We start from the raw sequence: 56700 nt of genomic DNA on the forward strand, positions 1-56700 counted from the left end.
CTGCCGTTCCAGGAACCCTGGGCGCCGTCCCAGTTCCCGGACCGGAGGCGGAAGCGGTTGCCCTGCGCGTCGACGATGTAGCGGCCGCGCGTGGACAGCGGCGGGGTCCACTCCTCGGCCGCGGAAGCGGTCTGCGCAGCCGCGGCGGGCGCCTGCGCGGCCACCGCCGGCAGCGCTCCCACCAGCAGTACGAGTGCGCCGAACAGCGCGCGGACGAGGCTCTTCATATTGCTCCTGCCGAGGTCGGGCCGTCCGGGGCGGTCGGGCAACGGACGGATGCCGCGGACAAGTTACCGGCCGGTCGCCGGCTAGGGAACCCACCGATCCGCCGACTTTCCGGCCGGTGCCCGGGCCCTCGCGCGCGGTCACCCTGACGAAACCGCCCCGCGCGGGGCCGACAGCGCCTACCGTGCCCTGAGGGTCCGGGAACGCACGGGAGGGTGGGGCGGATGGACGACGAAGAGGACATGCGGCTGGCGAGGATGACTCCGGAGATCTCCCGCCGCACCCTCACCATGCTCCGCGGTCTCGCCGGGCTGGAACCGCCGGAGCAGGTGCCCGAGGACGCGATGATCGTCGCCGACGCGATCCTGGCCGAGCACGGCACCGACGGGCTGCGCGTCCTGGTGATGACCCTGGCGGCCTGGGCCACGGCACAGATCGAGAACGTCGCCGAGCTGAGCCGGCGCAGCCACGAGGCGGTCCTCGACGCGATGGAGCTGGCCTGTCTGGAGGCGAACGCCGAGGACTGACCCCGTCCGCGGACTTCGGGGAGTCGCCACCGGGGCCCGGGGCCGCCGTGTGCGCGGCCGCCCGCGGGGTACTCGAACCACCGGGTGCCGCGGCGTGCCCGGATCCGTCCGGGTCGGCGACACTGGGGGTAACGGGGGGCCCTGATCGGAGGCCGTCGTGAGCACACCTTCCCCCATCCGCATCTCCGCCGTCCTGTCCGCCGAACACCGCGGACGGCTCATGTCCCAGGCCCGCGAGGTCAACTTCCCCGAGGGCGCGAGGATCTTCGAGGAAGGCGCGCGCGCCCGGAGCTTCTGGATCGTGCGCTCCGGCACGGTGACGCTCCAGGTCCCGCTGCCCGGCCGCCGGCCCGCCCCCGTCGAGAACCTCGGCCCCGGTGAACTGGTCGGCTGGTCCTGGCTCTTCCCGCCGTACACCTGGCAGCTGAGCGCCGAGGCGATGACCCCGGTGCGCTCGTACGAGTTCGACGCGACCGCCGTACGCATGCTGATGGACGCCGACCCCGCCTTCGGCTCCGCCATCGGGAACTGGGTCGGGCGGGTGCTCGCCCTGCGCCTCCAGCAGACCCGCACCCGGCTGATCGACCTCTACGCCCCCCGCATCGCGGCGGCCCGTTAGGCGGCCGGAACGACCCCGGGGCGGGCCCGCACCCGCCCCGGGGAATGTTTCAGCGCGTGTGTTCGGCCGATTCGCCGATCCGCTCCCCCACAGGTCAGCCCCCCTGCCACCGCTGCGGTCTGCATACATTCGCTCACGATCGGTGACGAGAAATGACGGTACGAACGGGCGTTCACGGTCCGTGTCGGCAAGACTCCTGTCCGCTATCCGAAACAACCACTCAAGGGAGTTCGAAATGCGGTCCATCGCAAAGGGTCTCGGCCTCGGTTCCGCCGCCATGGCGCTCACCGCCCTCACGGCCCTGGCCTGGCCCGGAGCTGCCGACGCCGCACCGTCCGGTGCGGAGAGCCTGTACGCGCCGTCCGCCCTCGTGCTGAGCATCACGGCCGGGGAGGACGCAGCGCACGGCACGGTGCTGCGCGCGGTGACGCTCGTGTGCGCGCCGACCCCGGGCGGGACGCACCCGTCCCCGGCCGCCGCGTGTGCCGAACTGCGGGCCCACTCGGCACAGTTGGACGCGGTCGCCGCACCCGGCGCGGGCGTCGACTGTACCCGGGAGTGGAACCCGATGACGGTGTCCGCGGACGGCGTGTGGAAGGGCCGGCGGCTGAGCTATTCGTACACCTTCGGCAACCCCTGCGGCTTGCGGCACACCAGCGGCGCGCTGTTCGGCTTCTGACCCGGCACGACGCGACCGGCCGGGCGGCGTCGTGCGACCGCCGCCCGGCTTCCCGCCGCACGTTCCGCGCTCCGGCAGCCCGTCGGGCGAGCAGCTCGCGAGCCGGCCGGCCCATCGGCCCGTCAGCCCAGTTCGAGGCTGGTCACCCCGTACAGCCCGGCCAGCTCGACCTCCGGGGCGGGGCCCGTGTACATCCGGGCGGCCTCGAACGAGGGCACCAGCCCCAAGCCTGCCAGCAGGGCGGTGGCCGTCGGATTGGCGTCGGGCACGTCCACGGCGACCGCCCCGTCGGGGGTGTGCTCCGCGAGCCGGTGCAGCAGGGCGGCCGCGACGCCCGGGGTGGAGGCGTACAGCGGGCCGATCCGGGAGGCCCCGCTGCACGGGCGGATCACCCCGAGGCCCTCGATCCGCCCGTCGCGAACGGCAGCGAGGGCGGTGCGGCCGGGCAGCGCGGTCCAGGCCGACAAGAAGGCGTCGCGCGACTCGGGGAAGAACCGTCGGTCGTAGGCGGCGAGCAGCACGAACGGCAGCGACGCGGCGTCGACCACCTCGAACCCGCCCTCGCCCGCTCCGGCGCCGGCTCCGGCGCCCGGGCCCGTGCCGTTCGCCCGCAGTACGCCCTCGTACCGGACGTTGTTCCAGGCCGAACGGAACCCGGACTTGCGGTAGTTGTCCTGCTGGTCGACCACCCCGTCCAGGCCGACGAGCCGCCCTCGAAGTCGCTCCATCGCAGCGTGCCACAGCCGGATCCCGTAGCCCTGGCCGCGGACGGCGGGACGGGCGATGTAGAAGCCGATGAAGCCGAAGGCGGACCCGTACCGCACGGCCGAGACGCAGGCCACCGGTTCGCCGTCGATCCGGCCGACGAGGAAGCCGGCCGGATCGGCGACCGCGAACGCGAAGCGGTCGGAGTCCCCCGGGTTCCATCCTTCCTCGTCGGCCCAGGTACGGATGAGTTCCATGTCGGCGGCGCTCGCGCCGGTGATCTCGAATCCCGTCATGTCCGGTGTTGTACCAGACGGCGTACGGGCGGTCAGCCCGCGCAGATCACGTCATCGATCTTGATCGGCCGGGAGTCGAGGCGCACGTACGCGGTGAACGTGTCCGTGCGGTCGTACCCCCAGCGGGTGGTGACGGTGGCCCAGCCGACACCGGCCGCCTGGTGGACGGTGACGGTACCGATGGCGATGTCTTCGGGTTCGTTCTGGGTGCAGAGCAGGACGTCGGACTCCGGGCTGTGCCGCTGCTTGTCCTTGAGCTGCTGCGAGATGCGCTGAGCACGGTCGCGCGCGGAGGGGCCGTGATGGCCGTAGAACGAGCTGAGGAAGGTGCTGATTTCGGCGGCGTCGTGCCGGTGGCGGGCGACGACCGGGGTGGAGTCGGCGACGGCGGGGGTCGGGGCCGGCAGCGCGAGCAGGGTCAGCAGCAGGGCACCGAGGCTGTACGGCATGATCTTCATGCCGGATGTGTAACCGTCGGGCGTCTGCGCGGGCAGGGGTCGGCCGCGGATCTCACTCCTGTGGGGGGCCGGATTCACCGCACGAGACGCGGAGTCGGTCCCCGCGGTGCCTCCCCGGCCCCCCGCCACCGGAAATGCGCTCGCGGGTCCCGGCCGGCCGTACGTAGGGTCGGGGCATGGGGAAGCTTCTTGTCGCAGTGTTCAGCGGGGCCGGGATGTCCACCGATTCCGGGATCCCGGACTACCGGGGACCACAGGGGTTGTGGCGCCGCGATCCCGAGGCCGAGAAGCTCGTGACGTACGAGTACTACATGGCGGACCCGGAGATCCGGCGCCGCTCCTGGCTGATGCGCGCCGAGATCGGTGCGCTCGCGGCGCAGCCGAATGCCGCGCATCTGGCCGTGGCGGAACTGGAGCGCGGCGGCACCCCGGTCCGGGTGATCACCCAGAACGTGGACGGTCTGCACCAACTCGCCGGGATGCCGCCGCGCAAGGTGTTCGAGCTGCACGGGACCGCCCGGGCGGTGGTGTGCACGGCCTGTCACGCCCGGTCCGCGATGGACGAGGCGCTGGCCCGGGTCGCCGCGGGCGAGCCCGACCCCTCCTGTACGGCATGCGGCGGGATCCTCAAGTCGGCGACCGTGATGTTCGGCGAGCGCCTCGACCCGGAGGTGTTGCGGCAGGCCGTGGCCGTGGCCAAGGGCGCCCACGTGTTCATCGCGGTCGGGACGACGCTCCAGGTGCAGCCCGCCGCCTCGCTGGCCGCAATGGCCGCCGAGGCGGGGGCCCGCCTGATCATCGTGAACGCGGAGGAGACCCCGTACGACTCCCTCGCCGACGAGGTGATCCGCGAGCCGATCGGAACCGCCCTCCCGGCCCTGCTGACCCGCATCGCGGCGCTCGACCGGGCCTAGCCCGCGTCGGCTCGCGTCGGCTCGCGTCGGCTCGCGTCGGCTCGCGTCGGCTCGCGTCGGCTCGCGTCGGCTCGGCCCGGGCCGGGGGCCGGGCCGGCCTAGCCCGCGTCGGCCGCCCTGCGCATTTCCGCGACGTCCAGCTTCTTCATCGTCATCATGGCGGCGGTGGCCCGGCTGGCCCGCTGCGGGTCCGGGTCAGAGATCAGGTCGATGGCGCCGGGCGGGATGACCTGCCAGGACACCCCGAACTTGTCCTTGACCCAGCCGCAGGCGGACTCCTCGCCGCCGTCCTTCGTCAGGGCGTCGTAGTAGTAGTCCGCCTCCGGCTCGTCGGCACAGTGGATCTGGAAGGAGATCGCCTCGGTGAAGGGGAACTGCGGACCGCCGTTGAGGCCGATGAACTTCTGACCGTTGATCTCGAACTCGACGACCATCACTTCGCCGGCCGGGCCGGGCCCCGCCTCGTTGTAGCGGCCGATCCGCCCGATCTTCCCGTCCTTGAAGACGGACAGGTAGTAGTCGGCGGCGGCTTCCGCATCGCCGTCGAACCACAGGCACGTGGTGAATCCGTTGCTGCTGCTCATGACTGCTGCCTCCAGGCGGGTGCGTGGTCGAGTGCGTGCGGTGGGCACCGTCTCGCTCCCATACAGACCGGCCCCGGGCCCGAAATTCATCGGTGGGCCCGGGGCCGTTCCGTAAGGCGTCCTGAATGCACTCCGACGGCTTACACCGCGGGCTTGGCCGCCATGCCGAGCATCCGGTCGACGACGCGCTCGGCGGCCCCGCCGTCGTCCAGGTCGCAGAACTCGGCGCGGAAGGCGGCGCGGGCCTCCTTGTACTGCTCCCCGACCGCGTCCGCGCCCCGCACGGCCTCGATCAGGCTCGCCGAGTCGGCCAGCAGCGGGCCGGGCGCCTTCGCCTCCAGGTCGAAGTTGAAGCCGCGCAGCGTGGTCCGGTAGTGCTCCAGGTCGTAGGTGAAGAGCAGGATCGGCCGGTCCGTGAGCGCGAAGTCGAACAGCGCCGAGGAGTAGTCCGAGATCAGCACGTCGGCGACGAGCAGCAGGTCCGTCGCGTCGGGCCAGCGGGACACGTCGACGACGAAGCCGTCGCGCACGTCGTCGCGGACCTGCTCGGTCACGTGGTGGTGACCGCGCACCAGCAGGACGTGGTCCTCGCCGAGCTCGCGCCGCGCCGCGTCCAGGTCGATCTGGAGGTCGAGCTTGTAGCCGCCCGACCAGCCCTCTCGGTTCTCGCGCCAGGTCGGCATGTAGAGGACGACCTTCTTGCCCTCGGGCAGGCCGAGCCGGCGGCGGACCTCCGTGATCCGCTGCGCGTCGGGCTTGACGAGCGCGTCCGTGCGCGGGCTGCCGGACTCGATGACCTCGCCCTGGTAGCCGAGGGCACGCTTGAGGAGCGGCGTCGCGTACGAGCTCGGGGAGGCGAGCAGCGACCACTGGGCGCTGTCGTGCTCCAGCCCCTCAAGGATCTCGGGGCTCGTGTAGTAGTCGTGGATGAAGTCGTGACCGATCTCCTTGATCGGCGTTCCGTGCCAGGTCTGGACGACGATCTGGCCGGCGCGGCGCTGGAAGCGCTGCGGCACGTTGTCGTTCACGACGTAGTAGCGGGCGCGGGCCAGGACGTCCCAGGCCTCGACGCTGTCGTACTGGACGGCGCGGGCGGTCGCGGGGACCTCGACGCGGCCGTCCTGGACGAGCCAGACGTGGTCCAGCTTCTCGCCGCGCCGCACCAGCTCCTCGTGGATGGCGCGCGGCGAGTCGCCGGCGCCGTTCCCCTGGTGGGTGTCGTAGACGACGATGTCCTTGACCGGCAGGGCGCGCTGCGCCGGGTAGGTCTCGAACCGGGTGACGCGCTGGGCGTACCGGGAACGGTCGTGCGGGCTGAGCAGCGGGTCGGCGACGAGCACCATGCGGTCGTAGAAGCGGGCCTCGACCCGCATCCGGCGTCCCAGCACGGTGATGGCGTGCGGTCCGGCGTGCAGGGCGGTGGGCGCGAACTGCACCGGGGCGCCGCGGTCGACACCGAGCAGGCCCGCGGTGGTACCGCCCTGGGCGAGCGGGCGCAGCGTGGGCCACCAGCGGCCCTTGGGCAGCGTGGTGCGGCCGGCGTAGGCCTCGGGGAGGACGGGCTCGAAGGTGGACTCGAAGCGGTCGCCGTCCCGGGTGACGGGGTAGCTGAACTCGGTGCCGTGCGCGTCGTGCAGGACGAGCTCGTACGGCTCGTCGGTGGGCGCGACGAACCGGCCCTTCAGGGTGAGGGTTCCGTCCTGGCTCTCGACCGAGTCGACCAGCGGCGGCGAGGGCTGCACGGAGAGGGTCAGGTGTCCGGTGTTGCCGCGCTTGGCGAAGAGGGCGCGGCCGGTGTCCCCGCCGGTCAGGGGCACGACGAGGCCGGCGAAGCCGCCGCGTTCGTCGTGCGCGAGGCGGTGCTCGGAGCCGTCGGTGCCGATGACGGTCAGGCTCCACGGCTCGGGGGTCCACTCGCCCGGCTCGCACGCGGCGTCCGGTACGGCGGCCAACTCGGCCAGCGGTACGCGCACGGTGAACGGGAGCCGCCCGCCGCCGACGGCGGCGTCGGTCTCGATCGGGAAGGTGAGGACGGTGCCGGTGGAGACGTGCTCGGCGCGCAGGCTCGCGCCGGCGCCGATCTCGGCGGACAGCTCGCCGGCCACCTCGACGGCGTCGTCGCCGAGCGGGCGGACGTCGAGGGCGCGGGCCCGGACGGTTTCGACCTGGATGGTGAGGGCGCCGGTGGAGTTCGGGACGATGCGGACGTCCGGGGCGACCCAGTGGGCGGGCGGGTTCTGTCCGCTGTCGGACTCGCCGCCCTTGAGGCGGGCGCGGTGCAGGCCGCCGGCGCCGGTGACGGCGACGGAAGTGGTCCATATGCCGTCGTTCCACTTGCCGCCCGACTGGAAGACGGTGGGGTCGACGACGGCGGTGAAGCCGGCCCAGTCGGCGTGCCTCAGCGCGAGGTGCGCGGCGTTGACGGTGGCCATCGGGGAGGCGACCGTACGGGTGCTGACGACGGTGCGGCGGCGCTTGCCGCCCTCGCGGAAGACGAGCATCTTGCGCGAACCCAGACGGCTCTCGGCGCCGAGGTGGCCGGGCAGGGCGTAGCCGCGGAGCAGCAGCTTGCCGTCGCTCCAGACGGCCTGCTCAAGGCGGCTGACGACGCGGCGCTCGCGCGGGCCGAGGGCGAGGATCTTGGCGGGGACCGGCGGGCGGCCGTGCAGGAACGGGTAGTCGGCCTGCGGGCGGGCCAGTCCCTTGACGGGGACGCTGTACGAGTAGTCGCGCTGGTGGTCCGTGAGGGCGATGAAGTCCTCGACGCGGCCTTCGCGGGCCAGGTACGCCTTGAGGCGGTCGGCGACGGTCAGGTCGGACCAGGGGCCGGTGCCGATCTCGCGGACGAGGCCGCCGACCTCCTTGACGAAGGCGGCGCGGAAGTCGGCACCGCCTTCACCGACGTACTTGTAGATGAGCGGGAGCTCCTCGCTCAGCACGTTGTAGTCGTAGTCGCGCAGGTAGCGGACGTACTTGGCGCCCTCCTTGGCCTTGAGCGACTCGCGCACCAGGCGGACGGAGGTCACGCGGTCGATCAGGGAGACCGGGTCGGTGGAGCGCTGGGTGATCGAGCGCTCGCCGGTCTCGCGGACGCGCCAGTGGTAGACGCAGTCGCTGATGATGTCGACGCTGGAGGCGAAGTAGTGCGCGGGGATGCTGACGGGGGCGTCCTCGTAGAGGATGCCCTCCGGGTACTGGAACCCGTGCTCGTCCCAGAAGGTGCGCCGGTAGACCTTGTTCCACGCGGTGCGGTCGGTGACCAGCGCCGGGAACTTGGAGATGTGGGTCTTCAGCTGGGTCTTGGCGAAGGCGGCCCGGTGTCCCCAGGACTGCTGCATGCCGACGGAGCGGAAGCGCTTCACGTTGCCGCCGGCGAAGTCCGAGCCGGTCTCGTCGAGGGCGGCGATCAGACGCTCGTAGGCGTAGTCCGGCATCGTGTCGTCGCTGTCGACGAAGGCCAGGTACTCACTGTCCTTGGAGGCATGGCGGGCGCCCACGTTGCGGGCGGCTCCGAGTCCGGCGTTCTCCTGCATGACGACCCGGAAACGCTTGTCCCGCGCGGCGAATGCCTTCGCGAGGACGGCGCTGGTGTCGGTGGACCCGTCGTCCACGAGGATGCACTCGAAGTCGTCGAACGTCTGGGCGGCAATGGACTCCAGGCACTCGTCGAGATAGAGCTCGACGTTGTAGACGGGGACGACGATGCTCAGGCGCGGGGGCATGGGTGGCGGGTTCTCCAGCGTTTCAAGCTATTTCGATGATCAGGTGATGAGAGCATCCTACTCGGTAACGGGATGATAAAGTCGCCCCATCCTGGACATAAGGCCCTTGCATCCCGGGGCGGACGGCAAAGAATTCAGCCGCCCGCCACCTCGGCGTCGGGGTCGGACCGAACGTTTGCTCAGACTTCGAGCTCAGCCTCGATCTTCTTGAGCTGGTGCCGGGCCATGGCGAGGTTGGCCCGACCGCGGTCGAGCGCGAGGTAGAGGAAGAAGCCCTTGCTCCCTCGTCCCTTCAGCAGCCGGATCAGGTGGTACTGGCTCCCGAGGGTGATCAGGATGTCCTCGATCTCCTCTTTCAGGCCGAGCATGTCCATGGTGCGGACCTTGGCCCGGACCACATCGGTGTTGCCCGCCGCCGCCACCTGGAGGTCGAGCTCCTTGCCGCCGCCGATGGTGCCGAGCGCCATACCGCTGTCGTAGTCGACCAGAGCGGCACCGATCGCGCCGTCGATGGTGGCGGTGGCTTCCTTGAGTGCGGTCTCGACGTTGGCCATGATGGACTCCTTATTCCTATGCGTTTGCTGCCGTTGAGGCGGTCTTCAGGGATTGCTGTCGGTACGTGGGGGGTGCGCGGATCGTCTACAGGTCCGTGCCGGGTCGGACCGGCAGGACGGGAGGGACGGGAGGGACGGGAGGGAGCTGCGGTACTTGCGGTACCTCGGGTCCGCGGCGCCCCAGGACGTGGTCGATGAGCTCCGCTATCCGCACGCTGGAACGGCGGGCCTCCAGGTGGAGCCGGCCGACGTTGACGCGGGGCTCCGCTATGAGGGTGAGGACGGCGGCGTCCCCGGCCGCGTACGTCGCCACGTATCCGTGTTCTCCGCGTATCAGCAGCTCGCGGAAGCCGCCTTGGCCGGTGGTGTCGCTGAGTCGCTGGGCCACGCCGAGGGCGGCCGCGGTCAGCGCCGCGACGGACTCGACCTCGGTGGCTGCGCTGTCCTGCGCGAGCACCAGGCCGTCGGCGCTGCCGGCGAGGGCACCGGTGAGCTGGGGCACCCGGGCCCGCAGCCTGCGGAGCTCGGCGAGTATGTCGGCTTCGGCCTCGGGGGGCACCATCGCCGTGCTCATGTCGGCCTTTCTCCTTTCGGGCTGCCTCCGCTCGGAGCGGTCGGCGCGCTCGGAGCGCAGAGCCGGTCGCAGCGGGAGCCTCACAGGCTTGCCTCCAGTGCGTCGCGTAACCGGCGAAGCAGCGCCACGTCCGGGGATTGGGTCTCGGTAATCCAGTCGGGCAGGGGCGGTTCGACCGGTGTCAGTGCCGGCGCGTGCGGGGTCTCGACCAGTCCGGCCGCCGCGAGGCGCCGTACGTCGAGCAGGGTGTGGAACGCCGGCCTGCCCAGCACCCACGCGAGGTCAGCGGGGGTCCGTACTCCGTCCGCGCGGGCCAGCAGGGCCCGCTGGCGGGCGGTGACGGTCTGGCCCGGGGCGGCGGCCCGGGGCACCACGGGAGAGGTGTCGAGCAGCGGGTACGGCCACACCGCGTCGAGCAGCTCCCGCCGGCGGCGGGTCTCCCGCTCGACGGCGGCGGCCGGGACCGAGCGGACGGAGCCGATCCAGTGGGTGGCCCCGCGGCGGAAACGGGAGGGCCCGGTGCCCGGGGACAGGGCGAAGAAGGCGGCGTCGAAGATGGCGGCGAGATGGCAGATCTCCAGTTCGCCTCCGGCGAGGCCTCCGCTGTCCACGAGGAAGCGGGCGACCTGGCGGCGGGCGCCGGCCCGGTCCACGGCCTCGCGCCAGCGCTCGGGGGCGAGGCCGCCACCGGTGGTGAGCAGGACGTCGAGGCCGGGGGTGGCCGGGCTCTCGGCGTGCACGATGCGGCCGTCCTCCAGGAAGAGGGTGCCGCGGTCGCGGAGCAGGGCGCCGGTGGCGCGCTCGGCGGCCAGCCGGGTCAGGAGGGGGGAGACGGCGACGGCGGCGAAGCCGCCTATCTGCGTGCCGGTCATCTGAGGACCAGCCCCTCGGCGAGTGCACGGAGTCTGTGCCGGGCGAGGGCGAGGTTGCCGTCGGTGCGGTCCAGCCATAAGTGGAGGAAGACGCTGCTGTCGAAGCTGGTTTCGACGAAGCGGAGGACGTGGTAGCCGGTGCGGGTGGTGACGATCAGGTCCTCCACGGGCTGGCCTAGGACCTCACCCGGTGCGGAGCCCGGCGCCGGCTGGGCGAAGGACTCGTATTCGGCGGCCGCCCGGGCCAGCTCGGCGGTCTCGGCGGCGGTGGTCTCGTGGTCGCCGACGGGCGAGTCCCCGGCGGTCCCGAGGGCCAGTCCGCTGCTCCAGTCGACCAGCGCGGCCCCCCGCGCACCAGGCAGGGCCATGGCTTCGAGCAGGCATTCGTCGATCCCGGGCACGCGGGCTCCCCTCCCGGCCAGACGTGCGAAGTGCACGGTCTACGGCGCGACAGGAGGGAACTTACTCACGTTCCACAGTGCGGATGGGGCTTCTGGCATTTTCCGCTGGAACATGCACAGAACCGCGTGGCAGCTTGGCCGGAACCCGTCGACTTCTGATCAGGAATGTTGATCACGGCTGCCGATCACCCAAGGGGCGCACGGGGGGCTCACGAAGCAAGCGGAAGGTGGTCCGCGAGCCGGAAGGCGCCGCCCTCGCGCTCGACGTATCCCTCGTGGCTGAGGGTGCGCAGCAGGTGGTACACGGTGGGCAGCGGGATGCCGGTGACCCGCGCGAGCCGTTTCGCCGTGGCTCCGCCCTCGGCGTACATCGCCTCCACGAGGCGCAGCGCCCGCTGCACGGAACCGATCAGGGTGGGTGCGCTGTCCTTCTGGCTTCCGTCGGTGCCCATGAATGCTCCCCCTGCTCCGGTACGAGTCCTGGCACCCCCATGAAAGTCGCTCGGCGCCCGCAATCCCAGCTGACTCGCGCACATCCGGACATAAGATCACCACGCCCCGCCCCCGCCCCCTCAGGTCCCTAGTGGGTGCACGTCACGAAGGCCGGGAGCGGGGTGTCCTCGATCAGGCGGCGCGGCAGGGACAGGGCGAAGCGGCGTTCGAGGACGGCGAGGGTGCGGCGGTCGCGGTCCGCGCCGGGTTCGTCCTCGGGACCGGCGTGGCCACCGTCCGGATCGATGAGCCCGGCCGCGACCAGTTCCGGGAGCAGGAAGTCCGGCCGGTGGCCGCCGCGCCAGCCCTCCTCGCCGAGGGCGAAGCAGCACACCAGCTCGCCGTCCCTGGCGTACGCGAACTGCCGGGGCGGGTGGTCCGGCTGCGGGTCGAGGTGGACGGCCTCGGCACCGGAGCGGGAGACCTCGGCCAGCCGCTCCGCACCGGCCGGCAGGCCGTGCTCGACGGCGAACGACCAGCCCGCCCAGCTCCCGACGCGAGCCACACCGTCGCCGTCCATCGTCTCGCTCGCCAGGCTCCATGCGTCCCGCGCGCCCAGCGGGCCGGGCCGGACGCCCGGCACCGCGCCCAGGCGCAGCGCGAGTTCGCCGGGTGGTACGCCCCGGGCGAAGGTGAGGCCGACGTACCAGCCCTCCCAGTCCGCCAGCCACCGTATGCCGTCGCCCGTGCTCTCGGTCGTCTCCACGGTCCTTCGCCCCCTCGGCGTCGTGCCGGTATCCGGCGGCACGATAGTCAGTGCGCGGGGCGCTCCGGGAGGAGGCGTTCGACCATCGTGTCGATGAGCCCCTCCACCGGATGGGGATCGAGGAGCGCCGGCACGGTCAGGTCGTCCACGATCAGGCCCAGCATCGCCAGGTACAGCAGCACCACGCCCTGCCGGTCCCCGGGCAGTCCGGCCTCCAGGTGCCAGTCCACGTTCGCCGTCAGTTCGGCCCCCTGGAACGCGGCCATCTCCGCCTGGAGTTCGGGGCGCCGGATGCCCTCAAGCCGCAGCTCCAGCATGGCGATGTGCACGCTGCGCTCGCGCCGCATCCGCTCCAGGAGCCGGCTGAGCAGCACCTTGGTGTCCAGCGGGCCGGTGAGGTCCGCCGGGTCGGGGGTCAGCCGCTCCCGGGTGCGGTGCAGGATCTGTACGAGCAGCTGGCCCCGGTTGGCGAAGTAGTTCGAGGTCGTGCCGGTCGGTACGCCCGCCTCCGCGTCCACCGCCCGCAGGGTCAGGCCCCGTGAGCCTTCGCGTGCCAGGACTTCGATGGCGGCGTCGAGGAGCGCTGCTCGGCGCTCCGGGTTCTGGCGCATGGGCGGTTTCCCTGACGGTCTGGGCTGGGCGGGGGGCGGGCGGAGCTCGGCTCTGGGCCACTCCACATGCAGTGATTCGGACACGCTAGCGGACACGGGACGGTCCGGGCCCTCCCCACCGCCCCCTCCCACGTGTCACTCTGCCCGTCATGGAGCGGATCATCGAGGAGATACGAGAGGACCTGTCCCGCCGCATCGCGGTGACGGCGGACCGGCTCGCCGACCGGACGCTGGCCGAGGATCCCGCGTACGCCGCCCTGCTCGGCAGGGCCGAGCTGCGCGAGCGGATCCACCACAACCTGCGGCAGTCCGTCGAGGGCCTGGTGCGCGGCATCCGCGGGCTGCCCGTGGAGCTCGCCGACGCCCGGGCCACCGGCACCCTCCGGGCCGAACAGGGCCTGCCGCTCGCCTCGCTGCTGCGCACCTACCGGCGCGGGGGCCGACTGGTGTGGCAGGACCTCCACGAGGCGGTGGCCGCGCACGAGCCGGCGGCGCTGCCGCGGCTGCTGCCGGCCGCGGCCGTGCTGTGGGACGTGCTGGACCAGCTGACGGACGCGGTGGCCGACGCGTACCGGCGCACGGAGGCCGCGCGCTCCGACCGCGACCGGGAGCGCAGGGCGGCCCTGCTGGACGCGCTGCTCGACGGCGCGGGTCCTTCGGACGGGCCCGCGGCCTCGGAGGCGGCGGCCCAGCTGGGACTTCCCGAGCGCGGCCGGTTCGCGGTCGTCGTCCTCGCCTCCGACGGTGCGGGCGAACCGGGCGCCCTCGGCCGGGTCGGGGCCGAGCCTGCCGTGGACGGGCTGCGCGTGTTGTGGCGGATCCGAGCCGACGGGGAGACCGGCCTGCTGGAACTGGGCCACCATCCCCTGGAGTCCGTACGGGAGCTGCTCGGCCCGCTCGGAGCCCGGGCCGGGGTCAGCCCGCTCGTGGAGACCCCGGGCGACCTGGCCAGGGCGCGCTGGTTCGCCGCGCTGGCCCTGCGCACCGCACCCGCGTCCGGCGGTCCGTGCACGGCCCTGCTGGACGAGCGGCTGCCGACGGCACTGGTGGCCTCGCAGGCCGAACTCGCGGGCCGGCTCAGGAAGGTGGTGCTGGGCCCGGTACTGGCGCTGCCCGCGGAGGACCGCCGGGTGCTGCTGACCACGCTGGGCACCTGGCTGACCTGCCAGGGCTCGACGACGTACGCCGCCCAGCGGCTGTACTGCCACCGCAACACCGTCTCGAACCGCCTGCGGCGCCTGGAGCAGCTGACCGGCCGCACCCTGTCCGACCCGGCGCACGTGGTGGAGCTGGCACTGGCGCATGCGGCGGTGCTCCAGCGGGCCGCGGGCGAACCGGCCGCACCGGGCGCGAAGCCGACCGGCCGCGGCGCCCGCCGGCGCGGGTGACCGGGGCGGGTGCACTGGGGCGGGTGCACCGGGGCGGGTGCACCGGGCCCGCTACTTCGTCGCCTCCGCCGGCTCGGGCGGTGCCGCCGATCGGGCGGACTCCAGCAGGTACGGTACGTCGATCACCGCGACCCCCGGGGTGAACAGCAGGCGCGCCTTCAGCCGCAGCGCGTTCTGGTTGTGCAGGGGCTGCTCCCACCAGTGCCCCACCACGTACTCGGGGATCACCACGGACAGCACGTCCGTGCCCTCGGCGGCGGCCAGTTCCTGCACGTGGGCGAGGACCGGACCGACCACCTCCCGGTACGGGGAGTGCAGGATCTTCAGCGGGACGCCCGGGTCGTGCTCCGCCCAGGCCACGCGCAGCCGGCGCGCATCCTCCTCGTCGGCGGCGACGGTGACGGCGGTCAGGCTGTCGGGGCGCAGCCCCTGTGCGTAGCCGAGCGCCTTCAGCGTCGGGGCCTGCACGTTGGCGACCAGGACCAGTACGTGGTGGCGGGAGGGTTTGCGCGGTTTGATCCCGGGGGCGACGGCGACCTGGGCCGAGACCCGGTCGTAGTGCCCGTGGACGCCCTTCATGCCGAGGAACAGCACCGGCATCGCGATGACGACCAACCAGGCGCCGTGCGTGAATTTGGTGATCAGGACGATGACGAGGACCACGGCGGTCAGGGTTGCGCCGACCGCGTTGATCGCCAGCCGGCGGTGGATGTGGATGCGCTGGTCCCGGGGGGTGTTCGGGGAGGCGAGTTCGCGCCGCCAGTGCCGGACCATGCCCGCCTGGGAGAGGGTGAAGGAGATGAAGACGCCGATGATGTAGAGCTGGATGAGGCGGGTCAGCTGGGCGTCGAAGGCCACGATGAGGGCGATGGCGGTGAGGGCGAGCAGCACGATGCCGTTGGAGTAGACGAGCCGGTCGCCCCGGTTGAAGAGCTGGCGCGGCGCGTACCTGTCCTTGGCCAGGATGGAGGCGAGCATCGGGAAGCCGTTGAAGGCGGTGTTCGCGGCGAGGATCAGCACGCCCGCGGTGACGGCCTGGAGCAGGTAGAAGAGGAAGTGCCAGTTCCCGAAGGTGGCGCGGCCGATCTGGGCGAGCGCGGTGGACATCGGCGTGCCGGGCGGCAGACCCAGTTCCGTCGGGTCGGCGGCGACGTGCACTTCGTACACCATGGCGAGGACGGTGATGCCGAGGAACATGGTCACCGACAGGGCGCCCATCGCGGCCAGGGTGTTCGCGGCGTTGCGGCTCTTGGGTTTGCGGAAGGCGGGCACGCCGTTGCTGATCGTCTCGACGCCGGTGAGCGCCGTGCAGCCGGAGGCGAAGGCCCGCATGGCGAGGAGGACCAGGCCGAGTCCGGTGAAGGTGCCCTCGGCGGTGATCGGCAGGTCGGCGGATTCGGCGTGGATGGTCTCGCCGGTCGCGAGCCGGACCGCCGCGACGGCGAACATGAGGTAGATGACGAGGACGAAGCCGTAGGTCGGGATGGCGAAGATGCGTCCCGACTCCCGTACGCCGCGCAGGTTCATCAGCATCAGCAGCACCACGAACCCCACGGACAGGGCGACTTCGTGGTCACTGAGGGAGGGAGCGGCGGAGGTGATGGCGTCCACGCCGGAGACGATGGAGACGGCGACGGTCAGCACGTAGTCGACGAGCAGGGCGCTGGCGGCCGTCAGGGCAGCGGTCTGGCCGAGGTTCTCGGAGCTGACGATGTAGGCACCGCCGCCGCCGGGATAGGCGTAGCACGTCTGCCGGTAGGAGGCGACGACCACGATCATCAGGAAGGCGATGGCGGCGGCCGCGTACCAGGCGAGGTGGAGCAGCGTGACACCGCCGAGGGCGAGGATCAACAGGATCTCCTCGGTGGCGTAGGCCACCGAGGAGAGAGGGTCGCTGCAGAAGATCGGCAGCGCGAGCCGTTTGGGCAACAGCGTCTCGCCCAGTCGTGCGGTGTCGAGCGGCTCACCCACCAGCACGCGCTTCAGATTGATACGCCTCATCTCGGCATGATCGTGCATATTTCATACGCTTTGCCCCTTATTGGGGCTGTGTCATGCCGTGAACCCGGCCAGTTCCTCGGCCCGGTGAGCCAGCCACAGGTCGTAGCGGGCACTCGGCGACTGCAGCAGTGAGCGCTCCAGCAGTGCCTCGATCCGGGTCAGCCGCTTGCGCGTGCCCGGTACCGAGATCCCGAGCGCGGCGGCCGCCGGGACCAGGTGCGCGTCGTTGCGCAGCCAGGCCCGTACGGTGTCCCGGGCGCCGGGCGGGGCGTCCCGCCCGGTCAGCGGGGCCAGATGCGCGCGGGACCAGGCCACCAGGTCGGGGTGGCTCAGCACCCCGTCCAGACCGGCCGCAACAACCGGCCCGGACGGACCTGCCGGACCGGACTGACCGGACCGATCGGACGCGCCTGCCGGACCGCCGGCCGCGCCGCCCGGGGAGGTCCCCGCCCCGCCCGGGGTCAGCCGCAGCGCGAGCGAGAGCGCCGCCTGTTCGGGGAGCCGCGCGAGGTCCGTGCCGAGCACCGACTCGATCAGGCGCAGCCGGGTGGCCAGGGTGTTGCGGTGGACCTTCAGCAGCCGCGTCGCGTGCGAGCCGAAGTTCAGCCAGGCGTGGGCGGTGGCCCGCAGCTCCTGCGCGCCGGGGTCCTGCGGGCGCCGGGGCTCGTACGCGTGCAGGGGCGCGAGCAGCGCCTCGGCCCAGCCGGTGCCGGCCGCGTGCGCGGCCAGCTCCAGCTCGGGTCCGGGGCCGAAGCGGGCGTGGCGCCCGGCACGGCTGCGGGCGACGGCCAGCGCGTGGAAGGCCTGGGCGTAGGCGGCCGGGGCGTCCCGCAGCCGCAGGTGCCCGCTGACCCCGACGGCGCCGTCCCGGACCGCTCCCGCCAGCGCCTCGGCCAGCGGATCGTGCTCGGCCCCGGGTCCGGCCGGGCCGCCGGCGGGGACCAGGACGATGAGGTGGCGCACGTACACCGGGCAGCGCACGATCCAGGCCCGGCCGTCCGTCAGCTCTCCGCAGAGCCGGGCCACCTCGCCCCGCGCCCCGGTCCGACATTCCACGACGTACATCCGCATCGGATCGGGCAGCGAGGGACACAGCGCCTCGGCGATCTGGTGGGCGGTGGAGAGCCGGCCGTTCATCAGCAGGTGCAGGACGGCCTCGCGGGCGCGGGATTCGGCGAGCTCGGCCCGTTCTTCGCGCCGCTCCGCCTCCTCGGCGCGCAGGACGAGGACCAGCACTGCGGCCGCGTCTGCGAGCAGCGCGGACGCTCCGGGCCGGTGCGGCCGGTCGAGTACGGCGGCCAGCGCACGGCTCCCGTCCAGCGCGAACAGGAGGGCGGACGAACGCTCGCCGTGCAGGACCGCGGAGCGCACGCCCCGGGCGCTCAGCTCCACGGCCCCCCGGACCGCGAGCTCCGGGCCCGCGGTGCCCCCCACGTCGAGCACGCCGGTCCAGCCGCCCAGCCGCGCGGCGAGCCACTCCACCAGCGCGGCCGAGCCGCCGGAGTGGGCGACCCGGTGCAGCTTGAGCACGTCCTCGGCCCGGCTGCGCAACCGGTCCGCGGGCGGCGGCGTCTCGGGCGGGATCGGGTGGTGCGGGATGACGGGCTCCCTTCGGTCCGGGTCGCGCCCGCGGTCGGCCACGCGGCGCACACACTGTGCTCAGTGTTACCCGTGCCACCCGATCGCAGTGCAGGGCGGACCCTGCGAACCGTCCGCCGTCCGCCTAGGTTTGACCCCGAGCGGTCGGCCCCGGCGTCGACGGGGGAGTCGCCGGGGCCCCTCTCGCTCACATCCGCGCGGCCGCGCTGCGGATGGCCTCCCGAATCCGGAAGTAGGTGCCGCAGCGGCAGATGTTGGCGATCGCGTCGATGTCCTCGTCCGTGGGTTCAGGGGTGCGCTTCAGCAGGGCGACTGCGGCCATGATCTGCCCGGGCTGGCAGAAACCGCACTGCGAGACGTCCTGTTCGAGCCATGCCTCCTGCACGGGGTGCAGCTCGTCGCCGTTCGCCAGCCCCTCGATGGTGGTCACGGTCTTTCCGGCACAGGCGGAGACGGGCACCACGCAGGGGCGGATGTCCGCCCCGTCGAGATGGCTGGTGCAGGCCTTGCAGACGTCCACGCCGCAGCCGTACTTGGGCCCGCGCACGCCGAGCAGGTCGCGGAGCACCCACAGCAGGGGCAGGTCGTCGGGTGCGTCCACGGTGACGCTCCGTCCGTTGACGGTGAAGGTGTGCGGGGGCACGGCGGACACTCCTGAACTGGGCTACGGGCTAGCGGGGGTAGGGGGTGAAGTCGACGTCGAAGTCGAGGGGGAAGCTGCGCGGCTTGGCACCGGTGGCCCTGGCCCAGGCGTTGGCGATCGCGCCGACCGCCGCCGGGACGCCGAGCTCGCCCGCGCCGCCGGGATCCTCCCCGGTGGCCGGCAGTACGAAGACGCGCACGTCGCGCGGGGTGTCCCGCTGCTGCGCCCAGTGGAACTGGCTGTAACTGCCCTCCAGCGGGAGCCCCTTGTCCAGGTGCAGCCCGGCCTTCAGGGTGGTGGAGATCGCGTCGGTGAGGCCGCCGATCATCTGGGCCTCCAGACCCCGCGGGTTGACGGGCAGGCCCACGTCGACCGCGATGACGGCCTTGGTGACGCGGACGTGCTCCCGGTCGCGGGCGTCGATCTCGACCAGACAGGCGGTGCGCGACTTGTACTCCTCGTGGAAGGCGATGCCCTGCGCGCAGCCGGCCGGCATCGGTCGTCCCCACTCCCCCTCCGTCGCCGCCTTGTCGAGCACCGCGCGCTGGGCCGCCGTCTTCAGGAAGGCGTGCCGGAACTGGTACGGGTCCTTGCCGGTCCGTGCCGCGAGCTCGTCGACCACGATCTCCTCGGCGCCCCGGGTGTTGGCGGAGTACACCGAGCGCCAGGAGCCGGTCGGGATGCCCGTGGGCACTTCGGTGAGCGCCTGGGTGGTGAGCCCGAAGTGGTACGGGGACTTCACCGTCGTCAGGAACAGGGTCTGCGCGAGGGTCGCGTTGCCGATGCCGAGCGGCAGGCTGGCCGCGGTGGCGGTGATGATCTCGCCGAGCCCGTGCCGGAAGTCCGTCTCGGCGGCTGCCACCCGGTGCTCGAAGCTGAGCACTTCACCGAGGAGGTGGGTGGCGCGGATCTTGTGGTGGGTGGCGGGGCGCATCCGCCCGTGCCGGGTGTCGTCGACGCGGGTCCACATCAGCCGGACGGGGCGCCGGCAGGCCTTGGACACGCGGGCCGCCTCCAGCGCGGCGTCGAAGAAGAGCCGCCGCCCGAAGGAGCCGCCGGCCTGGACCACGTGCACGGTGACCTTGTCGAGCGGCAGCCCGAGATCGGCGGCGATGGTCTCGCGGGCCACGATCGGGGACTTGAGCCCGGACCAGATCTCGGCACGGTCCTCCCGTACGTCAGCCACGGCGGAGTTGGTTTCCATGGGTGCGTGGCTGACGAACGCGAAGTCGAACTCGGCGTCCACGTACGGGGTGAGCAGCGGCGGCACGAGCAGCGGCGGGGTGGCGGCGCGCAGCACGGCCCGGATCTGCGCGTCCGAGAGCTGGTCGGCGGGGCCGGGCCCCCAGGTGACTTGGAGGGCGGCCTTGGCGTCGAGGGCCTGGCCGAAGGTCTCGGCGACGACGGCGACCCCGGTGGGGACGGTGACCACGTGCAGGACGCCGGGCATGGCGCGGACGGCGGCGAGGTTGGCGACGGACCTGACGCTGCCGCCGAGGCTGGGCGGGCGGCGCACGACGCAGGGTTTGGCGCCGGGCACGTCGAGGTCGAGGGTGTACTGCTGGGCGCCGGTCACCATGGCTCGGGCGTCGATCCGGCCCGTGGCCCTGCCGACGAGGGTGTGCTTCGCCGCCTTCTTCGGGGTGGCGCCGAGGACGACCAGGGCCGGGTCGGCCGCGGCCGTGGCGAGTCCGCCGTAGTCGGCGGTGCGCCCGTCGGGGGCCCGTACGGCGCCGTTGGCGGTGGTCAGCGAAGCGGCGGCGAGGTTCCACTTGCGGGCGGCCGCGGCGACCAGGCGGGCGCGGGCGGTGGCGGCGGTCTGCCGGACCGGCCCGTAGAGGGAGCGGATGGAGTTGGAGCTCCCGGTGAGCTGGTTGAACAGCAGCTCGGGCCGCGCGTCGTCCAGTACCACGCGTACGGCGGCCAGCGGCGCGTCGATCTCCTCCGCCACGAGCATGGCGACGGCGGTGGTGAGGCCTTGGCCGACCTCCTCGCGCGGCAGCCGGAAGCGGATGGTCCCGTCCGTCTCCACGGAGAGCGCCAGCAGGGCGGAGGTGGGCGCTGCGGCCAGGATGAACAGGTCGCCGAGGTCGACCAGATCGGCCGGGGCGGGCAGGCTCGGGACGACGGCGTGGGCGGGCTGCGGGGCGAAGGCGTCGGCCCCGGCCCGGGTGACGAGGGCGAGCGTAGGAGCCGCTACGAGGTACGTGAGGAAGGAGCGGCGGCTCTGCCCGGTCATGTTGCTGTGTCCCCCACCGTTGCGAGGGCCCGCGCTCGCAGACCTCCCCCGACTCGTTACCGGCACGTAGCGTAGCGATCACCGGGTGGGGTGGGAAGCGGTGCGGCCGTCAGGGCCGCACCGGGACGGGGTCCTCCGTTCGGGGGTACCCGTGCAGGGGTGTTGATCCGCCCCCGGTGCGGCTTTTGCCGCCCCGAGGACTCGTACATCTCGCCCGTACGATCGATCCGCCTCGTCCGGAAGGCCGGTTTCCGGCCGCGGGAGGACGATGGGAGGAGAAACGGCTGTACCTACCGGAAGCCGTATGCGCCGAATCACGGAGGAGGTGTGCGGCGGTGACGATGTTCATGGATGTCCACCACGGCATGAAGGGCATCACCGAAGCCGAGCTGATGGCCGCCCACAAGGCGGACCTGGCGATCGAGGGCGAGGAGAAGGTGCACTTCGAGCGCGCCTGGGCCGACCCCGCGTCCGGCACGGTGTACTGCCTGTCCGAGGCGCCCTCTGCGGAGGCTGTCATGCGGATCCACGAGCGCACGGGACACCCGGCCAGCGAGATCCACCCGGTGCCGCTCGTCGTGTGACGCAAGGGGACGGCCCGGCACGGCCGGGGACGGCCGGGACGCGGGCAGGCCCGGAAGGGCTGACCGAAATCGTTCGTACGGGCAAAGGAGGGGCCGGGAGGCCCTTGGCATATGCCTGAAGCAAGGCCTTTACGGATGTTGCCAAACGCCTTACGGGTCATCGCGGCCTGTGCAACAGTCGTAACCGGTCCTTCCTTCAGACTTGGCCGTACCGTGCCGCCTGTATCGGAGTTCTCATGCCGTCCCACCTCTTCGCGGACCGTCCCGCGCAGCCACCCGAGCCGGGGTCGGTGGACGCGCTGATCTCGCAGACCCGGCAGCTCCGCGGAGAGGTGGACGCGGTGCGCCGTGACACCGTCGTCGACGAAGACGACGCCCAGGGCCGCTGGCAGCGCGCATTGTGCGACCTCGCCGTCCACCAGCTCGACGACCTGCGCGAACACCTGGGACAGCTCAAGGAAGGCCTGCCCGTCGCCCCCGAACTCCGGGGGCTCCCCGAGGGGTCGCCCGGGGCCGGGCCCGTACCCGGGGCGCAGCAGCTGCGCGTCGGCAGCGCCGAGTGGAACCTGCTCACCGACGACGTCAACTGGTCGGAGGAGCTCTTCCAGATCTTCGGCCGCTCGCCCGAGGCCGGCCCGCTGCCCCTCGACGAACTCGGATCCACCCTCTTCTCCGAGGACCAGCCGCTGCTCACCACGATGGTGACGGCCTGTCTGGTCGACGGCAGACCGATCGACGGCGAGTTCCGCATCGTCCGGGCCGACGGCCGTGTCCGGACGCTGCACATGCGAGGCGAGCCGGTACTCGACTCCGACGGTTGCACGGCCTCCATGTGGGCCGTGTTCCGGGACGTGAGTGAACTGCGCCGGAGCCAGCGCGCCGTACGCGAGTCCCGTGACTCGCTGCAGCGCCGGCGGGAGATCGCGCAGACCGAGCACCGGTTGGCGGTCGAGCTGCAGGAAGCCGTGCTCCCCCCGTGGCGCGGCTCCCTGCGGTTCCCGCACCACACCACCGGCGCCCTCGACGTCGCCGCGCACTACCTGCCCGCGGCGGCGAGCACGCTGATCGGCGGGGACTGGTACGACGCGCTCGACCTGCCCGACGGCTGCTCGCTGCTGACCGTCGGCGATCTGACCGGGCACGGCGTCACGGCCACGTCCGGGATGGCGATGATGCTCGGCGCCCTGCGGGGCATGGCCATGGCCGGGATCGAGCCGGGCCCGCTGATGGGCTGGCTCAACCAACTCCTGGAGGCCTCCGTACAGCCCGCGCTCGGCTCGGCCGTCTGCTGCCGCTACGATCCCGCGCGCCGCGTGCTGTCCTGGGCGCAGGCCGGCCACGCGGCCCCGCTGCTGTTCCGCGGCGGCTCCGGTCGCGCCCTGCAGCCACCGGAGGGCGTACTGCTGGGCGCGACCTCCGGGGCGGCGTACGGGCAGGCCGAGGAACGGCTCGAACCCGGCGACGTGTTGGTCCTGCACACGGACGGACTGGCTCCGTGCAGCATCGAGTTCGGCCGGGCGGACGGCACCGAGCGGCTGCTGGCCCTCGCGCCGCGGTTCTCGGCCGCGGGGTCGTCGCAGGACTGCGTGCGGATGGTGGTGGAGGAGTTCGACGAGGGTGAACGGGAGGACGACGCCTGCGTCCTGGTGGCCAGGGTCGGGGGCTGAGTTCCCGCGACGGGCCGACGGGTACTGCTTTCAGGGCCGCGCCGCACGGCGCGGCCTTTCGCGTCTGTGTACCGGAGCCCTCCGTAGGGGGGTCCTGCATCCAGGCGCCTTCCGTAACGCTGTCCGTGCTGATGCCGGTGCGCGCACCGGCGCGAGGTGCCCGCGCAAGGCCTAGACGCTGTGCTGCGAAGGGCTGTTCGGCAGGGCCAGCGCGATCTCGACGCGCAGGTCCTCGATGCGCGCGTACCCGGCGTACTGGCCGGTCAGCCGGTACATCTCGCGCAGTCGGTCCCACGTCCGGTGCGAGGAGGTCTCGTTCATCGAGACCAACGCGAGCCGGGCGTAGCGGTCGGCCTGCTCCGGGTCGTCGGCGATGAAACAGGCGGACGCCATCGAGATGTAGTCGAAGATCTGCGAACGCTGGTGGCCGCCGGACCGCAGCCGCAGGGCCTCGCGGGCGTGCCGCTGGGCGATCGGCGCGGCCGAGGGTTCGTGTTCGGCGAGGGTGCGGAAGGCAAGGGCCTGCATGCCGTGCAGGTCCGCCTCGTCGAAGTTCTGCATCCACGACGGTGGGGGTACGTCGCCCTTGTCCGACACGAACAGGTCCTCGGCCTCGCCGAGGGTGCGGCGCATGGCCTGGCCCTTGCCCATGGCGGCCTGCGCCCAGGCCTCGATGGTGTGCAGCATGGCGCGGGTGCGGGGCAGCGTCTGCTCGCCGGAGCCGGACTTCGCCAGCTTCATCAGGTCCAGGGCCTCGTGGGGCTTGCCCAGGTGGACCATCTGGCGGGCGGCCCGGGACAGCGCCTCGCCGGCCCGCGGCCGGTCCCCGCCTTCGCGGGCCGCGTGCGCCGCGATGACGAAGTACTTCTGCGCGGTGGGTTCGAGACCCACGTCGTGGGACATCCAGCCCGCCAGCACTGCCAGGTTGGCCGCCACCCCCCACAGACGCCGCTGGAGGTGGTCGGGGTGGTGGTACGCGAGCATGCCGCCGACCTCGTTGAGCTGACCGACCACGGCCTTGCGCTGGAGTCCGCCCCCTCGGGAGGCGTCCCAGGCGCGGAACACCTCCACCGAGCGCTCCAGCGCCTCGATCTCCTGGGAGCCGATGGGGGCGGCCTCGTAGCGGTCGTAGCCCGCCGGGTCGGCCTGGAAGGAGTCACCGAAGGTCTGCGGGGCCTTGGAGGGGGTGGGATCGGTGTGGAGCCAGTCGTTCATGGCGTGGGCGAGGGCGGAGCCTGCGGTGAGCGCGACACCCGCGCCCATCAGACCGCGTCGGTTGAGCATGAGGTCCATTCCCGTGAATTCGGTGAGGACCGCGGCTGTGCGTTCGGGCGCCCAGGGCATTCCTTCGGGGTTCTCCTTCGCCCCGTCCGGCTGCCGTTTCGTGGTGCGCCGCTGCCGTACGAACCCGAGGTCCTCGATGGTCACGACACGACCGAGCCGCTCGGTGAACAGGGCTGCCAGTACGGTGGGCACCGGTTCGCGCGGGGTCTCCCCCATGTCGATCCAGCGCCGCACCCGCGAGGTGTCGGTGGCCAGTTGGTGGTGGCCCATGGCCGCCGCCTGCCTGTTGACCATCCTCGCCAGCTCACCCTTCGACCAGCCGGCCAGGCCGAACAAGTCGTTCAGGCGGGTGTTTGGTCCTTTGCTCACGTCAAGCCCCCAGGTTCTCGGCTGATTTGACAGTAGCCCGCCGTCAGATGCCCAGCGACTATTCGCCAGGCTTCGCCAGGGTGCGCAAGATGGTCCGCCACCCACGGCCGGGTGTCAGGTAGGAATGCGCCTCCCCGACCCGGTCACCGGCGGAACTCCCCAGGGTGAAGTACGGGATCGTCGGGGCGGCGTACGCAACTCGTCGGCGCACGAAGGGATCCGTAACGCCATGTACGCAGCAACGTCCTCCGTGTCCGCCCCGGTCCGGCCGCACCGCACGCTCCAGGCGGGCGGCGGCCCCTACCTCGACCCCGGCCGCCAGGCGGCACCGGCGCAGGGCGCCGTACGGGCGCGGCGGATGCCGGGGGCCGGATCGCAACCGCTCAGCGGAAGAATCGACCTCTCGGGGCCGCAGGGAGCGCAACTGCGCACCGCACTCGCCTCGGTGCAGCGGATCTGTCCCGAGTTCGCGCCCGTGCAGGTACTGCGGCGCAGCGGTCGGTCGGTCCTGCTGGTCGGGACGACGGGCCGGATGACCGCCGTCGCCAAGGTTTTACTGGACCACTCGCCGGAATGGCGCGAGCGGTACCGGCACGAAATAGCTGCGTACCGGGCGTTCGTCCGACACCGCCCGCCGGTCCGGGTGCCGCGGCTCATCGCCGCGGACCCCGAGAACTGCACGCTGGTGGTCGAACGGATGGCGGGCCGGGTCGCGGCATTGCAGCGGCACCCCGTGGAGGCCCCGCCGCGGGCCGACGTACGGGCCGCGCTGGGAGCGGTGTGCCGGGTGAACCAGTGGCGTCCGCCGACCGACCTGTTCGGGGACCCGCTGAACTACGCGCAGCGGGTGGCGCGGTACCACGAGCTGGGGCTGCTCACCGACCGGGATCTGGGTGATCTCCAGAAGCTGCTGTGCGGGCTGAAACTGGCGGGCGTGCAACGCCAGTTCAACCACGGGGACGCACTCCTGTCGAACCTGCTGCTGTCCCCGGCGGGGCCGGTGCTGCTCGACTGGGAGCACGCGGGCTGGTACCTGCCCGGCTACGACCTGGCCACGCTGTGGACGGTGCTGGGTGACGCCCCGGCCGCCCGCAGCCAGATCAGCCGGCTCGCCCAGTCGGCCGGTCCGGCTTCGCGGGACGCGTTCCTGGTCAACCTGATGTTGGTGTTGACCCGGGAGATCCGAATGTGTGAGACGGCGGTCCAGCGCTCCATGCTGGCGACCGCTCCGACCCAGCCCCTACCGGTGGGCGCCCTGTCCTCCGGCGAGGAACAACGGCTGCTGCTGCGCCGACTGCACGACGACTGCGGCATGGCCCGCAGGGCGGTACGCGCGGCGGTCGGAACCCGCTGATCCCGGCGGACCGCACCCCGTACGAAAATCCCGTGTCGTACGCACCTGGTGTGCGTACCACGGGATTTCGTGCGTTCGGGCCGACTCGCCACCCCTGCGCGTGTCTTGACATCACGTGATCCCCCGAACACCTTTTCTGACTTAGCATCAGAATTGCTGGAGCCGCCGTCCCCGCCGTCCCCACCCCGCTGGAGCCCGCCCATGACCGCACGCCCCGAACCCTTGGAAGCCCCCGTCCTCACTTCCCGCCGCACGGTCCTCGCCGGGGCCGGGGCGGGGGTGCTCGCCGCGGCCGTGCTGCCGCCGGCCGGCGCCCGGGCCGATGCGGGGGTCCCGCTCGGCGAGTACGACGTCGTGGTGGTCGGGTCCGGGGCGTCCGGGATGACCGCCGCTCTCACCGCCGCCAAGCGGGGCCTGAGCGTGCTGGTCGTCGAGAAGGCGCCGACGTTCGGCGGTTCGGCGGCGCGTTCCGGGGCCGGGATCTGGCTGCCGAACAATTCGGTGATCTTGGCGGCGGGAGTGCCGGACACCCCGCAGAAGGCGGCGGCGTACATGGCGGCGGTGGTCGGCGACGGCTCGTCGGCGGAGCGGCAGGCGGCCTTCCTCGCCAACGGCCCGCGGATGCTGGACTTCGTGATGGCCAACAGCCCGCTGCGCTTCCGGTACATGGACGGGTACAGCGACTACTACCCGAACCTGCCGGGCGGGATGCCGGGCGGCCGGTCCATCGAGCCCGACCAGATCGACGGCCATCTCCTGGGCGCGGAACTGGCCCGGCTGAACCCGGCGTACATGCAGGTGCCGGCCGGGATGGTGGTGTTCAGCCAGGACTACAAGTGGCTGAACCTCGCGGCCGTAAACGCCAAGGGCCTGGCGGTGTCCACGGAGTGCCTGGCGCGGGGCACCAAGGCTGCGCTGTGCGGGCAGAAGCCGCTCACGATGGGCCAGGCGCTGGCGGCCGGCCTGCGGGCCGGGCTGATGCGGGCGGGCGTGCCGGTGTGGCTGAACAGCCCGCTGGTCGACCTGGTGCAGGAGGCGGGCGCGGTTACCGGTGTGGTGGTGGAGAAGGAGGGCGTACGGGGTGTCGTACGGGCCCGCAAGGGCGTGGTCGTCGGCTCGGGCGGCTTCGAGCACAACGCGCAGATGCGGGCGCAGTACCAGCAGCAACCGATCGGCACCCAGTGGTCGGTGGGCGCCAAGGAGAACACGGGCGACGGGATCCGGGCGGGGCAGCGGGCCGGGGCGGCGCTGGCGCTGATGGAGGACGCCTGGTGGGGGCCGTCGATCCCGCTGCCGGGCGAGCCGTACTTCTGCCTCGCCGAGCGGACCCTGCCGGGCGGGCTGGTCGTCAACGGCAACGGCGCGCGCTTCGTCAACGAGGCGGCCCCGTACAGCGATGTGGTGCACGTGATGTACGAGAAGGACCGCGGGGCGGTCGGCTCGCACATCCCGGCGTGGCTGATCGTGGACCAGAACTACCGCAACAAGTACCTGTTCAAGGACGTCCTGCCGACGATCGTCTTCCCGGACGCGTGGTACGAGGCGGGAGCGGCGAAGAAGGCGTGGACCTGGGACGCGCTGGCCGGCCAGATCGGGGTGCCGGCGGCGGCCCTGCGCGCCACCCTCAACCGGTTCAACGCGCAGGCGTGGAACGGGACGGACCCGGACTTCCACCGGGGCGACACGGCGTACGACCACTACTACACGGACCCGGGGGTGCAGCCGAACTCCTGCCTGGCCCCGATCTGGGCGCCCCCGTTCTACGCCTTCAAGATCGTGCCCGGTGACCTGGGCACGAAGGGCGGCATCGTCACGGACGCCCGGGCCCGCGCCCTGCGGCCGGACGGCTCGGTGATCCGGGGCCTGTGGGCGGCGGGCAACGCGAGCGCGGCGGTGATGGGCCACAGCTACGCGGGGGCGGGATCGACGATCGGCCCCGCGATGACGTTCGGCCATGTGGCGGCTAACGACATCGCGGACGCGTGACCCCCGGGCGGCGCCGGGTGGCCCTCAGCCCTGCTGGAAGAGCTCGGCGGGGAGCGGCTTCAGGAGGGCGTAGAGGTCATCGGTGATGGGCCGGTCCCAGCTGGCGATGGTGACGAGCACGTTGTCGCTGCGGTCGAACTGCACGCAGCTGATCCGACCCTCGGAGAGCTTGACCTTCCGGACGATGAGGAGGTTGTCGCCCTGCATGACGGGGCAGTCCTCGATGCCGGTGACCTCGACGTCCTCGTCGTTCTCAAGGGCGTCGAGGAGCTGGGCCACCTCGAAGGGGACCTGGCCGTCGGCGAGCTCCCGGGCCGGGGAGCCCTCGGGGAGGTTGCCGATGATCATTGCGGGGCCGCGTCCGCCGAACAGGTCGTAGCGGAGAAAGACGCCCTGGCAGCTGCCGTCGGGCGCGGGCAGCAGCCCGGCCCCGAGATTGCCCGGCCAGTCCCCCGGGTCCATGGCCAGGACGTCGAAGTCCGGGCCGGCGGGTGTGGCGGCGCGGTTGCGGCGGAGGAAGGACATGCCGCCATGGTACGTGCCCGCCCACGTTTTCCGGCCCCGGGCCCCACCACACCCACCCCCGTGCCCGAACCGCGCTGCTAGGGGCTTGGGCGGTCGTACCGGCGGGGCCGGGTCGGGGTCTCGGTGACCCTGAGGGCGGCCGCCGGCCGGTGACCGCTGCGACCGCCGCGTCGATCTCCGGCTTCGGCCCGGCCGCCCGTACCGCCCGGCCCTCCGGGACCTCGGACGCCGTGGGACCGGTGTGGACCGGGGCCTCGGAAGGCGCCTGCGCAGGATGCGGTCCACGGCCCGGCGCACCGGGCCCGGGTGCCCGACCGGGTCGGCGGCCGACCGTCCGGGACCGGACGGCACACCGCCGGCACGGTCCGCGTCACCCTGCTCCGCGGGCGGCCGCTTCCAGGGCCTCGGCCAGGCCGGACCGGTCCGTACCCAGTTTCCGGTAGACCGCGGACAGGCCCGCGCCGCGGACCGCCGGATCGCCGCGTACGGCCCCTTCCGCCAGCCGGAACTCCTCGTCGGTCAGGCGGTCCGCCAGGGCCGGGCCCGGCCCTGGCGGACCGCCCAGGCTCGCCACCAGCCCGTCGGCCCCGCACTCCCGTGCCGTCTCCAGCGCCCGCGACAGCAGCTCCGCGTCGCCGAGCTCCGTGCCCAGCGCGGCCAGCGCGCACGCCAGCTCGTAGCCGGCAGGCGAGGCCGACAGCAGCTCCACCGCTTCCGTCAGCAGTCCCGCCCGCTCGTCCGGGGCCGCCACCTGCGCCGCCACCCGAAGCGCCTGCCCCACGCCGGACGGGGCCCCGAAAGCCCGGGCCCGGAGTATCGCGTCGGCGGCGAGGGCGCGCGCCCTCGCCGGGTCGTCCGCCGCCACCGCCCGGGCCAGGTGCAGCTGCCACGGGCACCAGGACGGGTTCTGGATGCCGCGCGGGCTCAGCCTGCGCTCCACGGCCTCCAGTTCGGCCGCCGCCGCCTTCGTCTGGCCGCGTGCCAGCAGCAGTTCGGCGTACACGGTCTGCGAGTCGGGGAAGACCACCGCCGCCGGGAAGGATTCTCCGAAGGCGTGCTCCCGCGCCAGCTCCCACGCCTCGTCCACCTGCCCCCGTGCGAGCAGGGTCGTGGCGAGGATCGCGATGCTGTACCAGTGGACGGGCGTACCGCGCCCGACGCGCTCGGCGAGCCGCAGCCCTGCCCTGGCCAGCTCTTCGGCCTCCACGAGCCGCCCCCGCCGGTAGCGGATGTAGGCGCGCAGGCTGTACGCGAACGACAGGTGGGCCCCGCGCCAGCCGTGGCGCTCGAACTCGGCGGTGCCCGCCTCGAACAGCTCCTCCGCCCGGCCGGGCCGGTCCGCGTACATGTGGACCATGGCGGTGAGCACCGGCACCTCGAAGCCCCGGTCCTCGTACGCCCAGCTGAACTCCGTACCGAGGGCCCGTACGGCGTGGTGCAGGACCGCGGCCACCGGCTCGCCGCGCAGGCAGGCGTCCCAGGCGCGCAGGCCGATGATGTACCGCTCGGTGAGGTCGCGGCCGGTCAGCCGGTCCGCGAGCCGGGCCAGCCGGCGGGAGCGCACCGGGGAGTCGGGCTCGACGGCGTTGAAGGCGTCCCACATGAACTGCTCGGACTGCAGGCGCAGCCGGGCCCGGACGTCCTGGGTGTGCGGGATCTCCCGCGCGAGCGAGTCCGAGGCCTCGGCGAGGCGGTCGCTGTGGGCCAGGACCTGGGCGAGCCGGATGACGATGCCCTGGCGCAGCACGGGGTCGTCGAAGGGTTCCGCGAGCGCGGCCCGCAGGTGGTTCACGGTGGTGGCGGGTTCGGTGAGCAGGGAGGCGCAGCCGAGCTCGTACAGCACGGCGGCGCGCTCGCCGAAGTCCGGGGGTTCGCGCAGCGCGCGTGCGAGCTGGCGGCGTGCGGCCTCGGGGGCGCCGGCCCGCAGGTTCTCGGCGGCGGCCGTGCGCAGGGTCCGCACCACCCAGGGGTCGTTCTCGGGGTGGGCCTCCAGCAGGTGGCGGGCGGCGGCGGAGGCGCCGAATCCGGCGTCGACGACGGCCACGGCGGCCTGTCCGTGGAGGGCGACGCGCAGTGCGTCGGGGATGGCGCGGTAGAGCGCGGTGGCGATGAGCGGGTGGACGAACTCCAGTCCGGTGTCGGGTTCTTCGCCCGGTGCGGACAGGATGCGGGCCTCTCGCAGCCGCCCGGTGGCGTCGGCGGCCTCCTCGGTGCCGAGGCTGGCGACCCGGGCTGCGAGTTCCTGCGGGATGGCGGTGCCGAGGACGGCGCAGGCCCAGCCGAAGCGGACGGTGGAGGGGCCCAGGCGTTCGAATCGGGCGACGAGTCCGCTGCCGCGCTGGGCGGCGGCGAGGTCGCGCAGCAGCGGGGCGCTGGCCGAGGTGGGGTCGAGGCCCTTGTCCAGGACCTTGGCGGTGAGCTCGACGGCTTCGAAGGGGTTGCCGGTGGTGACGGCCCAGGCCTCCCGGCAGAAGGCGGCGTCGGCGTGGTCGCCGACGGCCGTGCGGACCAGGGTGCGGACGGCGGTCTCGGTGAGTGGCGCGAGGGTCAGCGGGCGGTGTCCCGCGCGGCCGGGCAGCGTACGGAAGGCCTCGGCGTGCGCGGGCAGTTCCTCGGGGCGGTACGCGACGACGAGGAGCAGCGGGAGGTGTTCGGCGCGGGGGGCGAAGGCGGCGAGCCAGGAGAGGGACTCGGGGTCGGCCCAGTGGGCGTCGTCGAGGACGAGGGCGACGGGGGCGCGATTGACGACGAGGTGGGTCAGGACCCAGTCGAGTCCGTCGCGCAGACCTTGGAGGTCGGGCGGGGCGCCCTGCTCGGGAGCGCACAGCCCGAGGGCCGGGCCGACGATGGAGTACCAGCTGCCGAGGGCGGCGCGCAGCTCGCCCTCGGAGGTGCCGGCCAGGTGCGGCTGGATGAGCTGGCGGGAGACGTGGAAGGGTTGGCTCTGCTCCTGTTCGCCGCCGCGGGCGGCCAGCAGGGTGCACGAGCGTGCGATGGCGCGGCGGCGGGCCTCCGCGAGGAGAGTGGTCTTGCCGAGTCCGGCGGGCCCGGAGAAGGCGAGCAGCGCGCCGCGGCCGCTGCCGGTGAGCTGTTCCAAGGCTTCTTCCACCGTGGCGAGTTCGGCCTCACGTTCGAACATTTCGCGCCGTTTGCGGGTCCGGCGTTCCATCATGGCTGGTACCCCCCAGGCCTGTTCGGGCCATCAGCGTACGCCCGCGCACGCGCGGGGGAAGGCCCGTGGCCAGGAAGGACCGGAATTTTTGTGATCAGTCCCTTACCGACCGCCACAGGCGTCCGCGGATGCCCGTTGTCCGGCACGTGGCCAATTCCACCGCCGTGCGACTGACGTGACGTCCGAGCGCGATTCGACCGGCGAGCGCGATTCGACCGGGCGAGCGGAAGGGCCGGCCATCCCGCAGGGATGCCCGGCCCTTTCCCGTACACCGCCGACCGGACCCGCCCTAGGAGCGGCCGGGTCGACGGGTTCCTGCTAGGTCAGGTCGAACTCCCCGCCCCGGGCGCCCATCACGAACTTGCGCCACTCGTCCGGCGCGAAGATCAGCGAGGGGCTCTCGGGGCGTTCACTGTTGCGCATCGCGATGAACCCCTCGACGAAGGCGATCTGGACGTCGCCCGCTCCCCGGCTGCTCGACTGCCAGTCCGCCTCGCTGAGATCGAGGTCCGGCTTGTCCCAGCCGGCCAGAGGCTGCGAAATCATGCTCTCGGCCACGTGCGTGCTCCTCCCGGTACTCCCGGTACGTCGTCCGGGGGCCAGAGTAACCATCGCAGCGGGTGCCGCACAGGCCACGGTGAGTCACCCGTGGCCGGTCCGGCACCACGTCACGCTCCTGCTGGAAGAGCGGTTCCGCTCAGGAGGTCGGCTCCCCCGCCCCCACCAGCCACATCGCGAAGAACTGCGCGCCGCCTCCGTACGCGTGGCCCATGGCCCGGCGGGCCCCCGGGACTTGGTGCTCACCGGCCAGTCCCCGTACCTGGAGGGCCGCCTCCGCGAACCGGATCATGCCCGAGGCACCGATCGGGTTGGTGGACAGCACCCCGCCCGACGGGTTCACCGGCAGGTCTCCTCCGAGTTCGGTGACGCCGGCCTCGGTGAGCTTCCAGCCCTCCCCCTCGTCGGCGAACCCCAGGTTCTCCAGCCACATCGGTTCGTACCAGGAGAACGGGACGTACATCTCCACGGCGTCGATCTCGCGCCGCGGGTCGGTGATCCCGGCCTGCCGGTAGACGTCGGCCGCGCAGTCCTTGCCCGCCTGCGGGGAGACGAAGTCCTTCCCCGCGAACAGGGTCGGCTCGCTGCGCATGGCCCCGCCGTGCACCCAGGCGGGCGACCGCGGCGAACGGGCCGCACCCGCCCGGTCGGTGAGGATCATCGCGCAGGCCCCGTCCGAGGAGGGGCACGTCTCGGAGTACCGGATCGGGTCCCAGAGCATCGGTGAGGCCTGGACCTTCTCCAGGGTGATGTCGTGCTCGTGCAGGTGCGCGTACGGGTTCTTCAGCGCGTTGCGGCGGTCCTTGTACGCGACGAGCGAGCCGACCGTGTCGGGCGCCCCGGTGCGCCGCATGTACGCGCGCACGTGCGGGGCGAAGAACCCGCCGGCGCCCGCCAGCAGGGGCTGTTGGAAGGGCACGGGCAGCGAGAGCCCCCACATGGCGTTCGACTCGGACTGCTTCTCGAAGGCGAGGGTCAGGACCGTGCGGTGCACCCGGGCGGCGACCAGGTTGGCGGCGACCAGGGCGGTGGACCCTCCCACGGATCCGGCGGTGTGGACCCGGAGCATGGGCTTCCCCACCGCGCCGAGGGCGTCCGCCAGGTACAGCTCCGGCATCATCACGCCCTCGAAGAAGTCGGGGGCCTTGCCGATGACGACCGCGTCGATGTCCGCCCAGGTCAGCTCGGCGTCGGCGAGGGCGCGCACCGCGGCCTCCCGGACGAGTCCGGCGATGGAGACGTCGTGGCGGGCGGCCACGTGCTTGGTCTGGCCGACGCCGACGACGGCCACGGGCTCCTTGCCCGATGTGCTCATGCTCGGTCCCCTTCCAGGACGGCCACCAGGTTCTGCTGGAGGCAGGGGCCGGAGGTGGCGTGCGCGACGGCCCGGTCGGACTCGCCGCGGTGGATGCGGGCGGCGGCCTCCCCGATGCGGATCAGTCCGGCGGCCATGACGGGGTTGGCGGCGAGGGCCCCGCCGGACGGGTTGACGACGACGTCCGCCCCGAGTCCCAACGCCTTGCGGAGGACCACCTCCTGGGAGGAGAACGGCGCGTGCAGCTCGGCGGTGTCCACCGGGGCTTCGAACACGCCCGCGCGCTCGGCGGCGATCCGGGTGGACGGGGAGTCGGTGAGGTCGCGCAGGCCCAGGCCGTGGGCCTCGATCCGGTGGTCGATGCCGGTGATCCAGGCGGGGCGCGCGGTCAGCCGGCGGGCGGTGTCGCCCGCGGCGAGGATGACGGCGGCCGCGCCGTCGCCGATCGGCGGGCAGTCGCCCGTGCGCAGCGGCCTGACCTGGTAGTCGCCCTGCGGGACGGCTCCTGTGAGCTGGGCGTGCGGGTTGGCCTCGGCGGCCGCGCGGCTGCGGGCGCCGACGGCGGCGAGGGCGCCCTCGTCGGTCTCGCCCGCGTCGATCAGCGCCTGCGCCTGGAGGGCCGCCAGGGCCACCGAGTCGGGCCACAGGGGCGCCAGGTAGTAGGGGTCGAGCTGCCGGGTCAGGACGTCTCGTACGGACCCCGGCGAGGACTTCCCGTACGCGTAGACGAGCGCGGTGTCGGCCTCGCCGGTCTGGATCTTGACCCAGGCCTCGTACAGGGCCCAGGCGCCGTCCATCTCGACGTGCGACTCGGAGATCGGCGGCCAGGCACCGACCCCGTCGAGGGTCATCGTGAAGGAGAAGGCCCGGCCGGCGAGGTAGTCGCTGGATCCGGAGCAGGTGAACCCGATCTCCTTGGCCTTCAACCCGGTCTGTGCCAGCACCTGGTGCAGGACCGGCATGACGATCTCGACTTCGCTGAGTTCGTCGGTGCGGCGCCGGTGGTCGCTCTGCGCGAAGGCGACGACGGCCACGTCGCGTGCGTGCCTGCTCGTCCTGGGCATCAGATGAGCTCCTTGTACGCGTCGTAGTCCGCGTCCGGCTCGCCGGTGGGGCGGTAGTGGTCGGGGTGGCGGCCGCCTTCAGTCCACACGGGTTCGACGCGCAGGCCCATGCGGACCTGGTCGTACGGGATGCCGCCGATCCGAGCGTGGAGCGCGAGGTCGGCGCCGTCGAGGGCGATGTGGGCGTAGACGTAGGGGACTTCGATGTCGAGGTTCTTCGCCTTGATGTTGACGATGCAGTACGTGGTGACGGTGCCGGCCGGTCCGACCTCGACCTGCTCGGTGGTGGCGACCCCGCAGGTGGGACAGGCGCCGCGCGGCGGGACGTACACCTTGTGGCAGGAGGGGCAGCGCTCGCCGACGGTCCGACGTTCGGCGAGGGCGTTGATGTAGGCGGTCTGGGCGCGGCCGGGGCTGTAGGTGTAGTCCAGGCGGGCCGCGGCGATGATGCCGGTGACGGCATCGGCGAACTGCCCGTCGTGCGCAGTGGCTTGCCGCTCGGGCGCGCCCGCCTCGCCCGCCTCGCCGGGCTCGAAGCAGGCGATGTCGGTGATGGCGCCGGTGCGCTCGGCGGCCCACCGGATCCGGACCCGCATGCCGGTGTGGACGGCCTCGGGTCCGGGGGCGTCGAGGGCGTGCAGGATCGCGGTGTCCGCCCCGTCGAGCCGGACGAGGACCCAAGCGAACGGTGTGCCGAGGGGCTGATGGGGACGCGGGGAGCCGTTCCACGCCCAGGTGGTGACGGTCCCGACGGCGCCGACCTCGACGAGCTCGCGGATCTCCTCGGCGGTGACGGGGTCGTACTCGACGGGCGGGACCATCACCTTCCCGTCGGTGGTCTTGACGCCGAGGACGACGCGCTCGCGCAGCCCGCTGAGGAAGGCGCTCTGGACGGGCCCGAGGGAGCGGGTGAAGGGGAACTCGACGACGAGGGGCGCACGGAGCACCTCGGGTGGGGAGGCGGCTGCTGTCATGGAGGTTCTCCGATACTCGAAACGGTCAATACACACGCACGTGAAGCCCAACCCCACCGACACGATCCAGCCGGCGTTTGAGCCGCAGGGCCCGAGACAACGCCCACCGGCACCCAATCCAGCCCCGCCGGCACCCAATCCAGCCCCGCCGGCCCCCCAACCCCGCCCCGCCGGCCCCCAATCCAGCCCCGCCGGCGTTTGAGGCGCGGGGGTCCGGGGGCGGAGCCCCGCAACGGCGCCGCACCGGCACTCGACCGCCGGACCCGGCACGGCATCCGCCGAATCACCAGGCCCCCGCCGGATCGAAAGGGCACCGCAGGGCCCCGCCTACTCCCGCCGGTACAGCGGCGCCCGCTTCTCGGCGAACGCCCGCGCCCCCTCCTTCGCGTCGGCCGTGTCGAAGATCGGCCACCCCCGCACCAGTTCGGCGGCCAGCCCTTCCCGCTCGGTCATCTCGGCCGTCTCGTAGACGGAGGCCTTGACGGCCTCGACGGCCAGCGGCCCGCACGCGTTGATCCGCCCGGCGATCTCCAACGCCGCCTCCAGCGCGCCCCCCTGCGGGACCACCCGCCCGATCAGCCCGATCCGGGCGGCCTCCTCGGCGGAGTAGGGGCGCCCGGTGAGCAGCATCTCCAGCGCGTGCGTCCGCGGGATCTGCCGTGGCAGCCGTACCGTCGAGCCGCCGATCGGGAACAGGCCGCGCTTGACTTCGAACAGTCCGAAGGTGGCGCCTTCACCCGCGACGCGGATGTCCGTGCCCTGGAGGATCTCGGTCCCGCCGGCCACGCAGTAGCCCTCCACCGCCGCGATCACCGGCTTGCGCGGCCGGTGGTGGCGGAGCATCGCCTTCCAGTGCAGGTCGGGGTCGGCTTTCAGCCGGTCCCGGTACTGGTCTCCGGCCATCCCCTTCCCGGCCAGCGCCTTGAGGTCCATCCCGGCGCAGAAGTCCCCGCCCGCGCCGGTCAGGACCACCGAGCGGACCGTGTCGTCGGCGTCCGCCTCCAGCCAGCCGTCGTAGAGGCCCACCAGCAGCGGCAGCGAGAGCGCGTTCTTCGCCTCGGGTCTGTTCATGGTGAGCACCAGCGTGGCGCCGTGGCGCTCCACGGTGAGGTGTTCGGTCCCACCCATTGCCGTCCTCCCGTCTCAAGACCTAGAACAGGTTGCAGGAGGGCCCGGTGCAGTTCAATAGTTTTCTGACACCCAGTCAGATTTCTTGGGTCGCGCCCTTCCCACTTGTGCTGGGCAACGCTCTAATGACCGCCGGGCAGCACAGCCATGGCCCGGCAACGCGAAACCTCGGGGGTGAGGAGGAACGGTGGAGTACAACCTTGCCGACCTGTTCGAGTCGGTCGTCGACGTGGTCCCGGACCGCGAGGCCCTTGTGTACGTGGACCACCCCGGCACCGGCGCCGAGCGCCGCCTCACGTACGCGGAGCTGGACGCCGCGGCGAACCGCATCGCGCACCACCTGCTGGACAGCGGACTGAAGGCCGGCGAGCACCTGGGCCTGCACCTCTACAACGGGATCGAGTACCTCCAGACCGTCCTGGCCTGCCTCAAGGCCCGCCTCGTACCGGTGAACGTCAACTACCGGTACGTGGAGGAGGAGCTGGTCTACCTCTACGACGACGCCGATCTCGCCGCGCTCGTCTTCGAGGGCGAGTTCACCGGGCGGGTGGCGGCAGCCCTTCCGCAGACGCCCAAACTGCGCCACCTGATCCGGGTCGGTCCGGTCCCGGAGGGCGCTCCGGAGCCGTCCGTCGCGCCGGTCGCGTACGCGGACGCGGAGGCGGCCGGGTCGCCCGAGCGCGGTTTCGCGCCCCGCTCCCCCGACGACCTGTTCATCATCTACACGGGCGGCACCACCGGCATGCCCAAGGGCGTCATGTGGCGCGCGGAAGACCTGTTCTTCGCGGGGCTGTTCGGCGGCGAGCCTTCGGGCGAGCCGGTGAAGCGGCCCGAGGAGCTGGCCGAGCGGGTGGCGGCGAAGGACGCCGGGCTGACCTTCTTCCCCGCACCCCCACTGATGCACGGCACCTCGACGCTGACCTCGTTCATCGCCTTCAACTACGGCCAGCGGGTGGTCATCCACCGCAAGTACGCGCCGGAGGAGGTGCTCCGCACGATCGAGAAGGAGAAGGTGTCGAGCGTGTCGCTGGTGGGCGACGCGATGCTCCGGCCGCTCATCGACGCCCTGAAGGGCCCGCTGAAGGGGACCGACCTGTCCTCCCTGTTCAGCGTCTCCTCCTCCGGGGCGATCATGTCGGAGACGGTCCGGGCGGAGTTCCAGCAGCTCGTCCCGAACGTGCTGCTACTGAACAACTTCGGCTCTTCGGAGTCCGGTTCGAACGGCCGGGCGGCCGACGACTCGGGGCCGGAGAAGGGTTTCCGCCTCGTGGTCAACGACCGTACGCAGGTGGTGGATCCGGTGACGCACGAGCCGGTGCCGGTGGGCGTGCCGGGGCGGCTCGCGCAGCGCGGCCACGTCCCGCTGGGCTACTACAACGACGCGGCGAAGACCGCCGAGACCTTCTTCCAGAAGGGCGCCGAGCGGTGGGTGCTGCTCGGGGACATGGCGACGGTGGACGAGGAGGGCATCGTCACGGTCCTCGGGCGCGGCTCGCAGTGCATCAACACGGGCGGCGAGAAGGTGTATCCGGAGGAGGTCGAGCAGGCGCTGAAGTCCCATCCGGACGTGTACGACGCCCTGGTCGCCGGGGTGCCGGACGCGAAGTGGGGCAATCACGTCGCGGCGGTGGTCCAGGTCCGGGCGGGCGCCCAGGCACCGACGCTGGACGAGATCCAACGACACTGCCGGACCAGACTGGCGGGCTACAAGATCCCGCGCCAGCTGGTCGTCACGCCGGCCATCCAACGCTCGCCGAGCGGCAAGGCGGACTACCGCTGGGCGAAGTCGGTGGCGACGGAGGCGGACGCGCACCCGATCCCCTGACCCGCGCCCCGCGCCCCGCGCCCCCCGCACTGGGACCCGCCCCGCCCCGCCGCCGCAGGCAGGGGGCGAGCGGATCCCGGTCGTCACGGGGGGGGGACCGGGATCCGCGGAAACCCCGGGCCCGGCGCCACCCGGCCGGGCGGGGGCGGGGTGCGGCTCCTCAGGCTCCGGTGGCCAGGAAGGCCTCCACGCGGGTCGCGAACCGCTGCGGGTCGTCCAGCCAGGGGAAGTGCGCTCCGGCCGCCTGGACGTCGACGATGCCCTGCGGGAACAAGCCCGCGAGGTCGGCGGCGAGAGCGGGGGTGGGGTTGCTGTCCAATTCCCCGGCCAGCACCAGTACCTCGCCGGTGACGCCGCGGAGCCCGGCCCGGGTGGCGGGCGGATCGAAGGCGCCGGGGGCCGCGTAGGCGGCGGCCGCCACCGGGTTCTTCTCGCCGTCGCTCGCGGCGAGGTGGGCGCGCGCCGCCTCGTCCCAGCGCCCGTACGCGAGGGGCATCACCTCGCGCCAGTCCGCCGGGGTCGGGGTGCCCACGGCCGTCAGGATCCGTTCGTAGGCGGCGATGGCCGTGTCGTACGGCTCGCTGCCCGCCCGCACCCGGACCGCCTCCAGGCGCTGCTCCGGGGTGGCGTCGAGGTCGACGGCCCAGCAGGTCGGGGTGACCAGGACCAGCCGGCGCAGCCGGTCGGGGTGGGCGGCCGCGTACAGCTGGGCGAGGTTGCCTCCGGCCGAGTGGGCCAGTACGTCCATGCGCTCCAGACCGAGGTGGACCCGGAGCGCCTCGACGTCGGCGACCTGGTGGTCGACCCGGTAGGTGGACTCGTCCGCCGGGACCGCCGAGTCGCCCGTGCCCCGCAGGTCGAGGAGGATCAGCCGGCGTCCGGCGGTCAGCCCGCCGAGGTCGCCCAGGTAGGTGGAGGCCCGCATGGCGCCGCCCGGGAGGCAGACGAGCGGTTCGCCCTCGCCGCGGACGTGGTACGCGAGTGCGGTTCCGTCATAGGTGTTGAAGATCGGCATGCACCGATCCCACCATGCGATCACTCGTTCGAGTCATTGATTTAGCCGCCGGGCTGGGGCAATCTACCGAATGATCGGTCGGTTCTTGCTCGGCTCACGGCTCACGATGGGGTGACGACATGACGGCGTTCGGGGATGTCCACGACGAAAGCGAGCGGCTGAGCGGCGACGAGCTGGCCGCGCTCCAGCTCAAGCGGCTGCGCGCCACCCTGAGCCGCGTCTACGAGCGGGTCCCCCACTATCGGCAGGCCTTCGACAAGGCCGGCGTGCACCCCGACGACTGCCGCTCCCTCGCCGACCTCTCCCTCTTCCCCTTCACCACCAAGGCCGACCTGCGCGACCAGTACCCCTTCGGCATGTTCGCGGTGCCCCGCTCCGAGGTGCGCCGCGTCCACGCCTCCAGCGGCACCACGGGCCGCCCCACCGTCGTCGGGTACACCGACACGGACCTGTCCACCTGGGCGGACGTCGTGGCCCGGTCCATCCGGGCCGCGGGTGGCAGACCGGGCCAGATGGTGCACATCGCGTACGGGTACGGCTTGTTCACGGGCGGTCTCGGTGCGCACTACGGCGCGGAGCGGCTCGGCTGTACGGTCGTCCCGGCGTCCGGCGGGATGACCGACCGCCAGGTCCGGCTGATCCAGGACTTCCGGCCGGAGATCATCATGGTGACCCCCTCGTACATGCTCACGCTGCTGGACGAGATGGAGCGCCAGGGGATCGACCCGCGCAGCACCTCGCTCCGTACGGGCATATTCGGCGCGGAGCCGTGGACCGAGGAGATGCGCCGGGAGATCGAGCAGCGGCTCGACATCGATGCGGTGGACATCTACGGCCTGTCCGAGGTGATGGGGCCGGGCGTGGCCCAGGAGTGCGTGGAGGCCAAGGACGGTCTGCACATCTGGGAGGACCACTTCTATCCGGAGGTCGTCGACCCGTTCACCGGCGAGGTGCTGCCGGAGGGAGAGTCCGGGGAGCTGGTGTTCACCTCCCTCACGAAGGAGGCCATGCCGATCATCCGCTATCGGACCAGGGATCTGACCCGGCTGCTGCCTGGTACGGCGCGGCCGGCCTTCCGGCGGATGGAGAAGGTGACGGGCCGCAGCGACGACATGATCATCCTGCGGGGGGTCAACCTCTACCCGACGCAGATCGAGGAGATCCTGCTGCGCACGCCCGGCCTGGCCCCGCACTTCCAGCTGCGGCTGACCCGCGAGGGTCGGATGGACGCCCTGACCGTGCGGGTGGAGGCCCGCCGGGAGGCGGACCCCGATCAGCGGCGGGCCGCGGCCGCGGCCGTGGTCCGCGCGGTCAAGGAGGGCGCCGGGGTCTCGGTGGCCGTGGAAGTGGTCGACCCGGAAACCCTGGAACGCTCCGTGGGCAAGATCAAGCGGATGGTGGACCTGAGAGGAGCGCAGTAGCCGGCGCGGACTCTGGAGGATGCGCGGCGAAGGCACCGGAACCACCCCTTCGGGCCTACTTCGGGGGAGCCTCCGAGACCCGGCGGGCCCCTCCGGGTAGTCCATGAGGCGTGACCTCGATCTTCCGCCGGCTCCACGACCGGCTCCAGGCCTCCCCGGCCGGCCTGGCGTGGAGCCGGGGTCGGGAGATGGAGCTCATGCACCGGGCGATGGGCTTCGCCGCCCTCGGCTTCCTGACCCTGGTGCCGTTGCTGGTGGTCGTCGCGGCCGCCGCCCCGGGCAGCGGCTCCGGCTTCGGCCGCTGGCTCGGCCAGGCCCTCGGGGTCACCGCGTCGTCACGGGCCCGGGTCGAGATGCTGTTCGCCGCGGCCGACCTGGCCCTCGAACGGACCACGGCCTTCGGACTCGCGGCCCTCGCCGTCTTCGGCCTGACCTTCGGCTCGGCCGTGCAAACGGGGTACGAGAAGGTCTGGGACCTGCCCACCGCCCGCTGGCACACCATGTGGCGGCACGTCGTCTGGCTCGCCCTGCTGGTCTGCTACCTGGCGCTGCTGGTCGGGATCCCCACGCCGTCAAACGACGCCGTCGGCACGATCCTCGGCACGACCGGCGACGTCGTCGGCACCTGCGTCTTCTTCTGGGGCTCCCAGCGGCTGCTGCTCGGCGGGCGGGTCCGCTGGCGGGCGCTGCTGCCGGGGGCGGTGGCGACCAGCATCGGCCTGCTCGGCCTGCGGGTCTTCTCCCAGCTGGTGTTCTCCCCCCTGATCGCGTCCAACGCCGTCACCTACGGGCCCTTCGGCACGCTGCTGGTCGTCCAGTCCTGGCTGGTCGGCGTCGGCTTCGTCGTCTACGGCGGCGCCCTCGTCGGCCGCCTGGTCCACGAACACCTCATCGCCCGCCGCCTGCGACACTCCGGCCTGCCGCCCGAATGACACCCCGCCGGTCGCGAGCGCGGGGCCGGACGACCCCTCGACGCGGTGTCAACGGTTCGGTCGGGGCTCCTGCCCGAAACGGTCGCGCAGCTCGCGCTTGAGGATCTTGCCGCTGGCATTGCGCGGGAGGGCGTCCACGAACAGCACCCGCTTCGGAGCCTTGAAACGGGCCAGCTTCTCCCGGGCGTACTCCAGCAGCTCCGCCTCCGTCACTTCTCCGCGCGGTACCACGACGGCCGTGACCGCCTCGATCCACCGCTCGTCGGGCAGGCCCACCACCGCCGCCTCGGCGACCCCCGGGTGGGTGTACAGCACGTCCTCGACCTGCCGGGAGGCCACCAGTACACCGCCCGAGTTGATGACGTCCTTCACCCGGTCGACGACCGTGAAGTACCCCTCGGCGTCCCGCACCGCGAGGTCCCCGGAGCGGAACCAGCCGTCCCGGAAGGCCTTCTTCGTCGCCTCCGGGTCGTTCCAGTAGCCCAGGCACAGCTGGGGCGAGCGGTACACCACCTCGCCCGCCGTGCCGTCCGGCACGTCCGCGCCGTCCTCGTCGACGACCTTCGCCTCGACGTGGCGGACGGGCCGCCCGCAGGACTCCATCCGCCCCTCGTGCTCGTCCGGTCCCAGGACGGTGGCCAGCGGGCCGATCTCGCTCTGCCCGAAGCAGTTGTAGAAGCCGAGTCCGGGCAGCCGCGCCCGCAGCCGCTCCAGTACGGGCACCGGCATGATCGAGGCCCCGTAGTAGGCCTTGCGCAACGCGCCCAGTTCGCGGCGTCCGAAGTCCGGATGGCCCGCGATCCCGATCCACACGGTGGGTGGCGCGAACAGGCTGTCGGCCCGCCCCTCCTCCACCAGGCCGAAGATCTCCTCGGCGACCGGCGCGTCCAGGATCGTGTTCTGCGCGCCCACCGCCAGGTAGGGCAGTAGGAAGACGTGCATCTGCGCCGAGTGGTAGAGCGGCAGCGAGTGCACCGGCCGGTCGGCCTCGGCCAGGTCCAGCGCCTCGATCGCGCTCTCGTACTCGTGGACCAGTGCCTTGTGGGTCATCATCGCGCCCTTGGGCAGCGCGGTGGTCCCGGAGGTGTAGAGCAGCTGCACCACGGCGTCCGGTTCGCGGTCCGCCGTGAAGGGCAGCGGCTCGGCGAGCTCCCCCAGGAAGGAGCCGGGGGCGTCGCGCAGCGGCCGCACGACGTGGCCCGCGGGGATCCGCCCGGCCAGGTCCGGGTCGGCGAGGACCAGCGGGCTCGTGCAGTCGTCCAGGATGTGCGCGAGGTCCTCGCCGGTGAGGTTCTGGTTGACCGGGACGTGCGTGAGCCCGGCCCGGGCGCAGGCGAGGAAGGCGAGCAGGTAGGCGTCGGAGTTGTGGGCGAAGGTCGCGACCCGGTCGCCGTCGGCCAGTCCGTACCGCTCCCGCAGGACGGCGGCCCCGGTGGAGACCGCGGCGTCGAGTTCCGCGTACGTCCAGGTCCGATCGTGGTAGCGGACCGCCGGCCGGTCGGGGACCCGCAGTGCGCTGTCGCGCACCAGCCCGTCGACCGTGTTCCGTCGCACCGACCGCCCTGCCCGCTCCGACTGCGCTGCCGTCATGGCGTGATCCTCGTCTCCTCGCGCGCCCGAGGTCAAGAACCGGAACAACCGGGATACCAAACGGGATGTTGACAGATCATCAGGGTGCCTGCATGAGTGTGGGGGCACGCAAGCACCGCCTGCACCACGGGCAACCACGCCCCGCCACAGGCTACTTGGGAGATCATGTTGCGCTTTTTCCACGGAAAACTCCGCACCCGCCCGCTGCTGCGGCGCGCCGCTCTCGCCGGCGCCGCCCTGCTCGCCGTCACCGCGGCGGCCCCTCAGGCCTCGGCCGCGACGGACGCCGCCGACCGCGGGCCGTCCGGCGGCGGCCTGTCCGCCGTCATCCGGTACACCGAGAACGGCATCCCGCACATCCTGGCCCAGGACTACGCGCACCTCGGATTCGGCAGCGGCTGGGCCCAGGCAGCCGACCAGGTCTGCGTCCTGGCCGACGGGTTCGTGACCGTGGCCGGGGAGCGCTCGCGCTGGTTCGGCGCGGTCGCGGCGCCCGACGGCTCGCTGTCCTCGGCGACGAGGAACCTCTCCAGCGACCTGTACTTCAAGGGGGTGCGGGAGTCCGCCACGGTCGAGAAGCTCCTCGCCACGCCCGCCCCGGCCGGACCCAGCAAGGACCTCAAGGAGCTGATGCGGGGCTGGGCGGCCGGGTACAACGCCTGGCTCGCCCAGAACGAGATCACCGATCCGGCCTGCAAGGGCGCCGCCTGGGTGCACCCGGTCACCACCCTCGACGTGGCCTCCCGCGGCTTCGCCGTCTCGGTGCTCGGCGGCCAGGGGCGCGCCGTCGACGACATCGCCGCGGCGCAGCCGCCGGGCCGGACGGTCGGTGGGGCCGCCCGTACCGGGCCCGCCGAGGGCGACCCGGCAGCACTCGCCGAGGCGGCCCGGGCCTTCTTCGACACGAGCCGCTACGACATGGGCTCCAACGCGGTGGCCTTCAGCGGCTCCACCACCGCGAACGGCCGGGGCCTGCTGCTCGGGAACCCGCACTACCCCTGGCAGGGCGGCCGCCGGTTCTGGCAGTCGCAGCAGACCATACCCGGCGAGTTGAACGTGTCCGGCGGCTCCCTGCTGGGCACCGCAGTGGTCAACATCGGCTTCAACGAGAAGGTGGCCTGGAGCCACACCGTGGCCACCGGCACCCCCGTCAACCTGCACCAGCTCACCCTTGACCCGGCCGACCCCACCGTCTATCTCGTCGACGGCACGCCGGAGAAGATGACGCAGCGCACGGTCAGCGTCCGCGTCGCCGGTGCCGCTCCCGTCACCCGCACCCAGTGGTGGACCCGCTACGGACCCGTGGTCACGGGCCTCGGCCCGGGCCTCCCGCTGCCGTGGACGACCGGCACGGCCTACGCGCTGAACGACCCGAACGCGGCCAACCTGCGCGGCTCCGACACCGCCCTCGCCATGGGCAAGGCCCGCTCGGTCGCCGGGATCCAGGACGCGCTGCGGCGCACCCAGGGCCTGCCCTGGGTCAACACGGTCGCCGCGGACTCGGCCGGCGGCACGCTGTTCACGCAGTCCCAGGTGCTCCCCCGGATCACCGACGAGCTCGCCGCCCGTTGCTCCACCCCGCTCGGCCGGGCCACCTACCCGGCGTCCGGGCTCGCGGTCCTCGACGGTGCGCGCGGTGACTGCGCGCCCGGCTCGGATCCGGACGCGGTGCAGCCCGGGGTGTTCGGTCCGGCGAAGGCACCGGCGCTGCGCGACGCCCCGTACGCCGAGAACTCCAACGACAGCGCCTGGCTGGCCAATGCCGACCGGCCACTGACCGGGTACGAGCGGATCTGGGGCAATACCGGCACCCCGCGGTCGCTGCGCACCCGCGGCGCCGTCGAGGACGTGGCGGCGATGGCCGGGAAGGGCCGGCTGACCGTGGCCGACCTCCAGGAGCAGCAGTTCGCGAACCGGGTCCCGGCCGGCGATCTGGCGGCGGCCGACGCGGCGAAGGCCTGCGCGGCCCTGCCCGGCGGTGCGGCCACCGCGAGCGACGGCCGGTCGGTGGACGTCTCGGCGGCCTGCCCGGTGTTGGCGGGCTGGGACCGTACGGCCGACACCGGCAGCCGTGGCGCGCTGCTCTTCGACCGGTTCTGGCGCAGGCTCACGGCGGGCACGGCGGCCAAGGACCTGTGGCTGGTGCCGTTCTCGGCGGCCGATCCCGTCCACACTCCCCGTACGCTCAACCAGGCGGCGCCCGGGATCGGTCGGGCGCTCGCGGACGCGGTCGTGGAGCTGACGGCGGCCGGGATCGCGCTGGACGCGCCGCTCGGCGAGCACCAGTTCGTGGTGCGCGGCGGGCAGCGGCTGCCGGTGCCGGGCGGTACCGAGGCGCTGGGCGTGTGGAACAAGGTCGAGGCGTCGTGGAACGCGGCGGCCGGGGGCTACCCCGAGGTCGTGCACGGCTCCAGCCACGTCCAGGCGGTCGGCTGGGACGGCGGCCGCTGCCCGGTGGCGCGCACGCTGCTGACGTACGGGCAGTCGTCGAACCCGGCCTCGCCGTACTACGCCGACCAGACCCGGCTGTTCTCCCAGGAGCGGTGGGTGACCTCGCGGTTCTGCGAGCGGGACATCCTGACCTCGCCGCAGCTGAAGGTGGTCCGGCCGCGCGAGCGCCGCTGAGCTGCGCCGGGCGGTGCGCGGCGGGGCAGGATCGTCCGGTCCCGCCGCGTGCGTTCAGGGGCTGACGGCGAGGAACAGGTACGCGGCCAGCACCACGAGGTGGACGCCGCCCTGGAGCAGAGTGGCCCGGCCGGGTGCGATCGTGAGGGCGCTGACCACGACGGTCAGGGCGAGCAGCACCATGTGGATCGGCCCGAGGCCCAGCAGCAGCGGGCCGGAGAGCCAGATGGAGGCCAGTGCGATGGCGGGGATGGTCAGGCCGATGCTGGCGATGGCGGAGCCGTAGGCCAGGTTGAGGCTGGTCTGGACGCGGTCGCGGCGCGCGGCGCGGACGGCGGCGAGGGTCTCGGGGGCGAGCACCAACAGGGCGATGACGACCCCGACGACGGCGTTGGGCAGGCCCGCGGCGATCACGGCCGCCTCGATGGTGGGCGAGACGGCCTTGGCGTTGCCGACGACGGCGATGAGCGCGACCAACAGCAGGCCGAGGCTGACCAGGGCGGCGCGGGCGGTGGGCGGCGCGGCGTGCTGCCCGTCGCCGCCGCCGTCATCGTCGGCCTCCTTCGCGCCGGGCTGGGTGACCCCGGTGGCGACGGGGAGGAAGTAGTCCCGGTGGCGGACCGTCTGGACGGCGATGAACAGTCCGTACAGGGCGAGCGAGGCGACGGCGGCGAAGGTCAGCTGGGCGGTGGAGAACTCCGGCCCCGGCTTGCTGGTGGTGAACGTCGGCAGGACCAGGCTGAGGACGGCCAGGGTCGCCACGGTGGCCAGGGCCGCGCCGGAGCCCTCGGCGTTGAAGACGGCGACCCTGTTGCGCAGGGCGCCGACGAGCAGGGACAGCCCGACGATGCCGTTGCAGGTGATCATGACGGCGGCGAAGACGGTGTCCCGGGCGAGGGAGGCGGTCTTGTCGCCGCCGCCGACCATCAGGGTGACGATGAGGGCCACTTCGATGACGGTGACGGCGACGGCCAGGACGAGCGAGCCGAAGGGCTCGCCCACCCGGTGGGCCACGACCTCGGCGTGGTGGACGGCCGCCAGCACCGCTCCCGCGAGACACAGCGCGACCAGGCCCACGGCGAATCCGGGCAGATCGCGTCCCCAGCTGAAGACGAGCGCGAGGAGCGCCACCACGGGGACGATGACGGTCCAGTCAATAAGGGAGAATTTGCGGGTTGCCGTACTCATATCGGCCAACTTGCCAGAACTGTCCTCCGAGTGCGGCACATGGTGCGCATCCGGGGCCCTGACGTGGCACTTCTCACGCACGTTCGGGCGTGGCGCGGCGGAGCGGGACCCCGGCCCCGCTCCGCCGCGCCCGGCCGCGCTGCGCCCCGTGCGCGCCGCTCACACGGCGCGCTCGCGGCCCTCCCAGTACGGGTCGCGCAGCCGCCTCTTGTACAGCTTGCCGTTCGGGTCGCGCGGCATCGTCTCGATGAAGTCGACCGACTTCGGCCGCTTGAAGCCGGCCAGCTGCCGTTCGCAGTGGTGCAGGATCTCGGCGGCGAGGGCGTCCCCGGCCACGAAGCCCTCGGCCGGTTCGACGACCGCCTTCACCTCCTCGCCCCAGTCGGCGTGCGGAATGCCGAAGGCGGCGGCGTCGGCGACCGCCGGGTGGGTGAGCAGGGCGGACTCGATCTCGGCCGGGTAGATGTTCACCCCGCCCGAGATGATCATGTCGATCTTGCGGTCGCGGAGGAAGAGGTACCCCTCCTCGTCCATCAGCCCGAGGTCGCCGACCGTGAAGAAGTCGCCGATGCGGTTCTTCTCCGTCTTGTCCTCGTCCTTGTGGTAGCTGAAGCCGCCCGTGTTCATCTTCAGGTAGACGGTGCCGAGTTCACCGGGCGGCAGCCGGTTGCCGTCGTCGTCGAAGATGGCGAGTTCGCTGATGGGCCAGGCCTTGCCGACCGTCCCGGGCTTCTTCAGCCAGTCCTCGGCGGTGGCGAACGCTCCGCCGCCCTCACTGGCCGCGTAGTACTCCTCCACGCAGGTGCCCCACCAGTCGATCATCGCCCGCTTGACGTGGTCCGGGCAGGGCGCGGCCCCGTGGATGGCGTGCCGCATCGAGGAGACGTCGTACGCGTCCTTCGTCTCCTGCGGGAGGGCGAGGAGCCGGTGGAACTGCGTCGGGACCATGTGGGTGTGCGTGCACGCGTGGCCGTCGATGAGGCGGAGCATCTCCTGCGGGGTCCAGCGGTCCATCAGGACCAGCGGGTGTCCGATGTGCAGTGCTGCGCCCGCGAATTGGAGCACGGCGGTGTGGTACAGCGGGGAGCACACCAGGTGCACGTTGCCGTCGAACGGGCGGATGCCGAAGATCCCGAGGAATCCGCCGAGGTGGGTCTCCTCCGGGAGTTTGCCGGGCAGCGGGCGGCGGATGCCGCGCGGACGCCCGGTGGTGCCGGAGGTGTAGTTCATCACCCACCCCAGGGTGCGCTCCGCCGGGGGCTGCGCGGACTGCCCGCCGAGGAGTTCGGCATACGGGCGGAAGCCGGCGACGGCTCCGACCGCGTAGCGGTGGCTCGCGGGCAGGCCCGCCTCGTCGGCCGCGGCGGTGGCGGCGTCGGCGAAGCGCTCGTGGGCGATGAGGACCTTGGCGCCGGAGTCGGAGACGATCCAGGCGATCTCGGGCCCGACGAGGTGGTGGTTGACCGGGACCAGGTAGAAGCCGACCTGGGAGGCGGCGAGGTAGGCGGTGAGGAGCTCCACGCCGTTGGGGAGGACGACGGCGAAGACGTCGCCCCGCTGCAGGCCGGCGGCGCGCAGTCCGTGGACGAGGCGGTTGACGTCGGCGTGCAGCCGGCCGGCGGTCCACTCCTCGCCCTCGGGGGTGATCAGTACGGTGCGCTCGGGGTCGGCGGCGGCTTGCGCCCAGAATCCTCCCCCGGGCATCGTCCGGGGGGACCCCGCTACGGGCTGGTCACTCATGCTGATCACACCTTTCGGGCCCGGCCGGCGATGCGGTTGATGCGGTCGATGGCGCGCTCGAAGCCGCCGGTGAGCTCGTCGAAGACGGCTTGGACGCTGCGTTCGGAGTTCATCCGGCCGACGATCTGGCCGACGGGGGTGCCCAGCAGCGGCTGGACCTCGTACTTCTGGATCCGGGAGACCGCCTCGGCGACCAGCAGGCCCTGGAGCGGCATCGGGAGCGCGCCGGGGCCGTCGGGGTCGTCCCAGGCGTCGGTCCACTCGGTGCGCAGCTGGCGGGCGGGTTTGCCGGTGAGGGCGCGGGAGCGGACGGTGTCGCCGGAGCCGGCGGCGAGCAGCTTCTCGGTGAGGGCGCGCGAGTGCAGGTCGGCTTCGGTGGTGGTGAGCCAGAGGGAGCCGAGCCAGGCGCCCTGGGCGCCGAGGGCGAGGCCGGCGGCGATCTGCTCGCCGCTGCCGATGCCGCCGGCGGCGAGGACGGGGAGCGGGGCGACGGCCTCGGCGATCTCGGGGACCAGGACCATCGTGGCGATGTCGCCGGTGTGGCCGCCGGCCTCGTAGCCCTGGGCGACGACGACGTCGATGCCGGCTTCGGCGTGGCGGCGGGCGTGCTTGGCACTGCCGGCGAGGGCGGCGACGAGGACGCCGTGGTCGTGGGCGCGTGCGATGACGTCGGCGGGCGGGGAACCGAGGGCGTTGGCCAGGAGTTTGATGGGGTAGTCGAAGGCGACGTCGAGCTGGTTGCGGGCGACCTGCTCCATCCAGCCGGTGATCCGCCAGCCGGAGGCCTCTCCCTCGGCCAGTTCGGGCACGTGGTGCTTGGCGAGGGTGTCGCGTACGAAGGCGCGGTGCCCGGCCGGGATCATCGCCTCGATGTCGGCCTCGCTGATGCCGTCGACGGCCTTCTTGGCGGGCATGACGACGTCGAGGCCGTACGGCTTGCCGTCGGTGTGTTCCTGCATCCAGTCGAGGTCGCGTTTGAGGTCGTCGGGGGCGGTGTAGCGGACGGCGCCGAGGACGCCGAAGCCGCCGGCGCGGGTGATGGCCGCGGCGACCGCCGGAAAGGGCGTGAAGCCGAAGATGGCGTGCTCGACTCCCAGTTTCTTGCTCAGCTCCGTCTCCATGGTCGGCAGCATGCCGCAGCCCGGCGGCCGAGGGAAGAGATTTCCTGATGCATCGTCAGATTCTTTGGGGGCCGGTCGGTGCGGGGCCCGCCGTGCCGGCGGGCAGATACTTCGGGAGGGTGCGGCGGCTGACGGGAGGACCGGTCATGGAGGACCACGGGGCGGCGGGCAGGGAGGTCGCCGCAGGAGCGTCGGCGTCCCCCGCCGACGGGGCGGGAAGCGGCTGCGTCGGACCGGAGGGGCCGGCGGTCGGGGCCGCGGTCGGGGACGTCCCGGACGCAGCCGGCGGTTATGAGCCGAAGGTGCGGCCGGGCGCGCGCGGGCCGGGGTTGAGTCGGCGGCGGCTCGCAGGGCGGTTGCTGGCGCTCGGCGGGGTGCTCGTGCTGCACGCCGCGCTGCCCGGGGCCGCGGGGGCCGCGGGCAATCCGGCCGAGCGGCGCGCACTCCAGGGGCTGCGCCTGCGGTACGGGTCGCCGCGACAGGCCGGACTGGTCGAGAAACACCTAGAGGCGGCGGCCGACGAGGCCCGGCGGTTCCTCGGCCCCTCCCCCGAACGTCCTTACTACGCCGGGGCCGTGGTGCTCGCCGGGCGGGGCCGCACGATCGCCCTGCACCGCGCCATGGGCGAGGCCGTCCGGTACGCGGACTACGACGGCCGCACCGACCGGGTCCTGGAGTTCCCGGCGGCGCAGCGCATCCCGATGGCCGAGGACACCGTCTTCGACCTGGCGTCGCTGACCAAGCTGTTCACTGCACTGCTGGCCGTGCAGCAGATGGAGCGCGGCAATCTGGAGCTGGAGGCTCCGGTGGACCGGTACCTGCCCGAGTTCACCGGCGGCGGCAAGGAGCTGATCACGGTCCGTCAGCTGCTCACGCACACCTCGGGGCTCCGCTCCTGGGCGCCGTTCTACCAGCAGTCCACCCGCGAGGGGCAGTTGCGGATGCTGTGGGCGGTGTGCCCGCAGGAACCCCCGGGGACGGTGTACCGGTACTCCGATCTGAACCTGATAGCGCTTCAGCTGCTCCTGGAACGGATCACCGGTCACCCCCTCGATCTCCTGCTCCAGGACGAGATCACTGCTCCGCTCGGGATGCACCGCACTCGTTACAACCCGCCGTTCTCCTGGCGCCGCGTCACCGCCGCCACCGAAGTGCAGCGGCCCCCCTGGTCCGGCCTGGACCGCGGACTGGTCTGGGGCGAGGTCCACGACGAGAACGCCCACGCCCTCGGCGGCGTCGCCGGCCACGCCGGCGTCTTCGGCACGGCCTGGGACCTGGCCGTCCTCGCCCGCACCCTCCTCGACGGCGGCGTGTACGCCGGCCGTCGCATCCTGCGCCCCGCCTCCGTGGAGCTGCTCTTCACCGACTTCAACACCGCCTTCCCCGGCGACGACCACGGACTCGGCTTCGAGCTCTACCAGCACTGGTACATGGGGGCCATGGCCACTCCGCACTCCGCCGGCCACACCGGCTTCACGGGAACCTCCCTGGTCCTGGACCCCTCCACCGACTCCTTCCTGGTCCTGCTCGGCAACTCCGTCCACCCCGTCCGCACGTGGCGGGCCGGCAGCGCGCCGCGGGTCGCGGTCGGCAACCGCTTCGCCCGCGCCGTCCCGGTCCGTACGAAGCACGGCGGCCCGGCCTGGTACTCGGGCATGGAGACCGGCGGGTCCGGCACCCTCACCCTGCCGCCGCTGGCCCCGGCCACCGCCGCGGCCCGGCTGCGCTGCGCCGTGTGGTGGGACACCGTGCCCGGCGAGGGCGCCTTCCACCTGGAGGCCTCGGCCGACGGGGAGTCGTGGGAGCCGCTGCCGTTCAGCACGCAGCGTTCGACGGGCGGGACCCCCGAGCAGTGGCCCCGGGGCAGCGCCGGCGGCTGGTCCGGCCGGATCTGGCACCGCCTCGAAGCCCCGCTCACCGCCTGGGCGGGGCGCCCGGTCCAGCTGCGCTTCCGGCACGCCGCGACCGGCCGCTACGTCGGGCGCGGGGTGTACGTGGACGTCGTACGGGTGGCGGAACCGGCCCGGCTCCTGTTCACGGAGGACCGCCCGGCCGACGCGTCCCGCATCGAGGCCATCGGCTGGACCCGGTCGACGGACTAGCCGTTCGGCCGGCCTTCGCGGACCAGGCAGAACGGGCCGCGCCGGCCACCGCCACCCGGCGCGCGCTGGACGACCTGTTCGACGGGTTCACGCTCCCGGAGCGCACGCCACGACCGGGGGCATAAAACCGTGCCCGCCTCCGTTGGTAGTCGTTGAGTTTCGTTGACTGTTCAATTCCCGCAAGCAGCCCAACCGAAGGCAGGTACACGGACATGGCGACCGCGGACATCGACTGGGACCACCCGAAGGACCCCAAGCAGGGCACCTGGCAGCTCGACCACGTCAAGCAGTACGTCGGATCGGACGGGGCCGAGGGCCAGTACTGGAACGGCACCCAGACCCTGCTGCTCACCACCGTGGGCCGGGTCTCCGGCAACGCCGTGCGCACCCCGCTGATCTACGGCGAGGCCGACGGCCGCTACCTCGTCGTCGCCTCCAAGGGCGGCGACCCCGAACACCCGCTCTGGTACAAGAACCTGACGGCCCGCCCCGACGTGCGCATCCAGGTCGGCCCGAAGGTCCTCCAGGGCACGGCCCGCACGGCGACCGCCGAGGAGCGCACCGCTTACTGGCCCGTGATGGTGAAGCACTGGCCCGCGTACGACGAGTACCAGAGCAAGACGGACCGCGAGATCCCGATCGTCGTCATCGAGGCGGCCGGACCCTCCGCATAGCGGCGGTCCCCGGTCAGTGCCCCAGCACGGCCATCGCCGCATTGTGGCCGGGGACCCCGCTGACGCCGCCTCCGCGCACGGCGCCCGCGCCGCACAGCAGGACGTTGGCGTACGGGGTCCCCACACCCCAGCGGTCTCCCCCGCCCCGAGCGGCCCCCTCTCCGTCCTCGGCGGGGTCGGCGTACGGCCAGGACAGGTCCCGGTGGAAGATGTGCCCGCCGGGCAGCCGCAGTTCGCGCTCCAGGTCCAGCGGGGTCTTCGCCTCGATGCACGGGCGGCCGTCCGCGTCGAAGGCCAGGCAGTCGGTGATCGGCTCGGCCAGGTGCGCGTCCAACTGCGCGAGCGTGCCGGCCAGCAGCACCTCGCGCACCCCCCGGTTGTCGTGTTTGAACAGCCGGGCCGGGGTGTGCAGGCCGAACAGGGTGAGCGTCTGGTACCCCTGCGCCACCAGCTCCGGACCGAGGATCGAGGGATCGGTCAGCGAGTGGCAGTAGATCTCCGAGGGCGGTACGGACGGCAGTTCCCCGGTGGCGGCCTCGGCGTAGGCCCGGGCCAGTTGCTCGTACCCCTCGGCGATGTGGAACGTACCGCCGAAGGCCTCGCGCGGGTCCACCGAGGTGTCCCGCAGCCGCGGCAACCGGCGCAGCAGCATGTTGACCTTGAGCTGCGCCCCCTCGGGTGCCCGCGCCGCCGGCTCCGCCGCCGCCTCGCCGAGCAGCTCGGCCAGGGCCTGCGGTGAGGCGTTGACCAGCACGGTCCGCGCGACGACCCGCCCTTCGCCGGTCGCCGTACGGAAGGTGACCTCGGCCGGGGTCCGCCCGTCCGTCTCGATGCGGAGCACCTCGTGGCCGGTGGCGATCTCGGCCCCGGCCGCCCTGGCCGCCGCCGCGAGCGCGTCCGTGAGCGCACCCATGCCGCCGACCGGAACGTTCCAGTCGCCCGTGCCGCCGCCGATGACGTGGTACAGGAAGCAGCGGTTCTGCGCGAGGGAGGCGTCGTGCGCGTCCGCGAAGGTGCCGATCAGGGCGTCGGTGAGCACGACGCCCCGGACCAGGTCGTCGGTGAAGTGCTCCTCGACGGCCCGCCCGAGCGGCTCCTCGAACAGCATCCGCCAGGCCTCCTCGTCGTCGATCCGGGCCCGCAGTTCCGCCCGCGTGGGCAGCGGCTCGGTCAGCGTCGGGAACACCTTCTCGGCGAGCCGACCGGTCCTCCCGTAGAAGGCGCGCCAGCTCTCGTACTCCCGCTCCGAGCCGGTCAGCCGCGCGAAGGACTCGCGGGTGCGGGACTCGCCGCCGCCGACGAGGAGCCCGCCGGGCCGGCCGTCGCGTTCGACCGGCGTGTACGAGGAGACGGTGCGCCCCCGGACGGCGAACTCCAGCCCCAGATCACGGACGATCTTCGCGGGGAGCAGGGACACGAGGTACGAGTAGCGGGAGAGCCGGGCATCGACACCGATGAAGGGGCGGGTGGAGATCGCGGCGCCTCCGGTGTTCCCCAGCCGCTCCAGGACCAGCACCGAACGGCCCGCCCGGGCCAGGTACGCGGCGGCGACCAGTCCGTTGTGCCCGCCGCCCACGATCACGTCGTCGTATACATCGTGCCCGAAGCTCGTCATGGCTCTTGGTAGCACACCTGGCCGAGCCGCTCCAGGCAGTGGGCCTCGTCGGCGTGGGCCGCCACCGTGTCCGGATGGTCGTCGCCGAGGGAGCGTTCGCGGATGCCGGAGAGGTCCCGGTAGACGGGCAGGGCCTCGTCCCAGCGGCCCAGCCGGCCCAGCCCGACGGCCAGTTCGCGGCGGCTGACGAGGGTGTCCGGGTGCTCGGCGCCGAGCGCCTTGGCCCGGGCCGCGGCCACCTGCCGGGCTTCTGCCACCGCCTCCTCCCAGCGGTCCAGCCGGCCCAGGTTGACGCCGAGGACGTGCCGCGCGCGGAGCGTCTCGGGGTCCGCGGCGCCGTACGCCCGGGTACGGTCGCGGACCAGGCCCCGGAACAGGTCCAGGGCCTGGGCGGCGTGCCCGGTCCGGCCGAGCGCGATGCCGACCTCGTAGCGGGCGGCCAGGGTGTCCGGATGGTCCCGGCCCAGCACCCGTTCCCGAACGGCGGCGACCTGCCCGAACCCGTCCAGGGCCTCCTGCCAGCGGTCGAGGCGGCCCAGCGCGTACGCGACCTCGTACCGGGTCAGCAGCGTGTCCGCGTGCTCGGCGCCCAGGACGGCCGCCCGGTCGGCGGCGACCTCGGCGGCGGTGCGGTGGGCGTCCGCGAACCGGCCCAGCGCCCCGAGGGCGCAGGCGAGGTTGTGGCGGCAGCGCAGAGTGTCGGGATGGAGCGGGCCCATGCTGCGCTCCCGGGCGACGAGCACCGCGCGGTAGACGTCGTGGGCCTCGCGGTGGCGTCCGAGCCGGCCCAGTTCGTACGCCGCCTCCTGGCGCGCCGCGAGGGTGTCCGGGTGGTCGGCGCCGAGTGCCCCGGTGCGCCCCTCCGCGACGGCTTCGTACGCGGCCAGGGCCTCCTCGGGACGGCCCGCGCGGCTGAGGGCGAACGCCCGGGTGTGGCCGGCGGCGAGCGCATCGGGGCTGGCTCCCCGAAGGCCGCTCCCGTCGGAGGCGAACGCGTACGCGACCCCGTACGGCGCGGTGAGCCGCGGGTCCTCGGTGGCGGCCGGGCGCTCGATCCGGTGCCCGCCGCCGGGGCGCCCGGCGGTCCAGGAGCCGGTGAGCACGGCCCATGCGCCGCTCGCGGGGCGCGCGTCGATGCCCGCCTTGCGGCCGGCGGTCATCCCGCGGGCCCACGCGGGCAGGGGGGCCTGGGCACCGGGCAGGCCGCCCGGGCCGAGGCGCGCCTCGACGAGCCGCCGGTGCAGGTGGCGGGCATCGCCGGGGCGGTCCTCGGGGCGCTTGGCCAGCAGGTCCAGGACCACCTGCTCGAAGTATTCGGGCAGCTCGGGGCGGTGCTCGCGGAGCGGAACGGGTACGTTGTCGCGGTGGCCGACCAGCACCGACCAGGAGTCGCCCAGGTCGAAGGGCGGGGCGCCGGTGGCGATCTCGTACAGGACGCAGCCGAGGGAGTAGAGGTCGCTGCGGTGGTCGACCTCGCCGCCCGCGATCTGCTCGGGGGACATGTAGTGCGGGGTGCCCATGGCCATGCCGCCGCCGGTGAGTTTGGCGGTGAAACCGATGTCGTGGGCGAGGCGGGCGATGCCGAAGTCGCAGATCTTCACCGTGCCGTCGGCGAGCCGCATGATGTTGGCGGGTTTCAGGTCGCGGTGGACGACGCCCTGGTCGTGGGTGTAGCCGAGGGCGGCGGCCAGTTGCTCGGCGATGTCGACGACCACGTCCACGGGCAGCGGGCGCGCCTCGTTGTCCTCCATGAGCTGGCTCAGGTTGCGGCCGTCGAGGAGTTCCATGACGAGGTAGAGGGGGCCGCCCGCAGCGCTGTCGTCGCCGAAGTCGTGGACGACGGTGACGCCGCGGTGTTGGAGGGAGGCAGCGACGCGCGCCTCGCGGCGGAAGCGTTCGCGCAGGACCTGGACGAAGTGCTTGTCCTGCTCGGGCCCGAGCGGTTTGAGGCACTTCACGGCGACCTGCCGGCCGAGCGACTCGTCCCGGGCGCGCCACACCTCGCCCATGCCGCCGCGCCCGATCAGATCGAGTGACCGGTAACGGCCCTGGATCAGTCTGGA

The 56700-nt window shown here is 72.8% G+C and carries 46 protein-coding genes (2 of these 46 running past the window's edge); 15 read left to right on the forward strand and 31 right to left on the reverse strand.

Going from position 1 to position 56700, the window contains the following annotated elements; all coding sequences use genetic code 11:
• Positions 1-227, reverse strand: the 5' end (the start) of a protein-coding gene (locus tag OHA65_RS05445) for a cellulase family glycosylhydrolase (RefSeq protein WP_327281957.1). 1684 nt of this gene lie to the left of the window's left edge; 227 of the gene's 1911 nt are visible here — the first part of the coding sequence; its start codon is at positions 225-227; its stop codon lies beyond the left edge, outside the window.
• Positions 228-449: 222 nt separating this feature from the next.
• Between OHA65_RS05445 and OHA65_RS05450 the strand changes: the two genes are divergently transcribed.
• From OHA65_RS05450 to OHA65_RS05460, 3 genes are all read left to right on the forward strand, one after another.
• A complete protein-coding gene (locus tag OHA65_RS05450) occupies positions 450-752 on the forward strand; it encodes a hypothetical protein (RefSeq protein ID WP_327281958.1) in 303 nt (100 codons plus the stop codon).
• Between the two features lie 157 nt (positions 753-909).
• A complete protein-coding gene (locus tag OHA65_RS05455; protein ID WP_371645955.1) occupies positions 910-1371 on the forward strand; it encodes a cyclic nucleotide-binding domain-containing protein in 462 nt (153 codons plus the stop codon).
• A gap of 235 nt (positions 1372-1606) precedes the next feature.
• Positions 1607-2050, forward strand: coding sequence for a subtilase-type protease inhibitor (locus OHA65_RS05460; protein WP_327281960.1), 444 nt, complete (start codon positions 1607-1609; stop codon positions 2048-2050).
• 122 nt (positions 2051-2172) lie between these two features.
• Here OHA65_RS05460 and OHA65_RS05465 read toward each other — a convergent pair whose 3' ends face one another.
• Complete coding sequence (locus OHA65_RS05465) at positions 2173-3051, reverse strand: GNAT family N-acetyltransferase (protein ID WP_371645957.1); 879 nt, start codon at positions 3049-3051, stop codon at positions 2173-2175.
• Positions 3052-3083: 32 nt separating this feature from the next.
• Positions 3084-3509 (reverse strand): hypothetical protein, encoded by a 426-nt coding sequence (locus OHA65_RS05470; protein ID WP_371645959.1) that lies wholly within the window; start codon positions 3507-3509, stop codon positions 3084-3086.
• A gap of 176 nt (positions 3510-3685) precedes the next feature.
• On the opposite strand from OHA65_RS05470, the gene OHA65_RS05475 reads away from it, so the two are divergent.
• Positions 3686-4423: a Sir2 family NAD-dependent protein deacetylase gene (locus tag OHA65_RS05475; RefSeq protein ID WP_328761786.1), complete on the forward strand. Its 738-nt coding sequence runs from the start codon at positions 3686-3688 to the stop codon at positions 4421-4423.
• Positions 4424-4521: 98 nt separating this feature from the next.
• Here the strand turns inward: OHA65_RS05475 and OHA65_RS05480 are convergent, their stop codons facing one another.
• The 9 genes from OHA65_RS05480 to OHA65_RS05520 form a co-directional block, all read right to left on the reverse strand.
• Entirely contained in the window at positions 4522-5007 is a 486-nt protein-coding gene (locus tag OHA65_RS05480) for a VOC family protein (RefSeq protein WP_327281965.1), read from the reverse strand.
• 140 nt (positions 5008-5147) lie between these two features.
• Positions 5148-8729, reverse strand: a complete 3582-nt coding sequence (locus OHA65_RS05485) for a CDP-glycerol glycerophosphotransferase family protein (RefSeq protein WP_371645963.1) — start codon at positions 8727-8729, stop codon at positions 5148-5150.
• Positions 8730-8908: 179 nt separating this feature from the next.
• Entirely contained in the window at positions 8909-9283 is a 375-nt protein-coding gene (locus tag OHA65_RS05490) for a hypothetical protein (protein WP_327281967.1), read from the reverse strand.
• Positions 9284-9368: 85 nt separating this feature from the next.
• Positions 9369-9857 (reverse strand): roadblock/LC7 domain-containing protein, encoded by a 489-nt coding sequence (locus tag OHA65_RS05495; protein WP_327281968.1) that lies wholly within the window; start codon positions 9855-9857, stop codon positions 9369-9371.
• Between the two features lie 80 nt (positions 9858-9937).
• Positions 9938-10729, reverse strand: a complete 792-nt coding sequence (locus OHA65_RS05500) for a transcriptional regulator (protein ID WP_327281969.1) — start codon at positions 10727-10729, stop codon at positions 9938-9940.
• A complete protein-coding gene (locus tag OHA65_RS05505; RefSeq protein WP_327281970.1) occupies positions 10726-11130 on the reverse strand; it encodes a hypothetical protein in 405 nt (134 codons plus the stop codon). Before OHA65_RS05505 ends, OHA65_RS05500 begins: the two co-directional genes overlap by 4 nt.
• Before the next feature lie 209 nt (positions 11131-11339).
• A complete protein-coding gene (locus tag OHA65_RS05510) occupies positions 11340-11582 on the reverse strand; it encodes a helix-turn-helix domain-containing protein (protein ID WP_327281971.1) in 243 nt (80 codons plus the stop codon).
• 128 nt (positions 11583-11710) lie between these two features.
• Positions 11711-12328: a DUF6461 domain-containing protein gene (locus OHA65_RS05515; protein ID WP_327281972.1), complete on the reverse strand. Its 618-nt coding sequence runs from the start codon at positions 12326-12328 to the stop codon at positions 11711-11713.
• Between the two features lie 47 nt (positions 12329-12375).
• Positions 12376-12939, reverse strand: coding sequence for a TetR family transcriptional regulator (locus tag OHA65_RS05520; RefSeq protein WP_327281973.1), 564 nt, complete (start codon positions 12937-12939; stop codon positions 12376-12378).
• A gap of 149 nt (positions 12940-13088) precedes the next feature.
• On the opposite strand from OHA65_RS05520, the gene OHA65_RS05525 reads away from it, so the two are divergent.
• Complete coding sequence (locus OHA65_RS05525) at positions 13089-14327, forward strand: helix-turn-helix domain-containing protein (RefSeq protein ID WP_327281974.1); 1239 nt, start codon at positions 13089-13091, stop codon at positions 14325-14327.
• A 51-nt stretch (positions 14328-14378) separates the two neighbouring features.
• Here the strand turns inward: OHA65_RS05525 and OHA65_RS05530 are convergent, their stop codons facing one another.
• The 4 genes from OHA65_RS05530 to OHA65_RS05545 form a co-directional block, all read right to left on the reverse strand.
• Positions 14379-16328: an APC family permease gene (locus tag OHA65_RS05530; RefSeq protein WP_328761791.1), complete on the reverse strand. Its 1950-nt coding sequence runs from the start codon at positions 16326-16328 to the stop codon at positions 14379-14381.
• Between the two features lie 51 nt (positions 16329-16379).
• Complete coding sequence (locus tag OHA65_RS05535) at positions 16380-17969, reverse strand: helix-turn-helix domain-containing protein (RefSeq protein ID WP_405761383.1); 1590 nt, start codon at positions 17967-17969, stop codon at positions 16380-16382.
• A gap of 145 nt (positions 17970-18114) precedes the next feature.
• Positions 18115-18570 (reverse strand): (2Fe-2S)-binding protein, encoded by a 456-nt coding sequence (locus tag OHA65_RS05540; RefSeq protein WP_327281977.1) that lies wholly within the window; start codon positions 18568-18570, stop codon positions 18115-18117.
• A 28-nt stretch (positions 18571-18598) separates the two neighbouring features.
• Complete coding sequence (locus OHA65_RS05545; protein WP_405761385.1) at positions 18599-20809, reverse strand: molybdopterin cofactor-binding domain-containing protein; 2211 nt, start codon at positions 20807-20809, stop codon at positions 18599-18601.
• Positions 20810-21144: 335 nt separating this feature from the next.
• On the opposite strand from OHA65_RS05545, the gene OHA65_RS05550 reads away from it, so the two are divergent.
• Both OHA65_RS05550 and OHA65_RS05555 read left to right on the forward strand, forming a co-directional pair.
• Positions 21145-21393, forward strand: a complete 249-nt coding sequence (locus OHA65_RS05550) for an SCO4226 family nickel-binding protein (protein WP_327281979.1) — start codon at positions 21145-21147, stop codon at positions 21391-21393.
• Between the two features lie 236 nt (positions 21394-21629).
• Complete coding sequence (locus OHA65_RS05555) at positions 21630-23060, forward strand: SpoIIE family protein phosphatase (protein ID WP_327281980.1); 1431 nt, start codon at positions 21630-21632, stop codon at positions 23058-23060.
• 171 nt (positions 23061-23231) lie between these two features.
• Here the strand turns inward: OHA65_RS05555 and OHA65_RS05560 are convergent, their stop codons facing one another.
• A complete protein-coding gene (locus tag OHA65_RS05560) occupies positions 23232-24713 on the reverse strand; it encodes a hypothetical protein (RefSeq protein ID WP_405761388.1) in 1482 nt (493 codons plus the stop codon).
• Between the two features lie 229 nt (positions 24714-24942).
• Between OHA65_RS05560 and OHA65_RS05565 the strand changes: the two genes are divergently transcribed.
• Together OHA65_RS05565 and kstD are read left to right on the forward strand one after the other, a co-directional pair.
• Complete coding sequence (locus tag OHA65_RS05565) at positions 24943-26067, forward strand: aminoglycoside phosphotransferase family protein (protein ID WP_327281982.1); 1125 nt, start codon at positions 24943-24945, stop codon at positions 26065-26067.
• Positions 26068-26268: 201 nt separating this feature from the next.
• A complete protein-coding gene (gene kstD, locus OHA65_RS05570) occupies positions 26269-28053 on the forward strand; it encodes a 3-oxosteroid 1-dehydrogenase (protein WP_405761391.1) in 1785 nt (594 codons plus the stop codon).
• Between the two features lie 24 nt (positions 28054-28077).
• On the opposite strand, the gene OHA65_RS05575 is transcribed toward kstD, so the two are convergent.
• The 7 genes from OHA65_RS05575 to OHA65_RS05605 all read right to left on the reverse strand — a co-directional run bounded on the left by OHA65_RS05575 (position 28078) and on the right by OHA65_RS05605 (position 36789).
• On the reverse strand, positions 28078-28578 hold the full coding sequence (locus OHA65_RS05575) for a hypothetical protein (protein ID WP_327281984.1): 501 nt from the start codon (positions 28576-28578) through the stop codon (positions 28078-28080).
• 370 nt (positions 28579-28948) lie between these two features.
• Positions 28949-31717, reverse strand: a complete 2769-nt coding sequence (locus tag OHA65_RS05580) for an ATP-binding protein (RefSeq protein WP_405761394.1) — start codon at positions 31715-31717, stop codon at positions 28949-28951.
• A gap of 351 nt (positions 31718-32068) precedes the next feature.
• Complete coding sequence (locus OHA65_RS05585; RefSeq protein ID WP_327281986.1) at positions 32069-32308, reverse strand: DUF397 domain-containing protein; 240 nt, start codon at positions 32306-32308, stop codon at positions 32069-32071.
• 139 nt (positions 32309-32447) lie between these two features.
• Positions 32448-33623, reverse strand: a complete 1176-nt coding sequence (locus OHA65_RS05590; protein WP_327281987.1) for a thiolase domain-containing protein — start codon at positions 33621-33623, stop codon at positions 32448-32450.
• Entirely contained in the window at positions 33620-34687 is a 1068-nt protein-coding gene (locus OHA65_RS05595; RefSeq protein WP_327281988.1) for a thiolase domain-containing protein, read from the reverse strand. Before OHA65_RS05595 ends, OHA65_RS05590 begins: the two co-directional genes overlap by 4 nt.
• Entirely contained in the window at positions 34687-35661 is a 975-nt protein-coding gene (locus OHA65_RS05600; RefSeq protein WP_405761397.1) for a Zn-ribbon domain-containing OB-fold protein, read from the reverse strand. The genes OHA65_RS05595 and OHA65_RS05600 overlap by 1 nt, the downstream gene beginning before the upstream one ends.
• A gap of 327 nt (positions 35662-35988) precedes the next feature.
• Positions 35989-36789 carry a crotonase/enoyl-CoA hydratase family protein gene (locus OHA65_RS05605; RefSeq protein WP_327281990.1) on the reverse strand — a complete coding sequence of 267 codons (801 nt, stop codon included), beginning with the start codon at positions 36787-36789 and terminating at the stop codon, positions 35989-35991.
• 187 nt (positions 36790-36976) lie between these two features.
• Here OHA65_RS05605 and OHA65_RS05610 point away from each other — a divergent pair, with 187 nt between their 5' ends.
• Entirely contained in the window at positions 36977-38614 is a 1638-nt protein-coding gene (locus tag OHA65_RS05610) for an acyl-CoA synthetase (protein ID WP_405761400.1), read from the forward strand.
• Between the two features lie 160 nt (positions 38615-38774).
• Here OHA65_RS05610 and OHA65_RS05615 read toward each other — a convergent pair whose 3' ends face one another.
• Positions 38775-39629 (reverse strand): alpha/beta hydrolase, encoded by an 855-nt coding sequence (locus OHA65_RS05615; protein WP_329312779.1) that lies wholly within the window; start codon positions 39627-39629, stop codon positions 38775-38777.
• Positions 39630-39748: 119 nt separating this feature from the next.
• Between OHA65_RS05615 and paaK the strand changes: the two genes are divergently transcribed.
• Together paaK and OHA65_RS05625 are read left to right on the forward strand one after the other, a co-directional pair.
• Positions 39749-41050: a phenylacetate--CoA ligase PaaK gene (paaK, locus tag OHA65_RS05620; RefSeq protein WP_328761804.1), complete on the forward strand. Its 1302-nt coding sequence runs from the start codon at positions 39749-39751 to the stop codon at positions 41048-41050.
• 110 nt (positions 41051-41160) lie between these two features.
• On the forward strand, positions 41161-41982 hold the full coding sequence (locus OHA65_RS05625; protein WP_327281994.1) for a YhjD/YihY/BrkB family envelope integrity protein: 822 nt from the start codon (positions 41161-41163) through the stop codon (positions 41980-41982).
• Positions 41983-42030: 48 nt separating this feature from the next.
• On the opposite strand, the gene OHA65_RS05630 is transcribed toward OHA65_RS05625, so the two are convergent.
• The gene (locus OHA65_RS05630; RefSeq protein ID WP_405754755.1) at positions 42031-43572 is read right to left on the reverse strand and encodes a fatty acyl-CoA synthetase; all 1542 of its coding nucleotides are present in this window, start codon (positions 43570-43572) and stop codon (positions 42031-42033) included.
• Positions 43573-43737: 165 nt separating this feature from the next.
• Here OHA65_RS05630 and OHA65_RS05635 point away from each other — a divergent pair, with 165 nt between their 5' ends.
• Positions 43738-46197: a penicillin acylase family protein gene (locus OHA65_RS05635; protein ID WP_329312781.1), complete on the forward strand. Its 2460-nt coding sequence runs from the start codon at positions 43738-43740 to the stop codon at positions 46195-46197.
• A gap of 54 nt (positions 46198-46251) precedes the next feature.
• Here OHA65_RS05635 and OHA65_RS05640 read toward each other — a convergent pair whose 3' ends face one another.
• The 3 genes from OHA65_RS05640 to OHA65_RS05650 form a co-directional block, all read right to left on the reverse strand.
• Entirely contained in the window at positions 46252-47385 is a 1134-nt protein-coding gene (locus OHA65_RS05640; RefSeq protein WP_327281997.1) for an ionic transporter y4hA, read from the reverse strand.
• Positions 47386-47544: 159 nt separating this feature from the next.
• Positions 47545-49125: an acyl-CoA synthetase gene (locus tag OHA65_RS05645; RefSeq protein WP_327281998.1), complete on the reverse strand. Its 1581-nt coding sequence runs from the start codon at positions 49123-49125 to the stop codon at positions 47545-47547.
• Between the two features lie 5 nt (positions 49126-49130).
• Positions 49131-50246, reverse strand: coding sequence for a nitronate monooxygenase family protein (locus OHA65_RS05650; RefSeq protein WP_327281999.1), 1116 nt, complete (start codon positions 50244-50246; stop codon positions 49131-49133).
• A gap of 146 nt (positions 50247-50392) precedes the next feature.
• Here OHA65_RS05650 and OHA65_RS05655 point away from each other — a divergent pair, with 146 nt between their 5' ends.
• Positions 50393-52348, forward strand: a complete 1956-nt coding sequence (locus OHA65_RS05655) for a serine hydrolase (RefSeq protein WP_405754759.1) — start codon at positions 50393-50395, stop codon at positions 52346-52348.
• Between the two features lie 212 nt (positions 52349-52560).
• Entirely contained in the window at positions 52561-53022 is a 462-nt protein-coding gene (locus tag OHA65_RS05660) for a nitroreductase family deazaflavin-dependent oxidoreductase (RefSeq protein WP_327282004.1), read from the forward strand.
• Positions 53023-53035: 13 nt separating this feature from the next.
• Here OHA65_RS05660 and OHA65_RS05665 read toward each other — a convergent pair whose 3' ends face one another.
• Positions 53036-54637: an NAD(P)/FAD-dependent oxidoreductase gene (locus OHA65_RS05665; protein ID WP_327282005.1), complete on the reverse strand. Its 1602-nt coding sequence runs from the start codon at positions 54635-54637 to the stop codon at positions 53036-53038.
• A protein-coding gene (locus tag OHA65_RS05670) for a protein kinase domain-containing protein (protein WP_328761812.1) crosses the window boundary here: on the reverse strand, positions 54634-56700 show its 3' portion. Its footprint extends 9 nt past the window's final position; only the last 2067 of its 2076 coding nucleotides appear in the window; its start codon lies beyond the right edge, outside the window — the gene reads right to left on this strand; it ends in the stop codon at positions 54634-54636. The genes OHA65_RS05665 and OHA65_RS05670 overlap by 4 nt, the downstream gene beginning before the upstream one ends.

It is taken from the genome of Streptomyces sp. NBC_00045 (genome assembly GCF_045041095.1).
Lineage (GTDB): Bacteria > Actinomycetota > Actinomycetes > Streptomycetales > Streptomycetaceae > Streptomyces.

What these genes read in the sequence shown, in the direction of transcription:
- OHA65_RS05450 (WP_327281958.1), top strand. Translation starts at nt 450, where the DNA reads ATGGACGACGAAGAGGACATGCGGCTGGCGAGGATGACTCCGGAGATC.
- OHA65_RS05460 (WP_327281960.1), top strand. Translation starts at nt 1,607, where the DNA reads ATGCGGTCCATCGCAAAGGGTCTCGGCCTCGGTTCCGCCGCCATGGCG.
- OHA65_RS05465 (WP_371645957.1), bottom strand. Translation starts at nt 3,051, where the DNA reads ATGACGGGATTCGAGATCACCGGCGCGAGCGCCGCCGACATGGAACTC.
- OHA65_RS05470 (WP_371645959.1), bottom strand. Translation starts at nt 3,509, where the DNA reads ATGAAGATCATGCCGTACAGCCTCGGTGCCCTGCTGCTGACCCTGCTC.
- OHA65_RS05475 (WP_328761786.1), top strand. Translation starts at nt 3,686, where the DNA reads ATGGGGAAGCTTCTTGTCGCAGTGTTCAGCGGGGCCGGGATGTCCACC.
- OHA65_RS05480 (WP_327281965.1), bottom strand. Translation starts at nt 5,007, where the DNA reads ATGAGCAGCAGCAACGGATTCACCACGTGCCTGTGGTTCGACGGCGAT.
- OHA65_RS05485 (WP_371645963.1), bottom strand. Translation starts at nt 8,729, where the DNA reads ATGCCCCCGCGCCTGAGCATCGTCGTCCCCGTCTACAACGTCGAGCTC.
- OHA65_RS05490 (WP_327281967.1), bottom strand. Translation starts at nt 9,283, where the DNA reads ATGGCCAACGTCGAGACCGCACTCAAGGAAGCCACCGCCACCATCGAC.
- OHA65_RS05495 (WP_327281968.1), bottom strand. Translation starts at nt 9,857, where the DNA reads ATGAGCACGGCGATGGTGCCCCCCGAGGCCGAAGCCGACATACTCGCC.
- OHA65_RS05500 (WP_327281969.1), bottom strand. Translation starts at nt 10,729, where the DNA reads ATGACCGGCACGCAGATAGGCGGCTTCGCCGCCGTCGCCGTCTCCCCC.
- OHA65_RS05510 (WP_327281971.1), bottom strand. Translation starts at nt 11,582, where the DNA reads ATGGGCACCGACGGAAGCCAGAAGGACAGCGCACCCACCCTGATCGGT.
- OHA65_RS05520 (WP_327281973.1), bottom strand. Translation starts at nt 12,939, where the DNA reads ATGCGCCAGAACCCGGAGCGCCGAGCAGCGCTCCTCGACGCCGCCATC.
- OHA65_RS05525 (WP_327281974.1), top strand. Translation starts at nt 13,089, where the DNA reads ATGGAGCGGATCATCGAGGAGATACGAGAGGACCTGTCCCGCCGCATC.
- OHA65_RS05530 (WP_328761791.1), bottom strand. Translation starts at nt 16,328, where the DNA reads ATGAGGCGTATCAATCTGAAGCGCGTGCTGGTGGGTGAGCCGCTCGAC.
- OHA65_RS05545 (WP_405761385.1), bottom strand. Translation starts at nt 20,809, where the DNA reads ATGACCGGGCAGAGCCGCCGCTCCTTCCTCACGTACCTCGTAGCGGCT.
- OHA65_RS05555 (WP_327281980.1), top strand. Translation starts at nt 21,630, where the DNA reads ATGCCGTCCCACCTCTTCGCGGACCGTCCCGCGCAGCCACCCGAGCCG.
- OHA65_RS05565 (WP_327281982.1), top strand. Translation starts at nt 24,943, where the DNA reads ATGTACGCAGCAACGTCCTCCGTGTCCGCCCCGGTCCGGCCGCACCGC.
- kstD (WP_405761391.1), top strand. Translation starts at nt 26,269, where the DNA reads ATGACCGCACGCCCCGAACCCTTGGAAGCCCCCGTCCTCACTTCCCGC.
- OHA65_RS05575 (WP_327281984.1), bottom strand. Translation starts at nt 28,578, where the DNA reads ATGTCCTTCCTCCGCCGCAACCGCGCCGCCACACCCGCCGGCCCGGAC.
- OHA65_RS05580 (WP_405761394.1), bottom strand. Translation starts at nt 31,717, where the DNA reads ATGTTCGAACGTGAGGCCGAACTCGCCACGGTGGAAGAAGCCTTGGAA.
- OHA65_RS05590 (WP_327281987.1), bottom strand. Translation starts at nt 33,623, where the DNA reads ATGAGCACATCGGGCAAGGAGCCCGTGGCCGTCGTCGGCGTCGGCCAG.
- OHA65_RS05595 (WP_327281988.1), bottom strand. Translation starts at nt 34,687, where the DNA reads ATGCCCAGGACGAGCAGGCACGCACGCGACGTGGCCGTCGTCGCCTTC.
- OHA65_RS05600 (WP_405761397.1), bottom strand. Translation starts at nt 35,661, where the DNA reads ATGACAGCAGCCGCCTCCCCACCCGAGGTGCTCCGTGCGCCCCTCGTC.
- OHA65_RS05605 (WP_327281990.1), bottom strand. Translation starts at nt 36,789, where the DNA reads ATGGGTGGGACCGAACACCTCACCGTGGAGCGCCACGGCGCCACGCTG.
- OHA65_RS05615 (WP_329312779.1), bottom strand. Translation starts at nt 39,629, where the DNA reads ATGCCGATCTTCAACACCTATGACGGAACCGCACTCGCGTACCACGTC.
- paaK (WP_328761804.1), top strand. Translation starts at nt 39,749, where the DNA reads ATGACGGCGTTCGGGGATGTCCACGACGAAAGCGAGCGGCTGAGCGGC.
- OHA65_RS05630 (WP_405754755.1), bottom strand. Translation starts at nt 43,572, where the DNA reads ATGACGGCAGCGCAGTCGGAGCGGGCAGGGCGGTCGGTGCGACGGAAC.
- OHA65_RS05635 (WP_329312781.1), top strand. Translation starts at nt 43,738, where the DNA reads ATGTTGCGCTTTTTCCACGGAAAACTCCGCACCCGCCCGCTGCTGCGG.
- OHA65_RS05640 (WP_327281997.1), bottom strand. Translation starts at nt 47,385, where the DNA reads ATGAGTACGGCAACCCGCAAATTCTCCCTTATTGACTGGACCGTCATC.
- OHA65_RS05645 (WP_327281998.1), bottom strand. Translation starts at nt 49,125, where the DNA reads ATGAGTGACCAGCCCGTAGCGGGGTCCCCCCGGACGATGCCCGGGGGA.
- OHA65_RS05650 (WP_327281999.1), bottom strand. Translation starts at nt 50,246, where the DNA reads ATGGAGACGGAGCTGAGCAAGAAACTGGGAGTCGAGCACGCCATCTTC.
- OHA65_RS05655 (WP_405754759.1), top strand. Translation starts at nt 50,393, where the DNA reads ATGGAGGACCACGGGGCGGCGGGCAGGGAGGTCGCCGCAGGAGCGTCG.
- OHA65_RS05660 (WP_327282004.1), top strand. Translation starts at nt 52,561, where the DNA reads ATGGCGACCGCGGACATCGACTGGGACCACCCGAAGGACCCCAAGCAG.
- OHA65_RS05665 (WP_327282005.1), bottom strand. Translation starts at nt 54,637, where the DNA reads ATGACGAGCTTCGGGCACGATGTATACGACGACGTGATCGTGGGCGGC.